Here is a 46,131-nt window from a genome sequence, read left to right on the forward strand (position 1 = left end):
CCAGGCACCGCCATGGTCGGCGGAGGACACCTGGGAGCGGCTCGGCTCCCGCAGCCGGTCCGGGCAAACACCGGCCTGAAGGGCGGATCGTCTGGTCGGTGGTCGGCGCCGACTCGATGTTCTGCCGGGCGCATCCGCACGCGGCCGGTTCCGCAAGGCCCGGCCACAGGTCCGAAGAAGGAACGAGGCCCCGGCGCCAGCGCCCCGGCGACGGGTCCGAACGGTCCCGGGGCGGGGTGACCTGCATGCTCCACATCGCCGGCGAAGGCGGCTGCAGCCGTATGGCCCTGCTGCTCACGCCGAGCCAGTAAGGCGATGCCCCGCAGATGAGCGCAACCGCCGCTGTGTCGATGACTCCCGTTACGGGCACGGTCCCGGAGTCGAAGGACCCGCGGGCCAACTGTCGGCGCGGTGACTGCGCGGGCGGCAGGCCCGCCGGGTCGGACCGCGACCGCTGCCCAGCGACCCATGAGATCGATGCATGACCTGCTGTTTCGTGCACAGCCGTCCAGGCCGACACTTTTTCGATGACCTCGCACGTGGAGTGCGTGGCAATTCTGGAGCCTGCCAAGAAGGGCCTTTGACCTGCTATCTCTGATTTCTCAGGTTCCGGGCGGGAAGCGTTGACATGTTTCCATGGGCACACGCCGTGGAGCAGGCCGCATGCCGGACGGATGTCGGCTGACCTGCGGTTTGGGTCGGTGACGGGAAGCGGACGGGTGGTGCCCCGGGCCTTCGGGGGGCCGGGCTGTTCTGACGCTCGCCTCGATGGAGCGTCAGGTTGTGTATGTCAGGGCTGGTGAAGCGGTGCGTGCCCGGGCCGCCGGTCACCACTTGATGCAGGCGTCAATTGCCGCACTTGGAGGTGGCCCGGCGGCGCCGAGTGAGCTGCTCATCCGCCGGTCACGGGCCGGTGTGCGGCATGGTCAGCGGCCGGGTCGGGCAGGTCCCGGCGCCCGGTGGGATCCCAGCCGGATGAGGTGGCCAACCGGCCGAGGTGGGCGCGGAACGGACGCAGAATCCGTCCCCCGGCTTGGGCATCGTCAGCGTTTCGAGGCGGCGATCCCCGCGCGCAGCGCCTTCTTGTCGACCTTGCCCATCGGTGTGCGCGGAAGCTGCGGCATCGGTATCAGTCGGTCGGGGATCTTGTAGGCGGCCAGGCCGCGGCCCCTGAGGAACTCCTTCATGGCCGACGGACGGACGTCCGCCTCGTCGAGGACGACGAACGCGTAGGTCCGTTCGCCGAGCACGCTGTCCGCCACGCCGATCACGGCCGCGTCCTGCACGGCGGGGTGGGTGCGCAGATGCCGCTCCAGCTCCTCCGCGGAGACCTTCTCGCCGACTCGGTTGATGACGTCCTTGATCCTGCCGACGATCACGATATTGCCGTCCGGGTCGCGCCGCACGAGGTCACCGGTGCGGAAGAAGCCGTCCGGCGTGAACGAGCGGGCGTTCTCCTCGGGGGCCCGGTAGTACCCGCGGATGGTGTACGGCCCCCGTACCTGCATCTCGCCCGCCTCGCCCTCGGGCACGGGGTTTCCCGACTCGTCGACGATCCGGACCTCGTCACCCGGTGACATCGGGCGGCCGTCCGTGTTGACGGCCACCTCCTCAGGGTCGTCGAGCCGGATGTGGGTCAGCAGCCCCTCGCTGATGCCGTACCACCGCTGGATCCGGCAGCCCAACACCTGGGCCGCACGGCGCGCCAAGGCCGGGTCGAGCGGCGCGCTGCCCACCTGAATCAGCAGGTGGGACAGTTCGCCGGGCGGCCGTTCGGAATCGGCCCACAGCCGCAGCACCGAGGGCACGACAGTGGTCACGGTAACCCCCTCGCGGCGGATCAGTGAGAAGACGTCATCGGGCCGCACGCTCGACGTGAGGACCGCCTTCCCGCCCAGCAGGAGACTGCCGAACACGCCCGGACAGGCAAGGGCCGCCTGGTGCGCGACCGGGTTGACGGCCAGGTACACCACCTCCTCGCCCACCTGCATCGCCTCCGCGCAGGCCCGCATGACGTACTCGTAGTCGTCGTGGGTGCGGGGGATCAGCTTCGGCAGTCCGGTGGTGCCACCGGAGAGCAGGAACAGGGCGGGGTCGGACGCGTCCACCCGCGGCAGCGCGACGTCACGGGAGTCCAGCGACTCCAGCTGGGTGAACTCCTGGGCGTCACCGCTGACGATCACGTGTGGGACCGACGGGATCTCCCGGGCGATCGTGCGGTAGTCGAACCCGCCGAACTCGTCCTTCACCACATAGGCGACAGCGCCGGAGTGGGCGCACAGATGCGAGATCTCCGTTCTACGGTGACCGGGCAGCGCCAGCACCGGGACGGCACCGGCCCGCAGCAGCGCGAAGACCAGGACGACGAACTCCGGGACGTTGGGGAGGTGCACCACCACCCGGTCCAAGGGCTTGATGCCCAGCTGGATCAGGCCGCCCGCCAGTCCGTCCGCCCGCCGGGACAGCTCCGCGTAGGTCATCCGGCGCTCGCCGCACACCACGGCCACCCGCCCGGCGTTGCGTCGGCACGACTCGTGCAGCAAGTCACCGATCGGCCGGCCGCGCCAGACCCCCGTCCGGCGCAGCTCCGCCGCGAGTTCTTCGGGCCAGTGCACAAAACCGTCAAGCATGATCGCGTTCCCTTCCAGCGGTCGGTCGTGGGGTGGATCGGGCGCACGGCCGTCCGGGAGCCGCCGCGGGTGCGCTGGGTCCGTCCTGGCCGCGGTCCGGCGGGGACGCGGCCGGAGGGCGGGTGCCCTCACTCGGTGGCGGGCGGTGTCCGTGCGGTGGCGCGCGACGTCCGCACGCGACGTGAGCCCGGCCCCGTGCGGCGGCGTACCTGCGGTCCTTGTCGTCCTGTCCCTTGGCATCGTCAGCTCCCCGGTCAGCCGCCCCCCGATCTCTTGCCGACATCTGTCGCGGGCCCGCTCGAATCCGCGCCGAATGGAAAACATGGTGCGGACGGAACGACGGCCGGCCAGGAGGGCGAAGAGGATGAGCCGCATACGGGAACGCGGATGGGTGCGGTCGATGATCACCGGTGACCCGCTCGGCGTGCGCGTGGTGTGCTTCCCGCACTCGGGGGGCTCGGGGATCACCTTCGGCGAGTGGTCCGCCGCGGTGCCGCCCGGCGTGTCGCTGATGGCCGTTCAGTACCCGGGCCGCGGCGACCGCTTCGGCGAGCCGCCCGTGGACGACGTGCCCGTGATGGCCGGCTGCGTGGCGGCGGAGCTGCTGCGGTTGCCGCCGGGCGACCACATTCTGTTCGGGCACAGCCTGGGCGCGCTGGTCGCCTACGAGACCGCCCTGCTGCTGCGGGACGCCGGCGAGGAACCCCTGGCGCTCTGCGTGTCCGCCGCTCTGCCGCCCGGACGGATGAACAACAGAAGCATCCACCTGGCACCCGACGACGAGTTCTGGACGACGCTGTGCGCGCTGGGCGGCATCGAACCTGCGATCGCCGAGAACGCCGAACTGCGCGACCTCCTCCTGCCCGTCATCCGCTCGGACCTGCGGGCCCACGCGACCTATCGGCCCCGCCCAGGCGCCCGTTCGCTGTCCTGCCCCGTGCGCTGCTACCACGGCGAGGGCGACCCGTTGGTGGAGCAGGCCCAGCTGGCGGGGTGGGCGGGCGTCACCTCCGGTGGCTTCACGGAAACCGCGCGGCCGGGCGGGCACTTCCATGTGACGGCCGACGTCGCGGAACTCGTCGTGGACGTGCTGAGCCAGGGCCGGAAGTGAGGCGGCGTTGACCACCATCGCCGTGATCCCCGGTGACGGCATCGGCCCCGAGGTGATCGGGCCGGCGCTGGACGTCCTCGACGCCCTCGGCCTCGGAGTGCGCACGGACGTCCTGGACCACGTCAACGCTGAGGCGTACCTGCGCACCGGAACAGCCCTGACCGGAGCCGACCTCGACCGGATCAGGTCCGGCGAGGCGGCGCTCCTCGGCGCCGTCGGCGATCCCCGGCTCGGTGACACCCCGTACGTGCGCGAGGTCCTCACCACCCTGCGCCTCGAACTCGACCTCTACGTCAACTACCGCCCCGCCAGGCTCTGGCACGACAGGCTCAGTCCGCTGCGCGACCCATCCCGCCGGGCGATCGACTGCGTGATCGTCAGGGAGAACACCGAGGGGCTCTACAGCGGCATCGGAGGCGTCACCCGCACCGGGAGCCCCCAGGAGGTCGCCGTCGACGTGGACCTCAGCACCCGTCATGGCGTGTCGCGCGTACTGGACTTCGCCTTCTCCGTGGCGCGCAGGTCGGTGTGCCTCGTCGACAAGGCCAACGCCGTCCGCAACGGCGGGCAGCTGTGGCAGCGGTGCTGGAGCGAGGCGGTGGCACGGCACCCGCACGTCGAGGCGTCCCACCTCTACGTGGACACCGCCGCCCTGCGGCTGGCCACCGATCCGACCGCCTTCGACGTCATCGTCACCAACAACTCCTACGGCGACATCCTGAGCGACCTCACGGCCGCGCTCGCCGGCGGCCTGGGCCTCGCGGCGTCGGCCAATCTCAACCCCGCGACCGGACGGGCGCTCTTCGAGCCCGTGCACGGCAGCGCCCCGGACATCGCGGGCACCGGCACCGCCAACCCGTTCGGCGCGATCCTCTCCGTGGCCCTGCTCGTCGAGCACCTGGGTCGGACCGAGGAGGCGGACGCGGTGCGCCGGGCGGTCGCCGCGGCCGTGGCGACCGGCTGTGTCACCCCCGACCTCGGCGGATCCCTCGGCACGAAGGAGGTGGGCACCGCGGTCCTGGCGAAACTGCGGCGGCCGTAGCCAGGTGAGGACGCGGACACGACCACGGAATCGCGGGCGAAACGACGGACGAGGGGCGGGGACAGCATGAACGGCAACGGCACGAACCACACGGACGGGAACCCGGAGACCGTCATCGTGGGGGCCGGTCTGGTGGGCGCGGTCACGGCCTGCTACCTCGCCCCCCGCTTCGGAACGGTCACCCTGCTGGAGAAACGGGCGGACCCCAGACTGGAGCCCCCTCCGGAACGCCGGTCACTCGTCGTGATGCTGTCGGCGCGCGGCTGGCGCGCCCTGTCGGACCTCGGCGTCGCGGACGCCGTGCGCCGCATCTGCGTCCCCCTGCACGGACGCTGCGGACACCTGTCCGACGGCCGGACGCGGTTGACTCCCTATAGCCGGGACGGACAGCCCATCTGGGCGGTGGAGCGCCGGCGGCTGCACCAGATCCTGCTGGACGCCGCCGAGGCGACCCCCGGTGTGCGCATCCGCTTCGGGCAGCGGGTGCGCTCGGTGGACCTGGACGAACCCGCGGTGCTGGTGGAGGACCGGCACGGCTCGCGCCGGCTGACGTGCCGCCGGGTCCTCGGCTGCGACGGCGCGCACTCCGCCGTCCGGGCCGCCCTGGAGGCGCGCGACGCACGGGTCGAGGTGCGCAAACTGGACCTGGCGTACCAGGAGATCGACGTGCCGGCCGGGCGGCTGGACCCGGGCGTCACGCACTTCTGGCCCGCCGGGAAGGCGATGTTCGCCGCGCACCCCCTGCCGTCGGGGAAGCTCTCCGGCTCCTTGTTCATGCGTCTCGACGGCCCCGCCCCGTCCTACGCGGCGGCCCGCGGCGGCCAGGACCTGTCCGAGATGTTCGCCGCTCACTTTCCCGAGCCGACCGCGATCATCCCCGACATCGCGGAACAGCTGGCCGCCAAGGCCGTCTCGACCCTCACGACCGTCCGCTGCGACCGATGGGTCTGGCGAGACACCTTCGCGCTGCTCGGTGACTCCTGTCACGCGATGGCGCCCTTCATGGGGCAGGGCATGAACTGCGGCTTCGAGGACGCCCGGGGCCTTGTCGCCTGCCTCGACGCCTCCGCCGACTGGGCGGCGGGCCTGGCCGCCTACGAGAAGTCGCGGACCGAGGACGCCGACGCGATCTCCCGGCTCTCCTACCGGCACTACTTCACCATGGCCAACCCACCTCGCGAGGAGACCTCGGCGGACGTGCTGCGCGGGCGGCTGACGGCCCTCTTCCCCGACCGGTTCGTGCCGCTGTACGAGCGGTGCGCCTTCAGCGAGGAGAGCTACGCCTCCGTACTGCGCGACGACCGGCGTCTGGACCGGCTCGTGGCGGATCTGCTGGCCCGGTACGGCACCGGACTGGTCTCGGCTCCGGACGACCGGCTGCGCGCCTGCACCCCTCCCCCCGCCCCGACCACAGCCACCCTGGAGGACTCCGGATGTTCGTGATCCTGTTCAAGTCGCACCTGTCCGAGCAGGCCGGCGAGGAGTACTACGCCACCGAGGAGCGGATGCAGGAGCGGGTCCGCGCCATCGCCGGGTCCGACCCGGTGGAGGTCAAGCACTACACCGGGGAGGACGGTGAACGTCTCGCCGTCATGACGTGGCGCGACGAGGAGACGTTGGACAAGTGGCGTCACGACCCCGAGCACCAGGTGGCGCAGCACATGGGCAGGAAGCACTGGTACTCCGCCTACGAGCTGACCGTCGCCCAGGTGGTCCGGACCAGCGCACACGACAACCGGAGCCCGGACGCAACGGCCGAAGAGCCGCGCTAGCAGGCGGAGGACGGCCGTGGGAACGATCGGGTCCGGGAGCGAAGGACGGCCTTCCAGGGCGGTTGCGGCGAGCTCCGGACGGACACCGGCCCGCGCTGTGTGGCTGAGTTGTTTCGGGTGATGGCAAATTCCTTTTCGGTCTCTGGCCAACATCTTTCATCTCGGTTGTTCCACCACATGGGCCACGACAAGCATCGGCACGGCGAGGGGCCGTTGACCGGGACACCACTTTGCTGGGGGGCATTTGGATGGGTTGCAACGGCGTCACATCCGCGCAGGAAGCCATGTGGCTCGCACAGCAGTTCACCCCTGACGTACCGAACAACGTGGCGACTCTCTGGGACATCGACGGTGACCTGGACACTGCCCTGCTCGCCGAGGCCCTGCGGGCGGCGGTGGCGGAGGCCGACGCGCTGAGGGCGAACTTCCGCCGCGACGACGACGGACTGAGGCCGGTCGCCCGGGACCTCGGGGCGTGGGAGCCGTTCCGCCTCGATGTCGGAGACACCTCAGACCCCGCCGACGCGGCCCGCGCCGTCGTCGCCGATCTCGTGCGCCGGCCCTTCGACCTGACCGAGGACGCGCTGCTGCGGATCGGCTCCATCCGGCTGGGCCCCGGCCGTCACCTGCTCGTGCTCGTCTTCCACCACATCCTCACCGACGCGTTCGGCGTTCTCACCCTGCTGTCCCGGCGGATCGCCGAGATCTACCGCGCGCTGCGCGCCGGCTCCGCGTTGCCGGAGGGCGCCCCCAATCCGCCGGAGGACGCGGCGGCGAAGGACGCCGCCTACCGGGCGTCGAAGCGGTTCGCCGACGCCGAGCGGTTCTGGCCCGACTATCTCGCCGGTGACCTGCCCGCCGCCCGTCTGCCCGTCGGTGTCCGGCCCGGCGCCGGCGCCCCCGTCGGTGAGCCCGGGTACTGGGACGGCCTCACCGCCCCGCAGGGGATGTCCACCCGCACCGCGACGGTCCCGGCCGCCGAACTCGCCGCCTGGGAACACGCCTCCATTGCGGCCGGGACCTCGGTGCCCGACCTGATCGCCTCGGCCGCCACCGCCTTTCTGGGGCACATGTGCGGCCTGTCCGAGCCGCTGCTGACCATCACCGTCAATCACCGCGTCGGCGCACTGCGCCGCTCACTCGGTCTGCTCTCCAACCGGGTGCCGCTGCGCTCGCGGGTGGACTCGGCGGCCGACTTCGTGGAACTGGCCGAGGCCCTTGGCCGGGAGCGGCGCCGTGTCCTGCGGCACGCACGGCACGACATATCTCTGATCAAACGGACCACCGGCCACGCCGGAGAGGCACGCAGTCCGTTCGGCGCCGTCGTCAACGTGCTCCCCTCCGTCGAGGCGCTCGACCTGGCGGGAGCCTCGGCCCGCTTCGCCGGTGGCACCTTCGGCGTGATCGACGAGGTGATGGTCTGCGTCTACACCGACGGAACGGCCGAAAGCGACCTGTACGTCCGGTTCGACGCGCCGCGGGCCGAGTACGACGACCAGGACATCGCCGGGCTGGCCGAGCGGTTCGTGACGTTTCTGCGGATGGCCCTGGCCGACCCGCACGCCCCGGTCGGGACCGTCACCGCGCTGTACCCCTCCGAACGCCGCGCGCTGCTCACCGAGTACGCCGGACCCACGGTGACCCCGCCGCCGGCGACCCTGACCGAACTGCTGGACCGGCAGGCCCGCGCCACCCCGGACGCCGTCGCGCTGACCTTCGAGGATTCCCGGACGACCTACCGGGAACTGGCCGAGAGATCCGGCCGGCTCGCCCGCCTGCTGACCGAGCGCGGCGCCGGGCCCGAGCGGTTCGTCGCGGTCGCGGTGCCCCGTTCCCCGGAACTGGTCGTCGCGCTGGTCGCGGTCCTCAGGGCGGGCGCCGCCTACTTCCCAGTCGATCCGGACTACCCGGCCGCGCGGGTGGAGTTCATGCTCGCCGACGCCGGGCCTGCGCTGCTGCTCACGGTCAAGGACACCGCGGACCGGCTGCCCCACACGGACGTCCCCGTGGTCATGGTCGACGACGCCCCGCTCACCGAAGGGCCCGTCACCTCTGCCCCGCACGGTGTCGACCACCCCGCGTACATGATCTACACGTCGGGATCGACCGGACGGCCCAAGGGCGTCGTCGTCACGCACGCCGCGATCGTCAACCGGCTGCTCTGGATGCAGGATCGTTTCCGGCTCGATGGCACCGACCGGGTCCTGCAGAAGACGTCCGCCTCGTTCGACGTGTCCGTCTGGGAGTTCTTCTGGCCGCTGATCACCGGCGCCACCCTGGTGGTCGCCCGGCCGGACGGGCACCGCGACCCGGACTACATCGCCGAGGTGATCCGGCGGGCCGGCGTCACGACGGCGCACTTCGTCCCGTCGATGCTGGCCGAGTTCGTCACCGAGGAGACGGCTGCCGCGTGCACCGGTCTCCGCCGCGTCGTGTGCAGCGGAGAGTCCTTGCCGGCCAAGCTGGCTGCGCGGTTCCACCGGACCTTCGGCGCGCCGCTGCACAACCTGTACGGGCCGACCGAGGCGGCCGTGGACGTCACCGCGTGGCAGTACCGGCCCGGGGCGCGCACGATACCGATCGGCACCCCGATCTGGAACACCGCGCTCTACGTCCTCGACAGCCGGCTGCGACCGCTGCCGCCCGGTGTCTTCGGCGACCTCTACATCGCGGGCGCCGGACTCGCCCGGGGCTACCACGACCGCCGGGGCCTGACCGCGGAGCGCTTCGTGGCCTGTCCCTTCGGGGAACCGGGGCGGCGCATGTACCGGACCGGCGACCTCGCGCGCTGGAACGCCGACGGTGAGCTGGAGTTCGCCGGCCGCGCCGACCACCAAGTGAAGATCCGCGGCTTCCGGGTCGAGCCCCAGGAGATCGAGGACACGCTGACCGACCACCCCGGAGTGCTCAGGGCGGCCGTGGTCGCCCGGCCCGGCCGAGGCGCGGATGGAGCCGCCCAACTCGTCGCGTACGTCGTCCCGGCCACCTCCGGTGGCAGCGGCCCGACCGGCACCGACTGGGATCTGCACGCCGGTCTGGACCTCACCGAGTTGCGAGGCTTCGTCGCGGCCCGGCTGCCCGCCCACCTGGTGCCCGCCGTGTTCGTCGCGCTGGACCGCATGCCGGTGACCGCGAACGGCAAGCTGGACCGGGCCGCGCTGCCCGAGCCGGAGATCACCGGCCGTGCCCACCGGCCGCCCCGGACCGGTGAGGAGAGCCTTCTGGCCGCGGCGTTCGCCGAGGTGCTCGGCCTGAGCGATATCGGGGTGGACGACGACTTCTTCGCTCTGGGCGGCGACAGCATCCGGGCGATCCAGGTGGTGGCCCGCGCCCGCGCCGGCGGTCTCGCGTTCAGCCCGCGCACCGTGTTCGAGTGCCGCACCGTCGCCGCGCTCGCACAGGCCGCGACCTGCGACACCGCCCCGGCCACCCTCGCCGAACTCGAGGGCGGGGGCGTCGGCCTGCTGCCGCTGCCCCCCATGGCCCGGCTGTACGCCGAGCGGGGTCCCGGCCTGGACCGCCTCGCCCAGTGGCTGGTGCTGGAGCTGCCCGCAGCCGTCGACCTCCCCGGCCTCACCGCGGCCCTGCGCTGCGTCCTGGACCGGCACGACGTCCTGCGCTCACGGCTGACGGACGACGGCCTGCTCGTGCAGCCGCCCGGCACGGTGGACGCCGGCGCGCTCGTCGGCCGGGTCGCCTGCCCGGGGGACTGGGACGGCGAGGCCTGGCAGACCCTGCTGCGCGCCGAGGCCGCCGAGGCCGTGCGGCACATCGACGCCCGGACTGGGCGGATGCTCCGGCTGGTCCTGTTCCGGGGGGCCGCAGGCGGGCCCGGGCGGCTACTGGTCGCGGCCCACCACCTGGTCGTCGACGGCATGTCCTGGCGGGTGCTGCTGCCCGACCTGGCCGCGGCTTGGCGCCAGGTCCAGGAAGGCCGGATCCCCGCCCTGCCGCGGGTGGGCACCTCCCTGCGCCGATGGCTGCACGCCCTGGCCGACGAGGCGGCCCGCCCTGAACGGGTGGCAGAGGTGGCGTTGTGGCGCGATCTGCTCGCGGCCCCCGTCGCCCCCGTGGGCTCCCGGCCGCTCGACCCGGGCCGGGACCTCACCTCCACCACCGACACCGTCCGGGTGGAGCTCCCGGCCGACCTCACGAACGCGATCCTGACCTCCGTCCCCGCGGCCTACCGCAGCGGCGCGGACGACGTCCTGCTCACCGCCCTCGTCCTCGCACTGGTCCGGGAACGGGAAGGTCTCACCGGCGGCACGGCCGTCGTACGGATGGAATGGCACGGCCGACAGGAGGAGCTGGTGCCCGGTGCGGACCTGTCCCACACGGTCGGCTGGTTCACCACGGTCACCCCCGTACGTCTCGACGTCTCGGAGATCGACGTAGACGCCGCGATCACCGGAGAAGCTGCCGCCGGTGACGCCCTGAAGCTGGTGAAGGAGCAGCGGCGGGCCCTGCCCGACCAGGGCATCGGCTACACCCTCCTGCGCCACGTCAACGACGACACCGCGGCGCTGCTCCGCCGGTACCCGGCGGACGACATCGGATTCAACTTCCTGGGCCGTTTCTCCTTCGACCGCCCGGAGCAGGCGCCCGGCCAGGACCTCACCCGTGGCTCCGAATGGACCTCCGCGCCCGAATGCGCCGAGTTGGTCGCCGCGCCGGCTGCGGACATGCCGACGCCCAGCGCGCTGGAACTGAACGCCCTGGTGACCGGCGTGGGCGACGACGCGCGCCTCACGGCCCTGTTCACCTTCGCCACCGGAGTTCTGACCGCGGACGAGGTCCGCGCCCTGTCCCGCACCTGGTGCGCTGCCCTGCGCGGCCTGCGGAACCTGGTCGAGTCAGGCGGGCGGGGACTGACCCCGTCCGACGTCCCGCTGGTCGACGTCCGCCAGGAAGAACTGGACGAATGGCAACAGCGCTTCGGACGCGTGAGCGACGTATGGCCGCTCACGCCGTTGCAGGGCGGGCTGCTGTACCACACGATGCTCGCGCAGAGCGCGTCCGAGGCATACCAGACGCAGTTCGTGTTCCGGCTCAAAGGCCCGGTGAACCCGGCGCGCCTGCGGGCGGCGGGCCAGGCCCTGCTCGACCGGCACCCGAACCTCCGGGTCGCGTTCCAGCCGAGCGCCACCGGTGAGCCCGTGCAGGTCGTCGTGGATGACGTCCCGCTGCCCTGGCGGCACCTCGACCTCACCGGCGAGGCGGACGCCGCCACGCGGCTGGAGGAGATTCTCGCCGAGGAGCGGGACGCCCGCTTCCGCCCGGACAGCCCACCGCTGCTGCGCCTGACCCTTGTCACGATCGGCCCCCGGTACGCCGAACTGGCCCTCACCGCCCACCACGTGCTGCTCGACGGCTGGTCGGTGCCGCTCATCGAGCACGAGCTCATGGACCTGTACATCGCCGACGGCGTCGGCACCGCACCGGCGCGCCCGCACGGCTACCGGGACTTCCTGAGCTGGCTGTCACGGCAGAACACGGCGCGCTCCGCCCGCGCGTGGGCTGAGGAACTCGCCGGTGTGGCGGAGCCGACCCTGCTGGCGCCCACGACGCCAGGGGCCCGGCCGACCGGCAGCGGTAGCGGGCAGATCGACGTGCCGCTCACCGGCGAGGACACGACCAGGTTGGCGCGCCGCGCCGCGGAGTGGGGCGTCACCGCCAACACCCTGGTGCAGGGCGCGTGGGCCATGGTGCTGGCGCAGCACACCGGCGGCCAGGAGGTGCTGTTCGGCGCCACGGTCGCGGGCCGGCCCTCCGGGCTGCCGGGCGCGGACACCACGATCGGCCTGTTCATCAACACGGTGCCGGTGCGGGTGCGGTGCACGCCGGCCGACCCGGTCCCGGAGGTGCTCGGCCGGCTCCAGGACGCCCAGGCGAGACTGCTGGACCATCACCATGTGGGGCTCGCCGACATCCAGCGGGCGACCGGGCTGAACGAGCTGTTCGACACGCTTGTGGTGTTCGAGTCGTTCCCCGTCGACCGGTCCGGACACGCGGCGGCAGGCGCGTCGGCGCAACCGGTGGTGACCGGTATCCGCCCGTACGCCCCGCCGCACTATCCGCTGACCGTGATTGCGGCAGCCGACCCGCTGTTGCGGATCTCCTTCCAGTACCGCCGCAACGTCTTCGAGCGGACCGCCGTGGAGGCGCTCGCCGACCGGCTGGTGCGGGTGCTGCGGCAGTTCGCCGCCGGTTCGCGGGCCACCGTCGGCGCGCTCGACGTGCTGTCCGACGCCGAGCGCGAACAGGTGCTGCACGGCTGGAACGACACCGCGGTCCCGCCCCCCGAGCGGACCGTCCCCGACCTGCTCGCGGCGCGGGCGGCCCGGACGCCGGACACGGTCTGCGTCGAGTTCCGCGGGCACCGGCTGACCTACCGGGAACTGGACGAGCGGGCCGGCCGGCTGTCGCACTGGCTGGCCGGGCAGGGCGTGGGCCCGGAGTCCCGGGTCGTGGTGCTGCTGCCTCGCTCGGCCGACCTGGTGGTGGCCCTGCTGGCCGTGTGGAAGGCCGGCGGCACGTATGTGCCGGTGGACCCGGAGTATCCGGCCGCCCGGGTGCGGGCCGTGGTCGAGGACAGCGCACCAGTGCTGGTCCTCGATGAGAAGCGGCTGGCCGGCGTGGACCTGTCCGACCGGTCCCCTCACCCTGCCCACGGCCCGCGCGTTCCGGTCGGCGCGGACCACGCCGCCTACGTCATCTACACCTCCGGCTCCACGGGGACGCCCAAGGGCGTGGTGGTCCGGCACGGTGCGCTGGCGATCCTGCTGACCGGCATGCAGAATCGCTTCACCCTGACGCCGGACGACCGGTTGCTGGCCTGCGCCACCGTCGCGTTCGACATCGCCGCGCTGGAACTCTTCCTGCCCCTGCTCGCCGGCGGCCGGGTGGTACTGGCCGGCAAGGACGACATCACCCAGCCGTCGGCACTGCTGGACCTGGTCGAACGGTCCGGCGTCACCGTCATGCAGGCCACCCCCGCGCTCTGGCAGAGCCTGGTCACCCACGCGCCGGCCTGTCTGACCGGGCTGCGGGTGATCTCCACAGGCGAGGCACTGCCCCTGGCGCTTGCCGAAACCCTGTGTCGGCACGCCGCCGAGGTCACCAACCTCTACGGCCCGACCGAGACCACCGTCTACGCCACCGCCGCCCGTCTGCTCCCCGGCCGCTCCGGCATGCCTCCCTCCGTCGGCAGCCCGGTCGCCGGTACCCGGATCCTCGTGCTGGACCAGGCGCTGCGCCCGGTACCGCCCGGCGCTGCCGGTGACCTCTGGATCGCCGGCGAGAGCCTGGCCCGCGGCTACCACGACAGGCCGGGCATGACCGCGGAGCGGTTCGTGGCCTGCCCGTTCGGGCCACCGGGCGCCCGTATGTACCGCAGCGGGGATCTCGCCCGCTGGACGGACACGGGTGAGGTGGAGTACCTCGGCCGGTCCGACCACCAGATCAAACTGCGCGGCTACCGGATCGAGCCCGCCGAGATCGAGCACATCCTGACCCGCCACCCCGCGGTCCGCCGGGCTGTCGTCACCGCCCGCGAGGACCGGCCGGGGGACCGCCGGCTGGTGGCGTACGTGGTCCCGGAGACCGGCGCCGAGCCGCCCGCCACGGAACTCCTGCGGGAGGCGGTCGGAGAGCGGCTGCCAGCCTATATGATCCCGGCCGCGTTCGTGACACTCACGGAACTGCCACTGACGCCCAACGGCAAGCTCGACCGTTCCGCCCTGCCCCGCCCGGAGATCGCCGGGGACGAATACCGGGCTCCTCGTACACCCCGGGAAGAGACGCTGTGCGTGCTGTTCGCCGAGGTTCTGGGCGCCGAGCGGATCGGTCTCGACGACGATTTCTTCCTCCTGGGCGGCCATTCACTGATGGCCACCCGGCTGGTGGCCCGGGTACGCGCGGAAATGGGCGTGGAAATCCCGATGCGCATCCTCTTCACCGCCCCGACCGTGGCCGAACTGACCACCCGCTGGAACGAGATGTCGGCCTCCACTCGAAAGCCGCTGCGGAGAATGACCGAAAGGTAGGAGAAACCATGACCCCCCTGTCGTACGCGCAGCGGCGAATGTGGTTCATCAACCGCTTCGAAGGCTCTTCCTCCACCTACAACATCCCGCTGCTCCTGCGCTGCCACGGCCCGCTCGACGCCGTCGCGCTGCGGGCGGCGTTTCGCGACGTGATGGTGCGCCACGAAGTCCTGCGCACGGTCTTCGCGGAGACCGACGGCCAGCCGTACCAGCGTGTTCTCGACCCTGCCGAGATCGACCTGCCCTGGCAGGACTGGGGCCGGGTGGCCCCCGAGCGGGTGTCCGGCGTGGTGGCGTCGGTGAGCGGCAGCTGGTTCGACTTGTCGACGGACGTACCGCTGCGCGGCTGCGTCCTCCAGAGTGGCGACGAGGAGTTCCTGGTTGTCCTGGTGATCCACCACATCGCGGGCGACGGCGGCTCGCTGGCCCCGCTGGCACGTGACGTGTCGACGGCCTACCGGGCCCGGGTGACCGGCACGGCACCGGACTGGCCCGAACTGCCTGTGCAGTATTCGGATTACGCGCTGTGGCAGCAGGAAATGCTGGGTGACGAAAAGGATCCGGACAGCGTCGTCTCGACGCAGAGTGCCTATTGGCGCGAGGAACTGGCCGGTGTGTCCAAGCCCCTTTCCTTGCCCCTGGACCGGCCCCGTCCCGAGGTGGCGAGTTTTCGTGGCGGATCGGTCCCGGTCGGGTTGTCCGCCGAGCTGCGCGCCGCCGCAGAGAAAATCGCGCAAACCAATGGTGTCACGACGGCGATAGTGCTCCAGGCCGCCTTGGTGGTATTGCTGCATCGGCTGGGAGGAGGCAAGGATGTGACCGTCGGCTCGCCGATCGCGGGCCGTACGGAGGAGGCGCTGAGTGAACTGGTGGGTTTCTTCGTCAATACCTGGACGCTGCGCGTGCAGGTGACCGCGGACCGGACTTTCGAGTGGGTGCTTGAACAGGTACGGAAGAAGGCGCTTGCCGCCTACGACCACCAGGATGTGCCGTTCGAGCGGCTCGTGGAGCTGTTGCGGCCGGAGCGGTCGACCGCGCATCACCCCCTGTTCCAGGTGGTGCTGGCGTGGCAGAACAACACCCCACCGCACCTGGACCTGCCGGGTCTCACCGTGACGATGGAACCACTGCCCACCGGCAGCGCCAAGTTCGACCTGTTCTTCAACCTGGCGCCGGACGACTCCACCGGCTCCGTCGTCGGTGAGATCGAGTACGCCACCGACCTCTTCGACCGCTCCACCGTGGAGGACGTCGCGGCACGGTTCGTGGCCGTCGTCGAAGAGGTGGTGGCCGACCCGAGGACCACCGTCGGCGCAGCGGCCGAGGCCGGGGCCGGCCGGCCCGGCGACTTCCTCGACGCCGCCGAGCGCCACAGGATCCTCGTCGAGTGGAACGACACCGCCCACCCCGTCCACTGCCCGGGACCGGTCCATCTGCTCTTCGAGGAGCAGGCCGCACGGCGCCCGGACACCACCGCCCTGCGCTGGGCCGACGGCACCATGACCTACGGCGAGCTGAACCGGTGGGCGAACCGCGTCGCCTGGGACCTCAAGGAACGTGGCGTCGGCCCGGAGACCGTCGTCGGCGTCGGAGTTCCCCGTGGGCCGGCCATGATCGCCGCCGTCCTCGGCGTGCTCAAGGCGGGCGGCGCCTATCTGCCGCTGGAGCCGGCGCTGCCCGCCGACCGCGTGGCCGGCATGCTCGCCGATGCCGGGTGCTCCCTCGTGCTGTCCACGCCCGACACCGAACGCTGGTCCCTGCCGGACGGCGTCCGGCTCGCCGAACTCGCCGACGCCCGGTCGCCCGGCGCCGACCACGATCCGGAACCGGCCGCGGGACCGGACAACACGGCGTACATCATCTTCACGTCCGGCAGCACCGGGAAGCCGAAGGGCGTCGCTGTCACCCACCGCCCGGTGCACAACCTGATCGACTGGTGTTACCGCACGTTCGCGTTCGGCCCCGACGACGTCGTCCTGTGTGTCACCTCGCTGGGCTTCGACCTCTCCGTCTTCGACATCTTCGGCCTGCTCGGCTGCGGCGGCGGCGTCTACCTCGCGGACGCTGTCCAGCAGCGCGATCCGCAGCTGCTCCTGGACGTCCTGCTCACGGAGCCGATCACCTTCTGGGACTCGGTGCCCACCACCCTCAACCAGGTCGCATCCCTGCTCACGGAGGACGGCGGGTACGAGGGCACCGGCGACCTGCGCCTGGTGTTCCTCTCCGGTGACTACACCCCGCTGTCGCTGCCCGACGAGGTCCGCCGGGTGTTCACCGGCGCGGAGATCGTCAGCCTCGGCGGCGCCACCGAGGCGACGGTGTGGTCCAACTACTTCCGGGTCCGGGAGATCGACCCGTCCTGGCGCAGCATCCCCTACGGCCGTCCCATCGACAACGCCCGCTACTACGTGCTCGACGAGAACATGGAGCCGTGCCCCGTCGGCGTCGAGGGCGACCTGTACATCGGCGGGGACTGTCTCTGCGTCGGCTATGTCAACCGGCCGGAACTGACCGCGGAACGATTCGTCCGTGACCCGTTCAGCGCACGTGAGGGCGACAGGCTGTACCGCACCGGCGACCGCGCCAGCTTCTTCCCGGACGGCAACATCTGCTTCCTCGGCCGCGCCGACAACCAGGTCAAACTGCGCGGGTTCCGCGTCGAGCCCGGCGAGATCGAGCACGCCCTGGTCCGGCACCCGGCCGTCCGCCAGGCCATCGTCACCGCCCGCGAGGACCAGCCCGGCGATCTGCGCCTGGTCGCCTATGTCGTCCCCGACACCGGAGCCCTCCCGCCCGCCGGCGGCACCGACGACCAGGTGGAGGAATGGCAGGAGGTCTACGACCAGACCTACTCCGACGACGGCGGACACGGATTCGGTGGGGACTTCACGGGCTGGAACGACTCCTCCACCGGTGAGCCGATCCCGCTCGACGAGATGCGGGCCTGGCGCGCCGCCGCCGTGGAAGGCGTCCTGCGATGGTCGCCCGAGCGCGTCCTCGAACTGGGCGTCGGCACCGGGCTCCTGCTCGCGCACCTCGCCGGCCGGGTGGAGGAGTACTGGGCCACCGACCTCTCCCGGGCCGTGATCGACCGGCTCGGCGAGCAGGTGACCCGGGCCGGCCTGGCCGACCGGGTCCGGTTGCGCCACCAGGCCGCCGACGATCTCACCGGACTGCCCCGTGGCGCATTCGACACCGTGCTGCTCAACTCGGTCGTGCAGTACTTCCCTGACGACCGCTACCTCGCCCGGGTCCTGGACGGCGCCTGGGAACTGCTCGCGCCCGGCGGCCGGATCGTCCTCGGCGACGTCCGGCGGGCCGCCTCCCTGCCCACGCTCCAGACGGGCGTCCAGCGGGCGAAGCACCCTGATGCGGCACCGGCCGTCCTGCGCACCACGGTCGAACAGGCCGTCCTGCTGGAGAATGAGCTGGTGGTCGACCCCGAGTGGTTCCTGAGCTGGGCCCACCGGGCCGGGGGGGCCGGAGCCGACATCCGCATCAAGGACGGCGTCCACCACAACGAGCTGACCCGGCACCGCTACGAGGTCGTGCTGCACAAGCCGGGCATGGAACCGGCGGACGCCCCGCGACGGCTCGACGGCGTCCCCGCCCTGGCCTGGGAAGGCGACCTGGGCCGGCTCGCCGACCGCATAGGCGACCGGCCGGAGCCGGCGGTGCGGATCACCGGAATCCCGAACGCCCGCCTCACCGATGAGGCCGCAGCGGCCCGCGCCCTCGGCCTCGACGGCTCCGCCGCGCCCGAGCTGCCGCCGCTCGACCCCGCCGAGATCCGTGCCTGGGCCGCCCGGCACGGCTGGGACGCGGTGCCGACCTGGTCGGCCGAAGCCGTCGACCTGCTCGACGTCGTCGTGCTGCGCGACAGCCCGGCGGCCGGCACCCTCCTCACCGGCACATACCTGCCGGCCACCGACGGACGCACCCCGGCGAACGACCCCGCGGCCGCCGCCGTTACGGCACTGCTGCCCGCCCTGCGCGGGTATCTGCGGGAGACTCTGCCCGAGTACATGATCCCGGCCGCCATCGTGCCCATCGCCGCCGTGCCGCTGACCGACAACGGCAAGCCCGACCGGCGGGCTCTGCCCACGCCCGACTACACGGCCGGTGGCGGCCGGGCCCCCGCCACACCGGAGGAGGAGTCGCTGTGCGCGCTGTTCGCCGCGGTCCTCGGTCTCGACCGGGTCGGCGTGGACGACAACTTCTTCTCCATCGGCGGCCACTCGCTCCTGGCCACCCGGCTGGTCAGCCGCATCCGGGCCGAGCACGGTGTGGAGATCCCCATCCGGGCCGTCTTCCAGTCGCCCACCGTCGCCGAACTCGCGGCCCACCTGACCACCCTGAACCACCTCCGCGCGCCGCTGCGACCCCAGGCGCGGCCCGAGCGGCTGCCCCTGTCCTACGCCCAGCAGCGGCTGTGGTTCATCCACCGCTTCGAGGGGCCCTCGGCGACCTACAACGTCGCGCTGGCCCTGCGGATGCGCGGCGCGCTCGACGCGGCCGCCCTGCGCCGCGCCGTGCACGACGTCGTCGAGCGGCACGAATCCCTGCGCACCGTCTTCGGCGAGGCGGACGGGCAGCCGTACCAGCGGATCCTGCCGCCGACCGCGGTCGAGGTCCCCTGGGAGGAGCACGAGATCACCGAGGCCGAGCTGCCCAGCGTCCTGCGCGAGGCAGCGCGCCGTCCGTTCGACCTGGAGGCCGAGATCCCCTTCCGCTCCTGGCTGCTGCGGACGGGCGAACGCGAGGCGGTGTTCCTCATCGGCGCACACCACATCGTCGCCGACGGCTGGTCCGCCCTCCCGCTCGCCGAGGATCTCGCCACCGCCTACGAGGCCCGCAGCGCGGGCCGGGCGCCGCAGTGGGAACCGCTTGCCGTGCAGTACGCCGACTACACCCTCTGGCAGCGGGAACTGCTGGGCGACAGCGAGAACCCGGGCAGCCTCTACCGGCGGCAGCTGGATTACTGGACGACCCAGCTGGCCGGCCTGCCCGAGACCGTCACGCCCCCCACCGACCGGCCCCGGCCCGCCGTCGCGTCGTACGCCGGCGATCTGGTGCCGCTCGCACTCGACCCCCAGCTGACCGACGCTGTGCGCCGGATGGCCCGGGAGCGCGGCGCCACGGTGTCGATGGTGCTCCAGGCGGCCCTGGCCGCGCTGCTCACCAGGCTCGGCGCGGGCACGGACGTGCCGATCGGTTCGCCCATCGCCGGACGCACCGACGAGGCGCTCAACCGGCTGGTCGGCTTCTTCGTCAACACGTGGGTGCTGCGCGCGGACACCTCCGGCGACCCCTCCTTCGCCGAGCTCATCGACCGGGTCCGCGAGAGCAGCCTCGCCGCCTACGACCACCAGGACATCCCGTTCGAGCACCTGGTCGAGGTGCTCAACCCGGTCCGCTCGCCCGCCCACCACCCGCTCTTCCAGGTGTGCCTGGCCCTGCAGAACAACACGCGGCCGGAGTTCCACCTGTCCGGCCTCACCGTGACCGAGGAGCCGTTCTCCCTGGGCACCGCGCGCTTCGACCTGTTCATCAGCGTCACCGAACGGGACGAGGAAGACGCGCCGGCCCGCATCGAGGGCTTCGCGGAGTACGCCACCGACCTCTTCGAGGTGGAGACGGTCAGGACGCTCCTCGACCGGTGGCTGCACTTCCTGCGCCAGGTGGTCGCGGCGCCCGACACACCCATCGGATCCGTCGGTGTCCTGACCGAGCACGAGCGCGCGGCGTTGAGCGCCTGGTCCGGCCCGGCCCGGGGCGCCGGGCTCGAGGCCGGCACCCTTCCCGAGCGGTTCGCCGCCGCCGTCGCCGCGACCCCGGACGCGACCGCGCTGGTCTCCGCCGACTCCTCGCGCACCTGGACCTACGCCGAACTGGACCGCTGGGCCAACCGCCTCGCGCACCACTTCGTGGCCCGCGGCGCCCGCCCGGGCGACCGCGTCGCCCTCGTGATGGAACGCTCGCCGCTGCTGGTCGCCGCCATCCTCGGTGTCCTCAAGGCCGGTGCCGTCTACGCGCCCGTCGACCCGACCCACCCGCCCGAGCGCATCGACTTCCTGCTCGCGGACCTCGACGCGGCGGTCACCGTGGACGGGGGGCTCGCCGAGGCGGACCTCGACGGGCTGCCCGACTCGCCGCCCGAGGTGGAAGGCGTCGGCGAGCACGCCGTCGCCTACGTGATGTACACCTCGGGTTCCACCGGCCGCCCCAAGGGCGTGGAGGTGACCCACCGCAACGTCGTCGACCTCGCGCTCGACAGCTGCTTCCGCACCGGCGCCCATCGCCGCGTCCTCTTCCACTCGCCGCACACCTTCGACGCGTCGACGTACGAGATGTGGGTGCCGCTGCTCGGCGGCGGCACGACCGTGGTGGCCCGCGCCGGCCGGCCGGACACCGCGGAACTCGCCCGGGTGATCACCGAGCGGGAGGTGACGGCGCTCTGGCTGACCGCCGGACTGTTCGCCGTGATGGCCGAACAGCACGTCGAGTGCTTCGGCGCCGTCCAGGAGGTGTGGGCAGGCGGGGACGTCCTGTCGCCGACCGCCGTCCGCACGGTCCTCGACGCCTGCCCCGGTGTCACCGTGGTCAACGGTTACGGCCCGACCGAGACCACCACGTTCGCCTCCCGGCACCGGATGGCCTCGGCGGCGCAGTGCACCGACCCGCTGCCCATCGGCGCCCCGATGGACGGCAGCCGGCTCCTCGTCCTGGACGACCGGCTGCGGCCGGTGCCACCCGGCGTGGTGGGTGAGCTGTACATCGGCGGTGACGGCGTGGCGCGCGGTTACGCGGGCCGCCCGGGCCTGACCGCCGCCCGGTTCGTGCCCGACCCGTCCGCGCAGCCCGGAGCGCGTGTGTACAGCACGGGCGACCTGGTGCGCTGGGACGCCGACGGCCGCCTTCACTACGTCAGCCGCAGCGACGACCAGCTCAAGCTGCGCGGCTTCCGCGTCGAGCCGGGCGAGCTGGAAGCGGTGCTGCGCGAGCAGGACGGCGTGGCGAACGCGGTGGTCGCCGTGCGCCGGGACCGGCTCGGCGAACGCCGCATGGTCGCCTACGTGGTGCCCGACAGCACCGCTTCCACCGGCCGAGACGCCGCCGAACAGGTCAGCGAGTGGCGCGAGATCTACGACACCATGTATGGCGGGACCGAGGTCGCCACCGACACGGTCGGCGAGGACTTCACCGGCTGGAACAGCTCCTACACCGGCCGCCCCGTCCCGTTGGCGGAGATGCGGTCCTGGCGCGAGGCGGTGCTGCGGCGGGTGCGGTCCCTGTTCCCGCGCCGGGTGCTGGAGATCGGTGTCGGCTCCGGTCTGCTGCTCGGCCCGCTCGCACCGGAGGCCGAGGAGTACTGGGGCACCGACTTCTCGGCGCCCGTCATCGAGCGTCTGCGCGCCCAGACCGGCGCCGACCGGCGGCTGTCGGGCAAGGTGACCCTGCGCTGCCAGCCCGCCGACGCCGACGGCCTGCCCGCCGGGTACTTCGACACGGTGATCCTCAACTCGGTCGTGCAGTACTTCCCGGACGCCGACTACCTCACCCGGGTGCTCGATCTCGCGATGGACCGGCTCGCACCCGGCGGACGCGTCGTGCTCGGCGACGTCCGCAACCACCGCACCCTGCGCACGTTCGCCGCGGCGGTGCACCGCTGCCGACAGCCCGCGGACGGCCCGGCCGCCGTGCAGGCCGCCGTCGAACGCGCGGTGCTCGCCGAGAAGGAACTCGTCGTCGACCCCGGCTTCTTCACCCGCTGGGCCGAGGCCCGCCCGGACGCCGTCGCGGCCGACATCCGCCTCAAGCAGGGCACCCACCACAACGAGCTGACCCGCCACCGCTACGAGGTCGTGCTGCACAAGGCACCGGCGAAGCCACTGAACCTCGGCGACCTGCCCGAGGCTGCCTGGGGGGCGGAGGTGCGCGAACTGGCCGACCTGGAGACCGCGCTGGCCCGGCACGGCGGTCGGCTCCGTCTCACCGGCGTTCCCAACGCCCGCCTGGCGGGCGAGGCCGCCGAATGGGGTGCTCCCGCCGAACTGGGCGGCACCCTCGACCCGGCCGAACTGGAGGTCTGGGGCGCCCGGCGCGGGCTCGCGGTGTACTGCACGTGGTCGGCGCAGGCGGGTGACCGCTTCGAGGCGGCCGTCGTGCCCGACGTGGACGCGGTCTGCTGCGACGGCCTGTACCGGCCCGCCGGCGCCCCCTCGGCCCGGCTGGCGAACGTCCCGGCGGTCTCCCGCCGCGCCTCCCGGCTGCCCTCCCTGCTGCGCGAGCGGCTCTCCGGCCGGCTGCCGGAGTTCATGATGCCCGCCGAGATCATCGTCCTCGACCGGCTGCCGCTCACCGAGAACGGCAAGGTGGACCGGGCCGCGCTCCCCGAGCCGGACCCGGTCGGCGGGGAGCACCGGGCCCCGCGCACCCCGCGCGAGGAGGAACTCGCCGCGCTCTTCGCCGAGGTGCTGGGCCTGGACCGGATCGGCATCGACGACGACTTCTTCGCCTGCGGCGGCCACTCCCTGCGGCTGACGCGCCTGGTGTGGCGGATCCACGAGAAGCTGGGTGTGGAGGTCCCGATCCGCACGGTGTTCCAGTATCCGACCATCGCCGAACTGGCGGCACAGCTGACCGCCGACGCCGACGCCGACTTCGAGGACCCGTTCGCCGTCCTGCTGCCGATCCGCACAGAGGGGCAGAAGCCGCCGCTGTGGTGGCTGCACCCGGGCGGCGGGCTGAGCTGGCCCTACCTCGGCTTCGCCCGCCACCTCGACCCGGCCTGGCCGCTGTACGGCATCCAGGCACGCGGCTTCGACGGGACCACCGAGCCGGCCGGCTCCGTCGAGGAGATGGTCGAGGACTACCTCGGGCAGGTGCTCCAGGTCCAGCCGAGCGGCCCCTACCACCTGCTGGGCTGGTCCTTCGGCGGCACCCTCGCGCACGCCATGGCGGCCGAACTCCAGCGTCGCGGACACGAGGTGGCCCTCCTGGCGCTGCTGGACGCCGCGCCCTCCAGCCACTTCGCCGACCTGGAGGCGCTGGACGAGTCCATGGTCCGCCGCTACCTCGCCAACTACATGGGACACCTGGCAGGGATGGAGGAGTACCCCTCGCTCGTCACCACCGCCTCCTCGATCTTCATCGGACAGATGGAGCAGATGCGGCGGTTCACCTCACCGCGGTACCGGGGTGACGTCGTCTTCTTCAACGCACTCCTCGACCCGGAGACCCACGACAAGCGGCAACTGGACGAGGACCTGGACGTGCTCTGGCAGGAACACGTCGACGGACGTGTGCAGCGCGTCGACATCGCCTGCGCTCACAACGAGATGTACTGGCCGCGGAACGCGGCTGAGATCAGCCGCACCATCAACCGGATTCTGCGGGCAGCGCAGTAACCCTGTTCGAACCCGTACGTGCTGAAACGACCTCGGGAGGACGCAAGGTGAGCACCAACCCGTTCGACGACGAGAACGGCCAGTTCCACGTGCTGGTCAACGACGAGGACCAGCACTCCCTGTGGCCTGCCTTCGCCGAGGTGCCCGCCGGATGGCGCAGCGTATTCGGCCCCGCCGGGCGAGCGGAGAGCGTCGCCTACGTGGAGGAGCACTGGACCGACATGCGACCGCGCAGTCTCCGGGAAGCGATGAACGGCTAGCGCTGCGCCGTGAGGCGCGGCTCCGGGTGCCGGCGCGGGAGAACGGGGCGCCGCTGCGGGGCGAGGCCGTGGCACCGAACCACACCACCACGGCCTGCGGTCTGTTATGCCTGCTCGGCCGACGCGAGAACGCCGCCGGCCGACGACGACAGTGATCATCTCTTTGCGTCGACGGGGAGGCGCACGCTGTGAAATGCACGACCAGCGATGTCATGTTCGTCCGATGGCCGGCACAAACGGACCTTCGGAACCGATGTAGGAGGGACGGAGTGCCTCGTCTCCTCGTGGTGGAGGCGGGTGCCCGCCCGCCGGTCTGCAACGACCCCTTCGAGGACTGGGTCCGGGCGCCCATCTCCCGGGACGATCTCGACGCCCGGGTCAGAGCCCTCCAGAACCGGCTCGACAGCCGACAGACACCGACCCTCGACTCCGCCGGAACACTCACCTTCGGTTCGCACTCCATCACCGTCTCCAGCGTCCAGACCGAACTGATGGAGCTGCTCATCGAGCACTTCGGGGAGGTGGTGTACAGACACGAACTCTCACAACGGCTCGCGGAACGCGTGCAGAGGCCGACGAGGAACTCGCTCGACCTCCACATCATGCGGCTGCGCCGCCGTCTGACACCGACCGACCTGGTGATCCGCACCGCCTGGGGCCGCGGCTACGCCCTGGACATCGAATCACGCTAGGCGGCTGCCCCGGCACGGCGGTGACACACGTGCGGGACGCACGATCACGTGAGGGCCTCCTGGGCCCGGTGTGGACCGCGCCATCCACGCCCGGGCGCAGGAGGCCCTCATCCATGAGTACTCGTCGGCGGCCGGAAGACTACGGGTGGTGCACCTTCCCGCGCAGGTGGCGAAGTTCGGGGAAGGGCCGGGTGACGCGGCGGGCGAGGAAGTCGACACCGCTCGAGCCGCCGGTCCCGTCCTGCTCCCCGATCATCTTCGACACCAGCGCCAGGTGCGCCACCTTCCAGTGCCAGTAGCCGTTGCCCAGGTCCACCAGCGCTTCGGCGAGGCGGTGCAGCACGCCGCACTCCACGCCGCGCCGGAGGACGTCGTGCACGGACTGCCCGTGGTACTCGGCCGCCACCGCGAACGCCTCGTAGAGGCTGCCCTGATGATGGCTGTTGCCGAGGAGCGCCGTCAGCCGCCGGAACTGAGCGGACTGCGCGCCGCTCGCCGTGTCCAGATAGGTCCGGAACTCGGCGAAGTAGCGCAGTGGCAGTTTCTCCAGCACCGCCAACTGCTGCTGGAGGACCCGTATCAACTCACCGGACCGCTGCAGGAACTCCAGCCCCAGCTCCAGGTCGTGCGGATCGCAGGGCGGCAGGAGAGCCTCGGCAGCGGCGTCCAGATCAGCCCCAAGCTGCTTGAGCCACAGCTCGCAGGACTGGTGGGTGATGATGAAGAACTGTTCGGCCAGGACGACCGCGCGGCCGGCTGTGTTCGGGGCCTTCGGCTTTTGGAGCGAGAGCAGGGTCTCCATGTGGAGATAGTCCCCATACGTCAAGGTACTCAGGACGCCGCCTCCTCGTCATAGGTGGTCTACCGGCCGCAGCCGGACGATCCGGCGCGTCCAACGACCCATGTTCCTGAGCTTGGCACGGGAAGGAAGTGCCTGATCAGCATTCTTTCGTCTCTCATTCACGACGAAAGACCTGCGCAAGAGCTGCCCGGCGTGGGCGCCGCCGATGTGACGATTTCGGCATGACCACCCCGACCGAGCTGGACCTGACCGACGCGACCGCCTTCGTACGACACGACGCCCACACCTTCTGGCGCGATGTGCGCAAGCACCGGCCCGTGTACTGGCACGAGGGAGATCCCGGTTTCTGGGTCGTCGCCCGCCACGCCGACGTGCTGTCCTGCTACGCCGACGTGCGCTCCCTGAGTTCCGCTCGCGGGACCGTACTGGACGTCCTGCTGAGCGGCGGTGACTCGGCGGGCGGCAAGATGCTCGCGGTCACCGACCGGCCCCGCCACCGCGAGCTGCGCAACCTGATGCTGCGCGCCTTCTCCCCGCGCGTCCTCGGCGCGGTGGAGGAGAGGGTGCGGGAACGGACGTCACGGCTCATCAGGACCGTCGCCCGGCAGGGTGAGTTCGACTTCGCGGCGGCGGTCGCCGAGCACATCCCGATGAACACGATCTGCGATCTGCTCTCCATTCCGGAGGCGGACCGCGAAAAGCTGCTGCGCTGGAACAAGCTGGCCCTCTCCTCGGACGACGCCGAGTCCGACCGGTTGGACTCCCTGGAGGCCCGCAACGAGATCATCGGCTACTTCATGGACCTCGCCCGGCACCGCCGCCGAGACCCGGGCGACGACGTGATCAGCATGATCGCCACAGCGGACGCGGGAGGCCGCCCGCTGACGCTGGAGGAGGCCGCGCTCAACTGCTACAGCCTCGTGCTCGGCGGCGACGAGTCCTCCCGCGTCTCCGCGATCTGCGCGGTCAAAACGTTCGCCGAGCACCCCGCCCAGTGGCGGGCGCTGCGCGAGGGGACGGCCGCGGTCGACACGGCGGTCGAGGAGGTGCTGCGCTGGGCCACGCCGGCCAGGCACTTCGCCCGCACCGCGACCCGCGACATGCTGATAGGCGGCCGGCAGGTGCGCGCGGGCGACATCGTGACGCTGTGGAACATCTCCGCCAACAACGACGAGGAGGTGTTCGACCAGCCGCGTCGGTTCGACCCGGCCCGCTCGCCCAACAAGCACCTGTCCTTCGGCCACGGCCCGCACTTCTGCGTCGGCGCGTTCCTCGGCCGGGCGGAGCTGCGCGCACTGCTGAGCGCGCTCACCGAGTCGGTCGCCGAGATCGAGGTGTGCGGCGAGCCCGCCCCGGTCTACTCCAACTTCCTGAACGGCTACGCCAGTCTGCCGGTCGCCCTCCGCTGACGGCCGTCAGCCGGGCAGCCGGCTCTCGACGGCCGCGGCCAGCTCGCCGATCGTCGCCGCCTCCAGCACGGTCCGGATCGACGGCGCGAACCCGAACCGCTCCCGGAGCCGGGTGACCAGCCTGGTCGCCTGCACGGAGTGCCCGCCGAGCTGGAAGAAGTTGTCGGCGACCGTCGCCTCCGCGATCCCGAGGACGTCCCGCACGATCGCGCAGACCACGGCCGCCCGGTCGTCCGCCTCGACGGCCTCCGGCGCCCGCCCGCCGTCCGGGAGTCCCGGTACGCCCGCGTCCGGCTGCGGCAGGGCCCCCCGGTCGATCTTGCCGTTGGCCAGCGTCGGGAACCGCTCCAGCAGCGTGACCCGTGCGGGCACCATGTGGGCGGGCAGCGACTCGGCGACATGGGCGCGCAGATCGGCCGGCTCCACCGGCCCCATGGTGGTGACGTAGCCGACGACATGCGCGTCGGCCAGCTCGCCCCGGACCACGGCGACGGCGACGTCCACCGCCGGATGGGCGGCGAGCCGGGCCTCGATCTCACCGAGTTCGACCCGGAAACCGCGCAGCTTCACCTGGCCGTCGGCGCGGCCCGCGAAGAACAGCTCGCCGTCCGGCCCCCTGCGGCCCCGGTCGCCCGTGCGGTACATCCGGGTACCGGGCGGCCCGAACGGGTCGGCCACGAACTTCACCGCGGTCGCCGGGTACCGGTCGAGGTAGCCGCGCGCCAGCCCGGTGCCCGCGATGTACAGCTCGCCCTCCGTGCCGGGCGGCACCGGGCGCAGCCGCTCGTCGAGCACGTGCACCTCCTTGCTGGACCACGGCGTGCCGATCCCGATGTCACCGGCGTCGCGCACCGGTCCGGCGATCGTCGCCCCGACGGTCACCTCCGTCGGGCCGTAGCCGTTGAACATCCGCCGTGCCCGGGACCACTTGCGCACCAGGGTCGGCGTACAGCTGTCCCCCGTGGACATGATCATCCCGCCGGGCAGTACGTCCTCGGCGTCGGTCTCGCTGAGCGCCACGGGGGGCAGTGTGGCGTGGGTGATGTCGTACTTGAGCAAGGTGTTCCACAGCGGATCGCCCGGCAGCAGGTCCTCGGCGGGCACCGTCACGAGGGCCGCCCCGGACAGCAGCGCCAGGCACACGTCCCAGAAGGCGGCGTCGAAACTGATGGAGGCCCACTGGAGCACGCGGTCGCCCGGCCCCGCCCGCAGGAAGGCTGCCTGGGTGGCGGCCATGTCGCGGACCCCGCTGTGCGGCACCGCGACACCCTTGGGCGTTCCGGTCGACCCCGAGGTGTAGATGACGTACATCAGGTGATCGGGGCGCAGGACGGAGCGGCGCTCGTCCTGGGAGACGTCGTGCCCCGGCCCGGCCGCGCACGCGGCACGGAACGCCGGGTCGTCGAGGACGAGTTCCTCCGGGCCCGCGTCGAGCGGCGCCACCGAGGAGGACCGCAGCAGCAGCACCGGCCGCGCGTCGGACACCATGAACGCCAGGCGTTCCGCCGGATACTCCGGGTCGAGCGGGAGGTAGGCGCCGCCGGCCTTGAGCACCGCCATGATCGCCACGATCAGTTCCCGCGACTTGGGCATCGCGACCGCGACGAGCGAGTCGGGGCCGACACCGTGGGCGATGAGCCTGCGGGCGAGCCGGTTGATCCGGGTGTTCAGCTCCGCGTACCCGAGGGTGCCCTCCGCGTCGATGAGCGCGGGCTCCGTGCCCCGTCGGGCGACGATTGACTCGAACAGTTCAGGAACCGTGTTCAAGTGCGGTCAGCTCCTTCGGGAGGCTCCCTGATCGACGGCGAATCTAATCCCCGGCGCCCGGGGAGCCCGCGAATCCTTCCCGTCTCTGTCAGAGCGCGCTCCCGGCACCGGCCAGGGCGCGCAGGAGGTCCCCCGACCCGGTGACGGCGGCGCCGTCACGGACGTGCAGGACCGCGTCGGTGGTGTCCCAGAGGCCCTGGTCGAGCGGGAAGTAGCCCTGCTGCGGGGTGGTGTCCGTCCGGGTCCGGGCGGCGGTGACCGTGCCGGTGGAGGCCAGGGCCCAATCGGTCACGCGGTCCTGCAGAACGCTCTCGTAGGTGCCCGGCTCGGGGTCGCCCAGCCCGATGGCCTCGCTGCGGCCCAGGCTGCCGGCGACGAAGACGTACTGCTCGCCCAGCAGCGGTGCCACGATGGTGCCTGCCCCGGGCCAGTCGACCCGCAGGTCTCCCATGCTCCAGCTGCTCGGGGTCCGCTGGAGGTGCACGTTGTGGGCGAAGACCAGCGTCGCGCCCCGGCGGCCCTCGATGCTGCGGATGTCGAGCAGGTTCTGCGCCATGAGCGCGTCCCGGGTGGAGAACAGCCGGGACAGCCGGGCGTTGTTCTCCATGCGCTGGGCCGCCTGCCGGTGGTAGCGCAGCAGACCGAGGCCGGCGGTGAGGTGGATCCTGGCCCGGAGCCACTCCGCGCGCGAGGTCTGCGCGATCCGGTCGGCGGCGTTGGCGTGGAGCAGGGTGAGCATGTCGTCGGCGAGGGACCGCAGCCGCTCGGCCTCGGGCGTGGCGCCGACCGACATGGCCGGGTCCATCACCGCCTCCGTACGGCTCCACCGCTCGTCCGGGCCGGACAGCGCGGTCAGGTCGAGGTCGAGCCCCAGGTAGTCACGGGCCTGCTCCAGACAGCGCCGCGGGCTGGGGGCGCTGGTGGTCTCCGTCGGGAGGTCGAAGCCGTGGAAGGTCAGCTGCTCCTCCGGCGGCAGGCCCGCGTTGTGGTCGCGCATCCAGGCGACGAGGCACCGGTTGGTCTCCAGGTCGCCGAAGCCGTGGGAGAAACCCTCCCGCACCACCTCGTCGAGATCGCCGTCGCCGCCCTTGAGGAAGTCGTCGACGCGCAGCGCGGCCACGCGGTCGGTCTCCAGGGCGATCGAGCGGAAACCGAGGCGGGCCAGCCGGACGAACAGCTCGTTGCGTACCCACCCGAAGGCGGGTTCCCGGTGGGTGGGCTCGCCGAGCGCCAGTACGGCGCACGAGGCCACGGGAAGGCCGTGGAAGTCCTTTCTCATGTCTGTCAATCGAATCATTGAAAGACTCGTTGAGGCTTACGGCGGTGCCGTCGGCGCCGCGACTGGATCCGCCGGATCGGGAGGTCTCAAACCGTCGATGGGGATTCCGGCGCGGGAGCGGGTTCCCCGGCGGCCGGCGGTCCGGCCGGGGCGATGTCCAGGAGGGTCACGTACCCACCGAGACGGGCCGCCGCGTCGAGCATGGCCACGCCACGGGCCGTGAGCCGTCGCCGCCAGTCCTCGAGGGCGGCGGACAGCGCCTCGGTGCCGCCGGCCGTGCGGATCTGCCGGACCACCGTGCGGATGTGTTCCAGCGGGTAGCCCCCGCGCCGCAGCAGATGGGTCAGTTCGGCGTCGCGTACGTCCGTGGCGCCGAACGAACGGTGGCCGGTGACCGGCTCCCGGGCGGGGGCGAGGACGCCCACCGCCTCCCAGTTCCGCAGGGTCGCCGCGGTCACCCCCAGGCGGCGCGCGAGTTCGCCGATGCTGAGCGGCTCGCCGCTGGCGGAGGAGGTGTGCTCGGTGAGGGCGGGCCCACGCGTGAGGTGCTCCACGGCCCGCCCCACCGCGTCCAGCGTGCTCCGGTCGCGCAGCAGCTGGACGTGGCCGCGGTCGACGGCGGTCAGCGCGGCGTCGAGGTCGCCGGTGTTGAGCGACCGCATGATCTCGCCGCCCGTGGCGTATCCGTATGCCCGCACGAGCGCCAGATAGGCGCGCAGGGCCGCCGCGTGGACCTCGGTGTAGGTGCGGTAGCCGGACGCGGTCCGCCGGGCGAGCGGGATGAACCCGTCCCGCTCGTAATTGCGGACCGCCTGGGTGGAAATGCCGTGCTCACGGGCGAGGTCGTATGGACGCAGGTACTTCACGGTTTGAGACTCTATCCAGAAAAATCCGCGTTGCCTCACCAAAACTCTCAACCGACTTTGCAGGTATACGCTTGAGCCCATGAACCGGGACGTTCAGGAACTCGTCACCACGTCGCATGACGAAGGCGTGCCGCGTCCGACAAAGGGGAGGGACACCATGACGGTCGGCACGGAGACGGGCACCCAGCCCGCTGCGCTGTGTGCCGCCGACAGCCATGACATGATCCGTGTGCACGGGGCACGTGAGAACAACCTCAAGAACGTGCACGTGGAGATCCCCAAACGACGCCTGACCGTGTTCACCGGAGTCTCCGGCTCGGGCAAGAGCTCCCTGGTGTTCGACACGATCGCCGCGGAGTCGCAACGGCTGATCAACGAGACGTACAGCGCCTTCATCCAGGGCTTCATGCCCACCCTGGCGCGGCCCGAGGTCGACCTGCTCGACGGGTTGACCACCGCGATCCTGGTCGACCAGCAGCCGATGGGCACCAGCCTGCGCTCCACGGTCGGCACCGCCACCGACGCGGGCACCCTGCTGCGCATCCTCTTCAGCCGGCTGGCCAAGCCGTACATCGGCTCGCAGAAGGCGTTCGCCTTCAACGTCGCCTCGGCCGACGCGTCGGGTGTCCTCGTGGTGAACGGCAAGAAGATCGAGAAGGGCTTCAGCGTCGTCGGCGGCATGTGCCTGCGGTGCGAGGGCATGGGCACCGTCTCGGACATTGATCCCGCCCAGCTGTTCGACGACTCCAAGTCGCTCGCGGACGGCGCGATCACAGTCCCCGGCTGGAAACCCGACGGCTGGGTGGTGCAGTCGTTCACCGAGTCGGGCTTCCTCGACCCGCACAAGCCGATCCGCGACTACACCGAACAGGAACGGCACGACCTCCTGCACCGGGACCCGGTCAAGGTCAAGGTGAAGGGCGTCAACACCACCTACGAGGGACTCCTCGAGCGGGTGCGCAAGTCGTTCCTGTCCAAGGACAAGGAGACGCTCCAGCCGCACATCCGTGCCTTCGTGGAACGGGCGGTGGCGTTCTCCGCCTGCCCCGAGTGCCACGGCACCCGGCTCAGCGAGACCGCCCGGTCCGCGAAGATCGACGGCATCAGCATCGCCGACGCCTGCGCCATGCAGATCAGCGACCTCGCGGCCTGGGTCCGCGGTCTGACCGATCCGTCGGTCAGGACGCTGTGCACGGTGCTCGGCCAGACCCTCGACTCGTTCGTCCAGATCGGCTTGGGCTACCTCTCGCTCGACCGGTCCTCGAGCACGCTCTCGGGCGGTGAGGCCCAGCGCGTCAAGATGGTCCGCCATCTGGGCTCTGCGCTCACCGACGTCACCTACGTCTTCGACGAGCCCACCGTCGGCCTGCACCCGCACGACATCCAGCGGATGAACGACCTGCTGCTGCGCCTGCGGGACAAGGGCAACACCGTGCTGGTCGTGGAGCACAAGCCGGAGACGATCGTGATCGCCGACCACGTCGTCGACCTGGGCCCCCTCGCCGGCACCAAGGGCGGCGAGGTGGTCTTCGAGGGCACGGTCGAGGGCCTGCGGGCCGCCGGCACCGTCACCGGACGGCACTTGGACGACCGGGCCTCCCTGAAGCCGACCGTGCGCGAGCGGTCCGGTGTGCTGGAGGTGCGCGGCGCCGACGCCCACAACCTGCGTGACATCGACGTGGACATCCCGCTCGGCGTGCTCACCGTGGTCACCGGAGTCGCGGGCTCCGGCAAGAGCTCCCTGATCCACGGCTCGGTGGCGGGCCGCGACGGCGTCGTCACGGTGGACCAGTCGCCCATCAAGGGCTCCCGGCGCAGCAACCCGGCCACCTACACGGGCATGCTCGAACCGATCCGCAAGACGTTCGCCAAAGCCAACGGGGTCAAGCCCGCCCTGTTCAGCCCCAACTCCGAGGGCGCCTGCCCCACCTGCAAGGGCGCCGGGGTCATCTACACCGACCTGGCGATCATGGCCGGCACCGCCACCACCTGCGAGGACTGCGAGGGCAAGCGGTTCCAGTCCTCGGTGCTCCAGTACCGGCTCGGCGGCCGGGACATCAGCGAGGTGTTCGCGATGCCGGTGGCCGAGGCCGCCGAGTTCTTCCGCAGCGGTGAGGCATGGACACCGGCCGCGTGCACCGTCCTCGACCGGCTCGCCGAGGTCGGCCTGGGCTACCTCAGCCTCGGCCAGCCGCTCACCACTCTCTCCGGCGGCGAGCGGCAGCGGCTGAAGCTCGCCGGCCACATGGGCGGAGCGGGCAGCGTCTACATCCTCGACGAGCCGACCAGCGGCCTGCACCTGGCCGACGTCGAGCAACTGCTCGCCCTGCTCGACCGGTTGGTGGACGCCGGCAAGACGGTCATCGTCGTGGAGCACCACCAGGCGGTCATGGCGCACGCCGACTGGATCATCGACCTCGGTCCCGGCGCCGGACACGACGGCGGCCGGATCGTCTTCGAGGGCACGCCCGCCGATCTTGTCGCCGCCCGTTCCACCCTCACCGGCGAGCACCTCGCCCAGTACGTCGGCGCCTGACCCGACGCGGCCCTGCGCCTGCCCCCGCCTGGTGACTCGGGGCGGGGGCGTCGACCGCGGCCGGCTCGTGCCCGGGCGGAAAGCCGGCATCGCCCGTGCCGCGCAGGCGCACGACTGTCTGGCTCACCTCTTTCGCCCGCACCTTCCCACCACCGCGGCGGCGACGACAATGCGGGCCGACGGCTTCCGCCCGCCGACATCCGATTCCGGCGTTCCCACACCGAGCACCTGCCGGACCGCTCCCACGGTGGACGGACCCCGTCCATGCCACCCGACGGAAGGGATCAGACCGATGTCCTCGCACGCCGACCACACCACCGTGATCGTGGGAGCCGGCCCCGCCGGGCTCACCGCGGCACTCGGCCTGGCCAGATACCGACACCCGGTGATCGTCGTGGACAGCCCCCGGGCACCGCGCAACAGCGCGTCGGCAGGCGTACACGGCCACATCGGAATGGACGGCGTCACTCCCGCCGAGTTCCGGGAACGCGCCTGGCGGGAACTCTCCCGCTACACGACCGTGGAGCGGCTGGAGGGCGACGCCGACAGCGTGTCCTCCGCTCCCGGCGGAGGCTTCCGGGTCGCCCTCGGCGGCGGTGAGACCGTCGAGGCCCGAACCGTCCTGCTCGCGACCGGTGTCGTCGACGTCCATCCGGCCGACGTGGACGGCTTCGCGGAGTGCTGGGGCCGCAGCGTGATTCACTGCCCGTTCTGCCTCGGTGAGGAGAACGCCGGCCGGCGCTGGGCGACGGTCGCCGACAACGCGGAACTCGCGGGACTGTCGGCCGTTGCCTTCCGCGCCTGGAGCGAGGACACGATCGCGATCTGCCAGGAGTCGATGCCCGGCCTGGAGACCGCTCGCGCGACCGCGCGCAGCAGAAGAGGGGACGTCGTCACGGGAACGGTCCGCCGCCTGCACCACCGTGAAGGGTCCCTGTACGGCATCGAGTTGGCCGACGGCAGGGTCCTGGAGCGGCAGACCCTGGTGTGGACGCCGCGACAGCGGCAGCAGCCCGTCGTGCAGCGGGCGGCGGAAGAACTGAAGCTGACGGTCGACGACGCCGGCTTCGTCGGCGTCGACGCCTCCCAGTGCACCAGCGTGCCGGGCCTGTACGCGGCCGGGGACCTGACCAGTCGCTGGAAACAGTCGGTCACCGCGTCGACCGCGGCGGGCGCGGCGGCCGCCGACGCCATCCACATGTCGGCCTTGCTCGGTGCCGTGCACCACTGAACCAGGTCGCCGACCCCCAGCCCAGGGCGCGTCGGACCAGGAAAGGAATCACGGCAGATGCCAGCAGCGATCAGAACGGTCGGACTGTGCAAGCGTTTCGGCTCGCTCACCGCACTCGACCGTCTCGAACTCACGGTACCCAAGGGCACGGTGCACGGCCTGCTCGGCCCCAACGGCGCCGGCAAGACCACCACCGTCCGGATCCTGGCCACCCTCATCGCGCCGGACGAGGGAGTGGCCGAGGTGTTTGGCGTGGACGTGCGCCGCGACCCCCGGCGGGTCCGGTCGATGATCGGGCTCACCGGCCAGTACGCCGCCGTCGACGAACTGCTCACCGGGCGCGAGAACCTGCACATGATCGGCAGGCTGTTCCGGCTGTCGAAGTACGACTGCCGGGCACGCGCGAGCGAACTGCTGGAACGCTTCGGCCTGGAGGACGCGGCCGACCGGCAGCCCAAGACGTACTCGGGCGGGATGCGGCGCCGGCTCGACGTCGCGGCCAGCCTCATGGCGCGGCCCGGGCTCGTCTTCCTCGACGAGCCGACCACCGGCCTCGATCCGCGCAGCCGTATGGAGGTGTGGCGGCTCGTGCGCGAACTGGTCGCGGACGGAACGACCGTAATGCTCACCACGCAGTACCTGGAGGAGGCGGACCAGCTTGCCGACTCCCTCTCCGTCATCGACCGGGGCACGGTCATCGTCAGCGGCATCCCGGACGAGCTGAAGGCACAGGCGGGCCCCGACCGGGTCGGCATCACACTCCTCGACACGGGAGCCATGGAGCGGACGGTCCGGATCCTGCGGGAGCGGCTGGGCACCGACCCGGTCGCCGACCCCGAGAAGATGCAGGTCCACGCGCCGCTGTCCGACGGCGGCACACTGCCCGACCTGCTTCACCTGCTCAAGGAGTCGGGGATCGCGATAGGTGACGTGGCGCTCCGCCGGCCCACTCTCGATGACGTCTTCCTCGCCGTGACGGGCCGATCCGCCGATCACAGCACCGACCGGCGCAACAGTGGGAAGGAAACCGGGCGGCCATGACCTCCACCACTCTGACCCGGGAGAGCGGCACGTCGTACACGCCGTCGGGCAACGCCCTCGCGTGGTGGTTCTCCGACGTGTGGCAAATGACCCTGCGCAACGTACGGCACGTACTGCGCAGCCCCGAACTGGTGATGTTCTCACTGGTCCAGCCGGTGATGTTCATCCTGCTGTTCACGTACGTCTTCGGCGGCGCCATCGACGTCGGCGGCGAACGCTACGCCCAGTTCCTGCTGCCCGGCATCCTCGTCCAGATGGCGCTCTACGGCTCCGCCGCCGGTACCACCATCGGGATCGCCGCCGAGATGCACGAGGGCCTCATGGACCGCTTCCGGTCGATGCCGATGAGCCGTACCGCCGTGCTGATCGGACGCACGCTGTCGGAGATCTTCCGCAACATCGGCGTGGCCGGGGTGACCGTGGGAGTGGGCCTGCTGGTCGGCTTCCGGTTCCGCAACGGCCTCGTGCCCGCGCTGGCCGGCCTGCTGCTGTTGCTGCTGTTCGGCTACGCGGTGTCGTGGTTCGCCGCCTACCTCGGGCTGTTGGTGCGCAGCGCGGAAGCCGCCCAGGCGGTCGGCGGGGTGTGGATCTTCCCGTTCACCCTGATCTCCTCGGCGTTCGTACCGACCGGCACGATGCCGGGCTGGCTGGAGGCGTACGCCGCCCACAGCCCCATGACGGCGGCGGTCAACGCGCTGCGCGCACTGTTCACCCGGGGCCCGGCGACCAGCTACGTCCTGCAGACCGTGGCCTGGTCGGTCGGCCTGATCGCGGTGTTCGCCCCGCTCGCGGTCCGCAAGTACGGCTCCCGCTGACCGGCGGGCGACGCCTCCGTGACAGAAGTCCGCAAGAGAGCGAGGAGACGCCGGGGCGCGACGCAATCATGGCAGCCATGACTGAAACTGCCGGCGCACCCGACGGTCCCGCGGCGATGACCGAGGTGTTCGACGCCGTCTACCGCGGGGAGAGCCCGTTCGGCGAGCGACCGCCGTGGGACATCGGGGCGCCCCAACCCGCCTACGTCGCTCTGGAGAAAGCGGGGCTCGTCCGCGGCACGGTGCTCGACGCCGGCTGCGGCACCGGCGAGGACGCCCTCCACCTGGCGGGCAAGGGCTACGCGGTGACGGGGTTGGACCTGTCCCCGACGGCGATCTCCCTCGCCCGGGACAAGGCCGCCGCCCGCGGGCTCGGCGCCGTCTTCGAAGTCGCCGACGCCCTCGACCTCAAGGGATACGAAGGGTGTTTCGACACCGTGATCGACTCCGGACTCGCCCACACCTTCGAGGGCGACACGCTGCGCGCCTACGCGGCGGCCCTGCACCGGGCCTGCCCCCCGGGGGCGGTGGTGCACATCCTCTCGATCAGCGACCGGGGTTCCGCGGAGATGCAGGTGCGGCTCGCCGAGGCCATAAAGGATATACCGGCACCGCTCCCGGACAACGACGAGCCGCCCGCCCTCAAGCGCTCCGCCGACCACCTACGCGACGGCTTCGCCGACGGCTGGACGGTCGAGTCGATCGACGAGGCTCTCCTGCGCGGCATCATTCCGACCACGTCGGAACTCCTCGACGTGCACGCCTGGCTCGGACGTTTCCGCCGTAGCTGACCGCGACCGCCGAAGACGGCGCCTGAGAAGGTGATCAATGATGAAGGTGCGAGTAGACAAGTGGCTGCGGACCGTTGTGTCTTCACCGGCCGGCCGGGCGACGAGACGCGCCTTCCCACCGGCCGGCACCTCCCCGGCCCCGCCGAACTGGGCCGGGGCCGCCCGCACCGCCTACCGGTTCGGCTGCGTCTACGCCGGCCTGTACTGCCTGACCAGCCCGCAGGTCTATCTGGCCCTGCGCGGGGGCGGAATGGGGCATCTGCAGGAAGCGGCCGACGCCTGGGCGAAACGCTGGGCGATACGCCCGGTGCGGAACTGGATGTCCGTCCGGGTCCTCGGCAGGGAGCTGGGCGACCGCTTCGACGGCGGCGACGACCCGCACACCTGGGCGGGACAGCTCTGCTGGCTCGCGGGCGCCGCTGCGGCCACCCCGGTCTGGTCCGTGCTCGACCGGCGCCGGACGGACCGTGCCGCCCTCGACAAGTGGTTCCGCCTGGCCGCCCGCTTCTGCCTCGCGGGACAGATGTTCTCCTACGGCGCGGCCAAGGCCGTCCCCCTCCAGTTCCAGCTGCCACCGTCCAAGCTCGTCGAGCCGCTCGGCGGCCTCACCCCGATGAGCCTGCTGTGGGCGCAGACGGGATCCTCGAAGCCGTACCAGATACTGCTCGGCTGCGCCGAGATCACGGGCGGGCTGCTGCTCATCGTGCCGCGTACCGCGCCGCTGGGCGCGCTGCTGTGCGCGGTGGAGATGTCGCAGGTCCTGCTGCTCAACATGACCTTCGACGTCCCCGTCAAGGTCCACTCCTTCCACCTGCTCGTGCTCGGCCTGCTTCTGCTGGCCCCGCACACGCCTCGCCTGGCCGACGCCGCGTTCACGCAGCGCCCGCTCCCCGCGGCCGCCCCCACGGATCTCTTCCGTTCCCGCCGGGCGAACCGCATCGCCACCGCCCTCCAGGCCGGGGCCGGACTCCTGCTCCTCGGCGCGCAACTGCGCAACGACTGGGCGTTCTGGAAGAACCACGGGGGCGGCCGGGAGAAGCCCGAGCTGTACGGCGTCTGGGACGTCACCGGCTTCTCCGTGGACGGCGAGCAGATCCCGCCCGTGACGACCGACGACCGGCGCTGGCGCCGGATCGTCGTGGACGCCGTGGACGCCGTGGCCATCCAGCACATGGACGACTCGCTCGACCCCTGCATGGCGTCGATCGACATGAACGCCCGTTCGGTCGCCCTGACCAAGATGGCCGATCCGAAGTGGCAGGTGACGTTCGCCTTCGAGCGCCCGGCCGACGATCTCCTGATCCTGGACGGCGAGGTCGACGGCCGCCACCACCGCCTGCACCTGCGCCGCCGCGACCTCACCACCTTCCCGCTGGTCAGCCGCGGCTTCCACTGGGTGCAGGAGAACTCGTCCCTGCGGTAGCGGACCTGTCGGCCGAGCGGCACTCGCGGGGCGGTGTCCACGCCGTCCACGGAAGGAGAACAACGGATGAGCGTGGACGTGCAGACGCTGGCCGCCGAGGTGCGAGGACCCGTCCTCCTGCCCGGCAGCCGGGAGTACGACGAGGAACGCTCCGGTTTCCAGACCGGCCTCCGGCACCGCCCTGCCGCCGTAGTCGGCGCCACCCGCCCCGAGGACGTGCGCGCCGCGGTCCGCTTCGCCGCCGAGCGGAGGCTGCCCGTCGCCGTGCAGTCCACCGGACACGGCATCGTCACCGCCCTGGACGGCGAGGGCGTCCTCATCAGCACTCGCCGGATGAAGGCCGTCGCGGTGGACGCGGCGGCCGGAACCGTCACGGCCCAGGCCGGCGTGGTATGGGGAGAGGTCATCGAGCGGGCCGCCCCGCACGGTCTGGCTCCCGTCAACGGCTCGGCCCCACACGTCGGCGTCGTCGGCTACCTCCTCGGCGGCGGCATCGGCCTGCTCGGCCGCCTGACCGGGTACGCCAGCGACCACGTCCGCGCCGTCGACATCGTCACCGCGGACGGCGCGCTGCGTCACGTCACGGCCGGCTCCGACCCCGACCTGTTCTGGGCGCTGCGCGGTGGCGGCGGCAACTTCGGCGCCGTCACCGCCGTCGAGACCGCCCTCGTGCCAGTGACACGGCTCTACGGCGGCGCCCTCCACTTCGCCGCGGACCGCCCCCTCGACCTGCTGGACGCCTACCGGGCGTGGACCCTGACGCTGCCCGAGGAACTCACCTCCTCGATCTGCCTCATGACCTGTCCGCCGTGGCCGTCCGTCCCCGAGCCGCTGCACGGACGCTACGCCGCACACGTTCGGATCGCCTTCACGGGCTCCGCCGAGGAGGGCGAACGGCTCGTGGCCCCCCTGCGGGCGCTCGGCCCCCGGCTGTCCGACACCGTCCGGGAGATGCCGTACACGCAGGCGGGCACCATCTACCAGGACCCGCGCGTCCCGCACGCCTACTTCGGCGGGAACGTCCTGCTGCGCGAACTCGACCCCGCGGCGCTGCGGACCGTCGTGGACGTGGCCGGGCCCGATGCGGCCGTGCCCTGCATCCTGGAGATCCGCCACCTCGGCGGGGCCTTCGCCCGCCGGCCCCCCGACGCGGGCGCGGTCGGCGGCCGGGAGGCCGCCTACCTGCTGCGGGTGATGACCGGAGGCACCGCCGCGCCGTCCACGGTCGCCCGGCCGGTACATCAGCGCGTCTACGACGCCCTGAAGCCCTGGACCGTCGGCCGCAGCCTCAACTCCCTCTACAACGACGGCGCCCCGGTCTCCCAGGAACAGGTGCGGGAACTCTTCGCGGCCGAGGACTACGGGCGGCTGCGACGCGTCAAGACGCTGCACGACCCGCACAACCTGTTCCGGTTCACCCACAACATCACCCCACTGCACGGCGAGTGACGCGGTGTCCCCGCGACGGCGGGTCGACCTCGTCACGACGGACTCCGCGTGGCGCCGGGCGTTCCGGGAGCACGCCCCGCAGCGAGGACCGGGCCGCCCGGCGCACGAGGAAGGGACCCTGCATGTCCGGCACAGCGGTAACCGTCGTCGAGGTCTTCGAACGGCAGGCGGCGAGGCGTCCGGAGGCGATCGCGGTGTGCGACGCCGGTGGTCGGCTCACCTACGCGGAACTGGACCGCCGGACGAACCGGCTGGCTCACGAACTGCGCGCCCGAGGGGTGGGCACCGAGGTCCCGGTGGCACTGCTTGTGCGCCGCTCCGCCGATCTCGTCGTCACCCTGCTGGCCGTCCTCAAGGCGGGGGGCGTCTACCTGGCGCTCGGCCACCACCTGCCGGCGGATCGCCGGACGGCGGTCCTGCTCGACGCCCGTCCGGCGCTGGTCGTCACCGACGACGAGCCGCCGTCCGCCACGGACGGGGAGCCGCCGTGGTACCCGCTGCCGGAGCTGCGGGCCTGCGCTGCGCGACGGCCGGCGACGCGCCCCGCGGCCCGTACGTCGCCGGAGAGCACGGCCTACATCGCCTACACCTCCGGGTCGGCCGGAACACCGAAGGGCGTCATGGTGCCGCACCGGGCGATCGTGCGGCTGGTCGTCGGAGCGGGTCATCTGCCGATCAGGTCCGACGACGTCTTCCTGCAACTGGCCCCCGTCGCCTTCGACGCCTCGACCCTGGAGATCTGAGGGCCCCTCCTCAACGGCGGACGGCTGGTGGTGGCGCCGGCGCACCAGCTTCCCCTGGGGGGCCTCGCCGACCTGGTCAGCGCCGAGGGCGTCACGATCCTGTGGCTGACCGCTGGGTTGTTCCACCACCTGGTCGCCTCGGGTCTCACGCCCCGGCTGCGCGGCCTCAGGTTCCTGCTCGCGGGCGGCGACGTGCTGTCGGTGGAGTCGGTCAACGCCGCCATGGCGGATCTCCCGGGCACGGCGCTGATCAACGGCTACGGCCCCACCGAGAACACCACGTTCACCTGCTGCGCGGCCCTCGTCGAGCCGGTCACGGCGCCGCGGGTGCCGATCGGACCGGCGATCGACGGCACCGAGGTCCACGTGCTCGACGACGCCGTCGGGATGGCGGCGGACGGGCAGGAGGGCCACATCTGCGCCGCCGGCGCCGGTCTAACGCACGGCTACCTCAACGATCCGGCGCTGACCGCCCAGCGGTTCGTGGCGAACCCGTTCTCGGCGGTTCCGGGGGGCCGCATGTACCGCACCGGAGATCTCGGATCCCGCGGTGCGGACGGGGTGCTCGACTTCCATGGACGGGAGGACCGGCAGATCAAGGTCCGCGGCTTCCGAATCGAACCGGGCGACGTGGAACACACCCTGCGGGCGCACCCGGACGTGACGGACGCCGTGGTGGTCGCCACGCCGTCGGGGGGCGAGCGGTCCCTCGTCGGGTTCTACGTGGCCGACGAACCGCTGGTCTCCGAGCACCTGCGCACGCACCTGGGAACCCTGTCCCCCCGTACATGGTCCCGGGGACCCTGGTGTGGCTGGAGGCCGTGCCGCTGACGGCGAACGGCAAGGTCGACCGGGACGCGTTGAGCGCGTACGAGCCGCCGGGCCGGGGGGACCTGAGTTCGGACTACCGCGGCCCCGGCACTCCCGTGGAGCAGTGGCTCGCCGAGATGTGGGGCGATCTGGCCCGGACGTCCCCCGTCGGAGTCGACGACGACTTCTTCGAGCTGGACGGTCATTCGCTGATGGCCGTCCGGATCATCGTGGAGATCAGCGCCCGCACGGGCGTCGAGATCGACCCGCAGGAGCTCTACGCCGGTCCGACGATCGCCGAGCTGGCGGGTCTGATCACTGCCGGTGCCCCAGGACAGGCGGACACGGGGGGCGACGAGGACCGGAAACCCGCCGGTGAATGAGAAGCGAAAGATTGCCGATCGGTCTCCGCGCCGGCGTGCGATGCTCCGGCCAGGGCTTCGTGGCCTCGTCCACCTCACCGGCCCCTCGGTCCGGCGTTGCCGGCCCACACTCGACGGGAGTTGATGTCGCGATGACGCCGGAGCGTACGGCCCCACGCTCCTACGCCCCGCTGACCGAGGAGGAACGACGGCGACGGGCGGAGAGCACCGGCGGCGAGCCGATGCTCGACTCCGCTGCCGCGAACGACTCCGAGAGCACGGCTTACATCGGGTACCACCACGTGGACGTCCTGCTCGATCTCCAGCACCCGCGCACCGGCGAACCCGCCGAACTGCCGTTCTGCATCACCGGCCAGATCCAGGAACTGCTGTTCAAGCTGCTGTTCACCGAGGTCAACCGGATATGGGACCTGCTGCTGGCGGACGACCTCGACGAGGCCCTTCGTCACCTGCGGCGGGTCGAGGGCGTCCAGCGGGTGCTCACGACGACGTGGGAGTCGCTGAGCACCATCACGCCGACGGAGTTCGCGGCCTTCCGCGACCAACTGGGGCTCGGCCTCGGGTGTCCAGTCCTACATGTACCGGCAACTCGAATTCGCGCTCGGCAACAAGGCGCACCGGATGGCGGAACCGTACCGGCCGGTGGGCTGGGTGTACGAGCAGGTCATGGCCGTGCTGCGGGCACCGAGTCTGTACGACGCGGCGCTCTGCGTCCTCCGGCGCCGCGGCCTGGGCGTCCCGGACCACTGCGTGGAGCGGGACTTCGCCGAGCCGTACCAGCCGAACGCCGCGGTCGAACAGGCCTTACGTGATCTTCACCTCCGGTTCCACCGGCGCGCCCAAGGGTGTGGCGGTCCCGCATCAGGCGGCGCCGAACACCTGCACGGACGTCTGCTACCGGTTCGGCATCGGGGCCGACGACGCGGTGCTGGGCCTGTCGTCGCTGAGTTTCGACCTGAGCGTGTTCGATGTGTTCGGAGTGCTGGGGGCGGGCGGCCGGCTGGTGCTGCCGCGTCCGGGTGCGCAGCGGGATCCGGAACACTGGCTGGAGCTGGCGGCCGAGCACGGGGTGACGGTGTGGAACAGCGTGCCCGCGGTCGCGGAAATGGTCGTCTCCCATCTGGGAGCCGACGGGCGGCAGGGCGCCGCGCTGCCCGGTGTCCGGGTGGCGTTGTGGTCCGGTGACTGGATCCCCGTCGGTCTGCCCGACCGCTGGCGCGCGTGGTCGCCCGGGTGCCGGCTTATCTCGCTGGGCGGGGCCACCGGGGCCGCCATCTGGTCCATTGCCCATGAAATCGGCGAGGTCGACCCCGAATGGGACTCCATCCCATACGGCCGGCTGCTGACCAATCAGCGCTTCCACGTCCTCGACGACCGGTTGGAGCACTGCCCGGTCTGGGTGGCCGGCGAGCTGTACATCGGCGGCCTGGGGCTGGCCGAGGGGTACTGGCGCGACCACGTACGCACGGCGGAGCGGTTCATCACCCACCCCGTGTCCGGGGAGCGGCTTTATCGCACCGGGGATCTGGGGCGGTGGCGGCCGGACGGCACGATCGAGTTCCTGGGACGGACAGTCAGGTCAAGATCGGTGGTTTCCGGATCGAGCTCGGCGAGATCGACGCCACGCTCGCCCAGCACCCGGCGGTCGCCAGGGCGGTCACCACTGCCGCCGGGCCCCGCCACCACCGCTACCTCACCACGTTCGTCGTGCCGGACCGTGCGCAACGGCCGGCCCCGGCCCAGGAAGCCATCGGTGACGGTGCAGAGCACCAGAGCCTGCTCGGCGACGTGATCACCGATGCCGCCCACCGTGCGGCCGTCACCGTGGCCCAGCCTGGCCGGCGTACCGACCTGACCTCTCCGGCGGTCGGACTGCCCGACTTCCCTGACCCGGAGCGGGCCGATCGTCGGTGGAACCGGCGGCGCAGCCACCGGCGGTTCGCGGCGACCGAGGTTCCGCTGGCCGAACTCGCCCGTCTGCTCAACTGCCTGCGGGCCGTGGGCGCCGAACACCGCCCGGTGCCGAAGTACCGGTACGGTTCGGCCGGGTCGCTGTACCCGGTGCGGACCTACGTCTACGTCCACCCCGGGCGAGTGGGCGGACTGCCCGGCGGCACCTACTACTACGACCCACTGGCACAGCAGTTGCGCATCGTGCGCAGTGGTGCCGAGTTGCCGGCGTCCATACATCTCTCGATGAACCAGGACGCCTTCTCCTCGGCCGCGTTCCTCCTGCTCCTCGTCGGCCCGATGGCCGAGGTCGAGCAGATGTACGGGCGGCGCGCCCACCACTTCTGCCTCATCGAGGCGGGCGCGATGAGTCAACTGCTGGCCGAGTCGGCCACCGAGGGACCGCTCGGGTTGTGCCAGATCGGCCTGCTGCGGGACGAGAAACCGTTGCGTAGCCTCTTCGCCCTCGGCGAGGACGAGGTGCTGCTGCACAGCCTGCTCGGCGGAGTGGGGCTTGCGGAAGCGGACGAGGCCACGGACGCCAGCGTCGCGTCGCCTTGGGCGGCGTAGCCGGCCGAACTGGTCGGCCGGCTACGCAAGCTCGCGATGAACGCGCTGCCCGCGCACATGGTGCCGAGCAGGATCCGGTTGATCGACGAGCTACCGCTGACCGGCCAGGGCAAAGTCGACCGTCGCCGACTGGAGGAACTGGCCGGTGAACCCGGGACCGCCGCCGAGGCGGTCGAGCCTGGATCTCATACGGAGGCGCGGGTCGCGGCGATCGTCGCCAAGATGCTCGGGTGTGACCACGTCAGCGTCACGGAGAATCTCTTCGGTCTTGGGGCTGACTCCGTGCAGCTCATCGCCATCCGGCAGCAGCTGCCCCAGGAGTTCGGCAGCGAGCTGCCCCTGGCGCGGATGTTCGAGAACGCCTCGGTCCGTACGGTGGCTGCCGCTCTTGCGGCCACGCCTCGTGTCCCGCCGCGCTAGGCCGTGTCCGCAAAGTCATGGGAGCCAGAGTTGTAGGCAGGCGATGGTGACCATGGCTTGGTAGTGGACGGCTCGTTTGTCGTAGCGGGTGGCGAGGGCTCTGTTTTGTTTGAGTCGGCCGAAGCAGCGTTCGACGACGTTGCGGCGTCGGTAGGAGACGGGGTCGAGGCGGCAGAGCCTTTCGCCGCGTCGCAGTCGGCCGTTGATCTGGTCGATGCGTTCGGGAATCGTGCAGGCGATTCCGCGTTTACGCAGGTAGGCGCGGATTTTCCGGGACGAGTATCCCTTGTCGGCGGCGACCCGTTCGGGTCGCGTGCGGGGCCTTCCCGGCCCCTGGCGGGCCACCCGGATCCGCTCCACGACGGGTTCGAATTGGGTGCAGTCGTTGGTGTTGCCGCCGATCAGGGTGAAGGCCAGGGGCCGGCCGTGCCCGTCGCAGGCCAGGTGGATCTTGGTGGTCACCCCGCCGCGGGAGCGGCCGAGGGCTTCACCTGTCCAGGGCCCCCTTTTCGGGCTCCGGCCGCGTGCTGGTGGGCACGCACAGTGGTGGAATCGACGCAGACCAGGGTCCAGTCGACGTCGCCGACCGCGTCGGAGTGCTGCTGGACATGGGCCAGCAGCTTGTCCCATGTACCGTCCGCCGACCAGCGGCGAAAGCGTTCGTAGACCGTCTTCCACGGTCCGTAGCACTCAGGCAGATCCCGCCAGGCCGCCCCGGTCGGCAGCTTCCACAAGATCCCGTTGAGCACCTGCCGCCGATCCCGGACCGGCCGCCCCATCCGAGAACGCGGCAGCAACGACTCCACGACAGCCCACGACTCATCAGTCAACTCATAATGACGCACCACGACTTACCAACGAACAACTCACTTTGCGGACACGGC

Annotated in this window: 26 protein-coding genes and 2 pseudogenes; 22 read left to right on the forward strand and 6 right to left on the reverse strand. The window is 71.6% G+C overall.

All coding sequences use genetic code 11. The features are described 5' to 3' along the window. Positions 1-1,043 precede the first annotated feature (1,043 nt). Positions 1,044-2,630, reverse strand: coding sequence for a (2,3-dihydroxybenzoyl)adenylate synthase (locus tag AB0910_RS29400; RefSeq protein ID WP_366747701.1), 1,587 nt, complete (start codon positions 2,628-2,630; stop codon positions 1,044-1,046). 364 nt (positions 2,631-2,994) lie between these two features. On the opposite strand from AB0910_RS29400, the gene AB0910_RS29405 reads away from it, so the two are divergent. The 8 genes from AB0910_RS29405 to AB0910_RS29440 all read left to right on the forward strand — a co-directional run bounded on the left by AB0910_RS29405 (position 2,995) and on the right by AB0910_RS29440 (position 24,962). Beyond that, entirely contained in the window at positions 2,995-3,741 is a 747-nt protein-coding gene (locus tag AB0910_RS29405; RefSeq protein ID WP_366747702.1) for an alpha/beta fold hydrolase, read from the forward strand. 7 nt (positions 3,742-3,748) lie between these two features. Beyond that, positions 3,749-4,783, forward strand: coding sequence for an isocitrate/isopropylmalate family dehydrogenase (locus AB0910_RS29410; RefSeq protein ID WP_366747703.1), 1,035 nt, complete (start codon positions 3,749-3,751; stop codon positions 4,781-4,783). A 66-nt stretch (positions 4,784-4,849) separates the two neighbouring features. Beyond that, complete coding sequence (locus AB0910_RS29415; protein ID WP_366747704.1) at positions 4,850-6,226, forward strand: NAD(P)/FAD-dependent oxidoreductase; 1,377 nt, start codon at positions 4,850-4,852, stop codon at positions 6,224-6,226. Further along, a complete protein-coding gene (locus AB0910_RS29420; RefSeq protein ID WP_113687520.1) occupies positions 6,217-6,555 on the forward strand; it encodes an antibiotic biosynthesis monooxygenase in 339 nt (112 codons plus the stop codon). Before AB0910_RS29415 ends, AB0910_RS29420 begins: the two co-directional genes overlap by 10 nt. 248 nt (positions 6,556-6,803) lie before the next feature. Further along, entirely contained in the window at positions 6,804-14,600 is a 7,797-nt protein-coding gene (locus tag AB0910_RS29425; RefSeq protein ID WP_366747705.1) for an amino acid adenylation domain-containing protein, read from the forward strand. An 8-nt stretch (positions 14,601-14,608) separates the two neighbouring features. Beyond that, positions 14,609-24,010 carry an amino acid adenylation domain-containing protein gene (locus AB0910_RS29430; RefSeq protein WP_366747706.1) on the forward strand — a complete coding sequence of 3,134 codons (9,402 nt, stop codon included), beginning with the start codon at positions 14,609-14,611 and terminating at the stop codon, positions 24,008-24,010. 47 nt (positions 24,011-24,057) lie between these two features. Beyond that, the gene (locus AB0910_RS29435) at positions 24,058-24,270 is read left to right on the forward strand and encodes an MbtH family protein (RefSeq protein ID WP_113687523.1); all 213 of its coding nucleotides are present in this window, start codon (positions 24,058-24,060) and stop codon (positions 24,268-24,270) included. A 269-nt stretch (positions 24,271-24,539) separates the two neighbouring features. After that, positions 24,540-24,962: a winged helix-turn-helix domain-containing protein gene (locus AB0910_RS29440; RefSeq protein ID WP_206281307.1), complete on the forward strand. Its 423-nt coding sequence runs from the start codon at positions 24,540-24,542 to the stop codon at positions 24,960-24,962. Between the two features lie 139 nt (positions 24,963-25,101). On the opposite strand, the gene AB0910_RS29445 is transcribed toward AB0910_RS29440, so the two are convergent. Then, a complete protein-coding gene (locus AB0910_RS29445; RefSeq protein ID WP_366747707.1) occupies positions 25,102-25,788 on the reverse strand; it encodes a tryptophan 2,3-dioxygenase family protein in 687 nt (228 codons plus the stop codon). A gap of 197 nt (positions 25,789-25,985) precedes the next feature. Here AB0910_RS29445 and AB0910_RS29450 point away from each other — a divergent pair, with 197 nt between their 5' ends. Then, positions 25,986-27,173, forward strand: a complete 1,188-nt coding sequence (locus tag AB0910_RS29450) for a cytochrome P450 (protein WP_366747708.1) — start codon at positions 25,986-25,988, stop codon at positions 27,171-27,173. Positions 27,174-27,179: 6 nt separating this feature from the next. Here the strand turns inward: AB0910_RS29450 and AB0910_RS29455 are convergent, their stop codons facing one another. The 3 genes from AB0910_RS29455 to AB0910_RS29465 all read right to left on the reverse strand — a co-directional run bounded on the left by AB0910_RS29455 (position 27,180) and on the right by AB0910_RS29465 (position 31,085). Beyond that, the gene (locus AB0910_RS29455) at positions 27,180-28,940 is read right to left on the reverse strand and encodes a non-ribosomal peptide synthetase (RefSeq protein ID WP_366747709.1); all 1,761 of its coding nucleotides are present in this window, start codon (positions 28,938-28,940) and stop codon (positions 27,180-27,182) included. An 88-nt stretch (positions 28,941-29,028) separates the two neighbouring features. After that, positions 29,029-30,219 carry an erythromycin esterase family protein gene (locus AB0910_RS29460; RefSeq protein ID WP_366747722.1) on the reverse strand — a complete coding sequence of 397 codons (1,191 nt, stop codon included), beginning with the start codon at positions 30,217-30,219 and terminating at the stop codon, positions 29,029-29,031. 86 nt (positions 30,220-30,305) lie between these two features. Next, complete coding sequence (locus AB0910_RS29465) at positions 30,306-31,085, reverse strand: TioE family transcriptional regulator (protein ID WP_366747710.1); 780 nt, start codon at positions 31,083-31,085, stop codon at positions 30,306-30,308. A gap of 157 nt (positions 31,086-31,242) precedes the next feature. Between AB0910_RS29465 and AB0910_RS29470 the strand changes: the two genes are divergently transcribed. From AB0910_RS29470 to AB0910_RS29530, 13 genes and pseudogenes are all read left to right on the forward strand, one after another. Continuing rightward, a complete protein-coding gene (locus tag AB0910_RS29470) occupies positions 31,243-33,621 on the forward strand; it encodes an excinuclease ABC subunit UvrA (RefSeq protein ID WP_366747723.1) in 2,379 nt (792 codons plus the stop codon). A 292-nt stretch (positions 33,622-33,913) separates the two neighbouring features. Continuing rightward, the gene (locus AB0910_RS29475; RefSeq protein ID WP_366747711.1) at positions 33,914-34,852 is read left to right on the forward strand and encodes an NAD(P)/FAD-dependent oxidoreductase; all 939 of its coding nucleotides are present in this window, start codon (positions 33,914-33,916) and stop codon (positions 34,850-34,852) included. Between the two features lie 57 nt (positions 34,853-34,909). Beyond that, positions 34,910-35,893, forward strand: coding sequence for an ATP-binding cassette domain-containing protein (locus tag AB0910_RS29480; RefSeq protein ID WP_366747712.1), 984 nt, complete (start codon positions 34,910-34,912; stop codon positions 35,891-35,893). Next, positions 35,890-36,708: an ABC transporter permease gene (locus AB0910_RS29485; RefSeq protein WP_366747713.1), complete on the forward strand. Its 819-nt coding sequence runs from the start codon at positions 35,890-35,892 to the stop codon at positions 36,706-36,708. Before AB0910_RS29480 ends, AB0910_RS29485 begins: the two co-directional genes overlap by 4 nt. Before the next feature lie 77 nt (positions 36,709-36,785). Next, positions 36,786-37,499, forward strand: coding sequence for a class I SAM-dependent methyltransferase (locus AB0910_RS29490; RefSeq protein ID WP_366747714.1), 714 nt, complete (start codon positions 36,786-36,788; stop codon positions 37,497-37,499). 40 nt (positions 37,500-37,539) lie between these two features. Further along, positions 37,540-38,922 carry a DoxX family protein gene (locus tag AB0910_RS29495; RefSeq protein WP_366747715.1) on the forward strand — a complete coding sequence of 461 codons (1,383 nt, stop codon included), beginning with the start codon at positions 37,540-37,542 and terminating at the stop codon, positions 38,920-38,922. Positions 38,923-38,988: 66 nt separating this feature from the next. Further along, positions 38,989-40,371 carry an FAD-binding oxidoreductase gene (locus AB0910_RS29500; protein WP_366747716.1) on the forward strand — a complete coding sequence of 461 codons (1,383 nt, stop codon included), beginning with the start codon at positions 38,989-38,991 and terminating at the stop codon, positions 40,369-40,371. Between the two features lie 122 nt (positions 40,372-40,493). Continuing rightward, positions 40,494-41,945, forward strand: a pseudogene (locus AB0910_RS29505) (amino acid adenylation domain-containing protein). After that, positions 41,903-42,307 carry a phosphopantetheine-binding protein gene (locus AB0910_RS29510; protein ID WP_366747717.1) on the forward strand — a complete coding sequence of 135 codons (405 nt, stop codon included), beginning with the start codon at positions 41,903-41,905 and terminating at the stop codon, positions 42,305-42,307. Before AB0910_RS29505 ends, AB0910_RS29510 begins: the two are co-directional and overlap by 43 nt. Positions 42,308-42,438: 131 nt before the next feature. Further along, complete coding sequence (locus tag AB0910_RS29515; protein ID WP_366747718.1) at positions 42,439-43,119, forward strand: tryptophan 2,3-dioxygenase family protein; 681 nt, start codon at positions 42,439-42,441, stop codon at positions 43,117-43,119. Then, positions 43,116-44,099, forward strand: coding sequence for an AMP-binding protein (locus AB0910_RS29520; protein ID WP_366747719.1), 984 nt, complete (start codon positions 43,116-43,118; stop codon positions 44,097-44,099). Before AB0910_RS29515 ends, AB0910_RS29520 begins: the two co-directional genes overlap by 4 nt. After that, positions 44,096-44,827, forward strand: a complete 732-nt coding sequence (locus AB0910_RS29525; RefSeq protein WP_366747720.1) for a SagB/ThcOx family dehydrogenase — start codon at positions 44,096-44,098, stop codon at positions 44,825-44,827. The genes AB0910_RS29520 and AB0910_RS29525 overlap by 4 nt, the downstream gene beginning before the upstream one ends. 36 nt (positions 44,828-44,863) lie before the next feature. After that, positions 44,864-45,247 carry a phosphopantetheine-binding protein gene (locus AB0910_RS29530; protein WP_366747721.1) on the forward strand — a complete coding sequence of 128 codons (384 nt, stop codon included), beginning with the start codon at positions 44,864-44,866 and terminating at the stop codon, positions 45,245-45,247. Positions 45,248-45,262: 15 nt separating this feature from the next. On the opposite strand, the pseudogene AB0910_RS29535 reads toward AB0910_RS29530, so the two are convergent. Beyond that, a pseudogene (locus AB0910_RS29535) lies at positions 45,263-46,092 on the reverse strand (IS5 family transposase). Between the last annotated feature and the right edge of the window lie 39 nt (positions 46,093-46,131).

The organism is Streptomyces sp. NPDC047002, from assembly GCF_040704505.1.
Classification (GTDB): Bacteria; Actinomycetota; Actinomycetes; order Streptomycetales; family Streptomycetaceae; genus Streptomyces.

Excerpts from the sequence above, each read along its gene's own strand:
- AB0910_RS29490 (WP_366747714.1), top strand. The coding sequence starts at position 36,786 with ATGACTGAAACTGCCGGCGCACCCGACGGTCCCGCGGCGATGACCGAG.
- AB0910_RS29530 (WP_366747721.1), top strand. The coding sequence starts at position 44,864 with ATGAACGCGCTGCCCGCGCACATGGTGCCGAGCAGGATCCGGTTGATC.
- AB0910_RS29420 (WP_113687520.1), top strand. The coding sequence starts at position 6,217 with ATGTTCGTGATCCTGTTCAAGTCGCACCTGTCCGAGCAGGCCGGCGAG.
- AB0910_RS29480 (WP_366747712.1), top strand. The coding sequence starts at position 34,910 with ATGCCAGCAGCGATCAGAACGGTCGGACTGTGCAAGCGTTTCGGCTCG.
- AB0910_RS29510 (WP_366747717.1), top strand. The coding sequence starts at position 41,903 with ATGGTCCCGGGGACCCTGGTGTGGCTGGAGGCCGTGCCGCTGACGGCG.
- AB0910_RS29450 (WP_366747708.1), top strand. The coding sequence starts at position 25,986 with ATGACCACCCCGACCGAGCTGGACCTGACCGACGCGACCGCCTTCGTA.
- AB0910_RS29405 (WP_366747702.1), top strand. The coding sequence starts at position 2,995 with ATGAGCCGCATACGGGAACGCGGATGGGTGCGGTCGATGATCACCGGT.
- AB0910_RS29425 (WP_366747705.1), top strand. The coding sequence starts at position 6,804 with ATGGGTTGCAACGGCGTCACATCCGCGCAGGAAGCCATGTGGCTCGCA.
- AB0910_RS29515 (WP_366747718.1), top strand. The coding sequence starts at position 42,439 with ATGACGCCGGAGCGTACGGCCCCACGCTCCTACGCCCCGCTGACCGAG.
- AB0910_RS29500 (WP_366747716.1), top strand. The coding sequence starts at position 38,989 with ATGAGCGTGGACGTGCAGACGCTGGCCGCCGAGGTGCGAGGACCCGTC.
- AB0910_RS29470 (WP_366747723.1), top strand. The coding sequence starts at position 31,243 with ATGACGGTCGGCACGGAGACGGGCACCCAGCCCGCTGCGCTGTGTGCC.
- AB0910_RS29495 (WP_366747715.1), top strand. The coding sequence starts at position 37,540 with ATGAAGGTGCGAGTAGACAAGTGGCTGCGGACCGTTGTGTCTTCACCG.
- AB0910_RS29430 (WP_366747706.1), top strand. The coding sequence starts at position 14,609 with ATGACCCCCCTGTCGTACGCGCAGCGGCGAATGTGGTTCATCAACCGC.
- AB0910_RS29400 (WP_366747701.1), bottom strand. The coding sequence starts at position 2,630 with ATGCTTGACGGTTTTGTGCACTGGCCCGAAGAACTCGCGGCGGAGCTG.
- AB0910_RS29485 (WP_366747713.1), top strand. The coding sequence starts at position 35,890 with ATGACCTCCACCACTCTGACCCGGGAGAGCGGCACGTCGTACACGCCG.
- AB0910_RS29460 (WP_366747722.1), bottom strand. The coding sequence starts at position 30,219 with ATGAGAAAGGACTTCCACGGCCTTCCCGTGGCCTCGTGCGCCGTACTG.
- AB0910_RS29415 (WP_366747704.1), top strand. The coding sequence starts at position 4,850 with ATGAACGGCAACGGCACGAACCACACGGACGGGAACCCGGAGACCGTC.
- AB0910_RS29475 (WP_366747711.1), top strand. The coding sequence starts at position 33,914 with ATGTCCTCGCACGCCGACCACACCACCGTGATCGTGGGAGCCGGCCCC.